The organism is Streptomyces mesophilus (assembly GCF_011044995.1).
Classification (GTDB): domain Bacteria; phylum Actinomycetota; class Actinomycetes; order Streptomycetales; family Streptomycetaceae; genus Streptomyces; species Streptomyces mesophilus.
In genome coordinates this window covers 1-46,542 of sequence record NZ_JAAKZW010000033.1, presented here as the reverse complement: position 1 = coordinate 46,542, position 46,542 = coordinate 1, and the positions used below count along the sequence as shown (strand labels likewise).

The 46,542-nt window shown below is 70.1% G+C and carries 35 protein-coding genes; 18 read left to right on the top strand and 17 right to left on the bottom strand.

All coding sequences use genetic code 11. From position 1 onward, the window contains the following. Positions 1 to 31 precede the first annotated feature (31 nt). On the bottom strand, positions 32 to 1,291 hold the full coding sequence (locus G6045_RS11960) for an SWIM zinc finger family protein (protein ID WP_165331868.1): 1,260 nt from the start codon (positions 1,289 to 1,291) through the stop codon (positions 32 to 34). After that, positions 1,288 to 4,164, bottom strand: a complete 2,877-nt coding sequence (locus tag G6045_RS11955; protein ID WP_328707735.1) for a DEAD/DEAH box helicase — start codon at positions 4,162 to 4,164, stop codon at positions 1,288 to 1,290. Before G6045_RS11955 ends, G6045_RS11960 begins: the two co-directional genes overlap by 4 nt. Positions 4,165 to 4,431: 267 nt before the next feature. Between G6045_RS11955 and G6045_RS11950 the strand changes: the two genes are divergently transcribed. Next, positions 4,432 to 5,472 (top strand): fatty acid desaturase family protein, encoded by a 1,041-nt coding sequence (locus G6045_RS11950; RefSeq protein ID WP_165331867.1) that lies wholly within the window; start codon positions 4,432 to 4,434, stop codon positions 5,470 to 5,472. A gap of 116 nt (positions 5,473 to 5,588) precedes the next feature. Next, positions 5,589 to 5,771: a hypothetical protein gene (locus tag G6045_RS11945; RefSeq protein WP_165331866.1), complete on the top strand. Its 183-nt coding sequence runs from the start codon at positions 5,589 to 5,591 to the stop codon at positions 5,769 to 5,771. Positions 5,772 to 5,872: 101 nt separating this feature from the next. Here G6045_RS11945 and G6045_RS41405 read toward each other — a convergent pair whose 3' ends face one another. The 3 genes from G6045_RS41405 to G6045_RS11925 form a co-directional block, all read right to left on the bottom strand. Then, positions 5,873 to 7,144, bottom strand: coding sequence for a prolipoprotein diacylglyceryl transferase (locus G6045_RS41405; RefSeq protein ID WP_235967820.1), 1,272 nt, complete (start codon positions 7,142 to 7,144; stop codon positions 5,873 to 5,875). A gap of 152 nt (positions 7,145 to 7,296) precedes the next feature. Next, positions 7,297 to 7,641 carry a hypothetical protein gene (locus G6045_RS11930; RefSeq protein ID WP_165331865.1) on the bottom strand — a complete coding sequence of 115 codons (345 nt, stop codon included), beginning with the start codon at positions 7,639 to 7,641 and terminating at the stop codon, positions 7,297 to 7,299. Between the two features lie 92 nt (positions 7,642 to 7,733). Beyond that, positions 7,734 to 8,333, bottom strand: a complete 600-nt coding sequence (locus G6045_RS11925) for a class I SAM-dependent methyltransferase (RefSeq protein WP_165331864.1) — start codon at positions 8,331 to 8,333, stop codon at positions 7,734 to 7,736. 203 nt (positions 8,334 to 8,536) lie between these two features. Between G6045_RS11925 and G6045_RS11920 the strand changes: the two genes are divergently transcribed. From G6045_RS11920 to G6045_RS11900, 5 genes are all read left to right on the top strand, one after another. After that, a complete protein-coding gene (locus G6045_RS11920) occupies positions 8,537 to 9,310 on the top strand; it encodes an MHYT domain-containing protein (RefSeq protein ID WP_165331863.1) in 774 nt (257 codons plus the stop codon). Between the two features lie 70 nt (positions 9,311 to 9,380). Then, a complete protein-coding gene (locus G6045_RS11915; RefSeq protein WP_165331862.1) occupies positions 9,381 to 11,990 on the top strand; it encodes a sensor histidine kinase in 2,610 nt (869 codons plus the stop codon). Next, positions 11,987 to 12,424, top strand: coding sequence for a roadblock/LC7 domain-containing protein (locus tag G6045_RS11910; RefSeq protein WP_165331861.1), 438 nt, complete (start codon positions 11,987 to 11,989; stop codon positions 12,422 to 12,424). The genes G6045_RS11915 and G6045_RS11910 overlap by 4 nt, the downstream gene beginning before the upstream one ends. A gap of 15 nt (positions 12,425 to 12,439) precedes the next feature. Continuing rightward, the gene (locus tag G6045_RS11905; protein ID WP_165331860.1) at positions 12,440 to 12,856 is read left to right on the top strand and encodes a DUF742 domain-containing protein; all 417 of its coding nucleotides are present in this window, start codon (positions 12,440 to 12,442) and stop codon (positions 12,854 to 12,856) included. After that, positions 12,837 to 13,442 carry a GTP-binding protein gene (locus G6045_RS11900; RefSeq protein ID WP_165331859.1) on the top strand — a complete coding sequence of 202 codons (606 nt, stop codon included), beginning with the start codon at positions 12,837 to 12,839 and terminating at the stop codon, positions 13,440 to 13,442. The genes G6045_RS11905 and G6045_RS11900 overlap by 20 nt, the downstream gene beginning before the upstream one ends. 25 nt (positions 13,443 to 13,467) lie before the next feature. Here the strand turns inward: G6045_RS11900 and G6045_RS11895 are convergent, their stop codons facing one another. Further along, the gene (locus tag G6045_RS11895) at positions 13,468 to 13,896 is read right to left on the bottom strand and encodes a PPOX class F420-dependent oxidoreductase (RefSeq protein WP_165331858.1); all 429 of its coding nucleotides are present in this window, start codon (positions 13,894 to 13,896) and stop codon (positions 13,468 to 13,470) included. Positions 13,897 to 13,972: 76 nt separating this feature from the next. Here G6045_RS11895 and G6045_RS11890 point away from each other — a divergent pair, with 76 nt between their 5' ends. Both G6045_RS11890 and G6045_RS11885 read left to right on the top strand, forming a co-directional pair. Next, positions 13,973 to 14,386 (top strand): roadblock/LC7 domain-containing protein, encoded by a 414-nt coding sequence (locus G6045_RS11890; RefSeq protein WP_165331857.1) that lies wholly within the window; start codon positions 13,973 to 13,975, stop codon positions 14,384 to 14,386. A 129-nt stretch (positions 14,387 to 14,515) separates the two neighbouring features. Continuing rightward, positions 14,516 to 15,337: a DUF6397 family protein gene (locus tag G6045_RS11885; protein ID WP_165331856.1), complete on the top strand. Its 822-nt coding sequence runs from the start codon at positions 14,516 to 14,518 to the stop codon at positions 15,335 to 15,337. Between the two features lie 83 nt (positions 15,338 to 15,420). On the opposite strand, the gene G6045_RS11880 is transcribed toward G6045_RS11885, so the two are convergent. Genes G6045_RS11880 through G6045_RS11870 form a run of 3 tightly spaced genes read right to left on the bottom strand, consistent with a single transcriptional unit; the run spans position 15,421 to position 19,469 of the window. Further along, positions 15,421 to 15,933, bottom strand: a complete 513-nt coding sequence (locus G6045_RS11880; protein WP_165331855.1) for a tetratricopeptide repeat protein — start codon at positions 15,931 to 15,933, stop codon at positions 15,421 to 15,423. 34 nt (positions 15,934 to 15,967) lie between these two features. Then, on the bottom strand, positions 15,968 to 16,852 hold the full coding sequence (locus G6045_RS11875; protein ID WP_165331854.1) for an acyl-CoA thioesterase: 885 nt from the start codon (positions 16,850 to 16,852) through the stop codon (positions 15,968 to 15,970). A gap of 43 nt (positions 16,853 to 16,895) precedes the next feature. After that, positions 16,896 to 19,469 (bottom strand): DEAD/DEAH box helicase, encoded by a 2,574-nt coding sequence (locus G6045_RS11870; protein ID WP_165331853.1) that lies wholly within the window; start codon positions 19,467 to 19,469, stop codon positions 16,896 to 16,898. Positions 19,470 to 19,575: 106 nt separating this feature from the next. Between G6045_RS11870 and G6045_RS11865 the strand changes: the two genes are divergently transcribed. Continuing rightward, a complete protein-coding gene (locus tag G6045_RS11865) occupies positions 19,576 to 20,367 on the top strand; it encodes a metal-dependent hydrolase (protein ID WP_165331852.1) in 792 nt (263 codons plus the stop codon). A gap of 241 nt (positions 20,368 to 20,608) precedes the next feature. Here G6045_RS11865 and G6045_RS11860 read toward each other — a convergent pair whose 3' ends face one another. The 3 genes from G6045_RS11860 to G6045_RS11850 all read right to left on the bottom strand — a co-directional run bounded on the left by G6045_RS11860 (position 20,609) and on the right by G6045_RS11850 (position 24,962). After that, positions 20,609 to 20,974, bottom strand: a complete 366-nt coding sequence (locus tag G6045_RS11860) for a hypothetical protein (RefSeq protein ID WP_165331836.1) — start codon at positions 20,972 to 20,974, stop codon at positions 20,609 to 20,611. Positions 20,975 to 21,345: 371 nt separating this feature from the next. After that, the gene (locus G6045_RS11855; protein ID WP_165331851.1) at positions 21,346 to 23,130 is read right to left on the bottom strand and encodes an ABC transporter ATP-binding protein; all 1,785 of its coding nucleotides are present in this window, start codon (positions 23,128 to 23,130) and stop codon (positions 21,346 to 21,348) included. After that, positions 23,127 to 24,962: an ABC transporter transmembrane domain-containing protein gene (locus G6045_RS11850; RefSeq protein ID WP_165331850.1), complete on the bottom strand. Its 1,836-nt coding sequence runs from the start codon at positions 24,960 to 24,962 to the stop codon at positions 23,127 to 23,129. Before G6045_RS11850 ends, G6045_RS11855 begins: the two co-directional genes overlap by 4 nt. A 238-nt stretch (positions 24,963 to 25,200) precedes the next feature. Between G6045_RS11850 and G6045_RS11845 the strand changes: the two genes are divergently transcribed. From G6045_RS11845 to G6045_RS11825, 5 genes are all read left to right on the top strand, one after another. Next, positions 25,201 to 25,941 carry a L,D-transpeptidase family protein gene (locus G6045_RS11845; protein WP_165331849.1) on the top strand — a complete coding sequence of 247 codons (741 nt, stop codon included), beginning with the start codon at positions 25,201 to 25,203 and terminating at the stop codon, positions 25,939 to 25,941. 297 nt (positions 25,942 to 26,238) lie between these two features. Then, the gene (locus G6045_RS11840) at positions 26,239 to 27,102 is read left to right on the top strand and encodes an encapsulin (protein WP_165331848.1); all 864 of its coding nucleotides are present in this window, start codon (positions 26,239 to 26,241) and stop codon (positions 27,100 to 27,102) included. Positions 27,103 to 27,105: 3 nt separating this feature from the next. Beyond that, complete coding sequence (locus tag G6045_RS11835; RefSeq protein ID WP_165331847.1) at positions 27,106 to 30,339, top strand: hypothetical protein; 3,234 nt, start codon at positions 27,106 to 27,108, stop codon at positions 30,337 to 30,339. Then, positions 30,339 to 32,153 carry a hypothetical protein gene (locus G6045_RS11830; RefSeq protein WP_165331846.1) on the top strand — a complete coding sequence of 605 codons (1,815 nt, stop codon included), beginning with the start codon at positions 30,339 to 30,341 and terminating at the stop codon, positions 32,151 to 32,153. Before G6045_RS11835 ends, G6045_RS11830 begins: the two co-directional genes overlap by 1 nt. Beyond that, a complete protein-coding gene (locus G6045_RS11825; protein WP_165331845.1) occupies positions 32,150 to 33,406 on the top strand; it encodes a hypothetical protein in 1,257 nt (418 codons plus the stop codon). The genes G6045_RS11830 and G6045_RS11825 overlap by 4 nt, the downstream gene beginning before the upstream one ends. Positions 33,407 to 33,493: 87 nt before the next feature. On the opposite strand, the gene G6045_RS11820 is transcribed toward G6045_RS11825, so the two are convergent. The 3 genes from G6045_RS11820 to G6045_RS11810 all read right to left on the bottom strand — a co-directional run bounded on the left by G6045_RS11820 (position 33,494) and on the right by G6045_RS11810 (position 38,723). Next, on the bottom strand, positions 33,494 to 34,930 hold the full coding sequence (locus tag G6045_RS11820; protein WP_165331844.1) for a Gfo/Idh/MocA family protein: 1,437 nt from the start codon (positions 34,928 to 34,930) through the stop codon (positions 33,494 to 33,496). Positions 34,931 to 35,298: 368 nt separating this feature from the next. Continuing rightward, on the bottom strand, positions 35,299 to 38,232 hold the full coding sequence (locus tag G6045_RS11815) for an FAD-binding and (Fe-S)-binding domain-containing protein (RefSeq protein ID WP_165331843.1): 2,934 nt from the start codon (positions 38,230 to 38,232) through the stop codon (positions 35,299 to 35,301). A 20-nt stretch (positions 38,233 to 38,252) separates the two neighbouring features. Next, positions 38,253 to 38,723, bottom strand: coding sequence for a MarR family winged helix-turn-helix transcriptional regulator (locus tag G6045_RS11810; RefSeq protein WP_165331842.1), 471 nt, complete (start codon positions 38,721 to 38,723; stop codon positions 38,253 to 38,255). Positions 38,724 to 38,817: 94 nt separating this feature from the next. Between G6045_RS11810 and G6045_RS11805 the strand changes: the two genes are divergently transcribed. Both G6045_RS11805 and mltG read left to right on the top strand, forming a co-directional pair. After that, complete coding sequence (locus G6045_RS11805; RefSeq protein WP_165331841.1) at positions 38,818 to 40,677, top strand: ABC transporter ATP-binding protein; 1,860 nt, start codon at positions 38,818 to 38,820, stop codon at positions 40,675 to 40,677. Between the two features lie 92 nt (positions 40,678 to 40,769). Further along, positions 40,770 to 41,636 (top strand): endolytic transglycosylase MltG, encoded by an 867-nt coding sequence (mltG, locus tag G6045_RS11800; protein WP_165331840.1) that lies wholly within the window; start codon positions 40,770 to 40,772, stop codon positions 41,634 to 41,636. On the opposite strand, the gene G6045_RS11795 is transcribed toward mltG, so the two are convergent. Both G6045_RS11795 and G6045_RS11790 read right to left on the bottom strand, forming a co-directional pair. Further along, the gene (locus tag G6045_RS11795; protein WP_165331839.1) at positions 41,629 to 42,747 is read right to left on the bottom strand and encodes an NAD(P)-binding domain-containing protein; all 1,119 of its coding nucleotides are present in this window, start codon (positions 42,745 to 42,747) and stop codon (positions 41,629 to 41,631) included. The two genes, mltG and G6045_RS11795, sit on opposite strands and share 8 nt — an antisense overlap. A 144-nt stretch (positions 42,748 to 42,891) precedes the next feature. Further along, entirely contained in the window at positions 42,892 to 44,358 is a 1,467-nt protein-coding gene (locus G6045_RS11790) for a non-reducing end alpha-L-arabinofuranosidase family hydrolase (RefSeq protein ID WP_165331838.1), read from the bottom strand. A gap of 686 nt (positions 44,359 to 45,044) precedes the next feature. On the opposite strand from G6045_RS11790, the gene G6045_RS11785 reads away from it, so the two are divergent. Continuing rightward, a complete protein-coding gene (locus G6045_RS11785; RefSeq protein ID WP_165331837.1) occupies positions 45,045 to 46,475 on the top strand; it encodes an endo-1,4-beta-xylanase in 1,431 nt (476 codons plus the stop codon). The last annotated feature ends 67 nt before the right edge of the window (positions 46,476 to 46,542 follow it).

Sequence of the window (46,542 nt, the reverse complement as noted above, 5' to 3'; positions counted from 1 at the left end):
ACCCACCGCCCGCCACTCCCCATGCATGCCCCTACGCGATCTGCTCGCCGCCCACCAGAGCAGCCCACGCTGCCGCCGGATCCTGCGCCGCCGGACCGGCCGGAGCCCAGCGGCCGTGCTCCTTGCGATACGGCCACCAGCGGCCGTCGCGTCCGTAGCGCAGTTGCGCCGGGGCGTCGGCGAGGGACCAGCGGTTGCGGGAGGCCTTGAGCCGCGGGCGTTCGTCCTCCTCCCAGGCCGCGTCGAGCGCGGCCCGGGCGCGCACCGCCTCGTCCGCGTCCGGCGTCCACTCGTTCTCCAGGACATCGAGTGCCGCCTCGCCGCCGAACTCCCAGGCCTGTACGGCCAGTTCGAGAGCGTCGCGGCTTCGCCCGGTGCCTTCGGCGAGGCGTGCGCGGACCTGGGCGGGTGCGCCGATGGCCAGACGTACCGCGTCCTGGCTCTCCTCCAGCGGCGTGGGGAAGGGGCGGCCGGACAGCGCCGCGGTGAGCACCTGGTGGGCCCGAACCGTGGCGCTGCGCGCCAGGAACTCCACGGACAGGACGTCGAGTCCGGGCGCGGGCGCCGTCTCGGTGTCGAGCGCGGGCGGCTGCCCCGGCGCCTCGGGCAGGTCCGGGAGTGCGGGCAGCGGCGGCAGGATCGCCCCCATCGCGTACGCCTCCTCGGCCCGAACACCCTGCGCGGGCACCGGCACGTCGCTCTCCTGAGGAGCCGCCGAGGCCTGCGCGACGCTGCGCGCCTGCAGCTCGTCCAGCAGCGCGCGCTCGCCACGGCCGCGCATCAGGAGCAGGACGAACGGGTCCTGGTCGAGCAGCCGCGCCATCTGATAGCTGAGCGCGGCCGTGTGACCGCAGTGGTCCCAGGCCTCGCAGGTGCACTCGGGTTCCAAGTCACCGATGCCCGGGAGCAGTTCGATTCCGGCGGCGGCCGCGTCCTCGACCAGGAGCGGCGGCATCTCGCGGTCGAGCAGCGCCGCGATGTGCCCGGAGCTCTCCACCGCCATGTCGAGGAAACGGTCCCACGCCTCCTCGGAAAGCTGCTGAAGGAGGACGTCGGACCGGAAGGCCGCCCGGCTCTTGTCCTGAACCACCGCGGTGATCCTGCCCGGCCGCACGGACACCGCACCGACCGCACCGGCCCGGGCGAGCCTGCGGCCCGCCTTGGTCTGCTGGTTGTCCAGGGCGGTGTCCTCCAGGGCCTTGAGCCAGGCCTGTCCCCACCAGGTCACGGCGAAGCCGCGTCCGTGGGCCGGCGGGAGAGCCTCGAAGGTGCGCTCGTCACTGGTGCTCATCGGGCATCTCCTCGCAGCTGGACCAGCTCGGCCAGTTCGGCATCGGTGAGTTCGGTCAGGGCTGCCTCGCCGGAGCCGAGCACGGAGTCGGCGAGATCCTGCTTGCGTTCCAGGAGTGCGGCGATCCGGTCCTCGATGGTGCCTTCGGCGATCAGGCGGTGCACCTGTACGGGACGGGTCTGGCCGATCCGGTACGCGCGGTCGGTGGCCTGGGCCTCGACCGCCGGGTTCCACCAGCGGTCGTAGTGCACGACATGCTCGGCGCGCGTCAGGTTCAGACCGGTGCCCGCCGCCTTCAACGACAGCAGGAACACCGGGACTTCACCGTCCTGGAACCGGCCCACCATGGCCTCGCGCTCGGCCACGGGCGTCCCGCCGTGCAGGAACTGGGTGCGCACACCCCGTACCGCCAGATGCTTTTCGATCAGGCGGGCCATCTGCACGTACTGCGTGAAGACCAGGACGCTCGCGTCCTCGGCGAGGATCGTGTCGAGCAGCTCGTCGAGGAGTTCGAGCTTCCCGGAACGCCCGGTGATCGTGGGCCGTTCCTCCTTGAGGTACTGCGCCGGGTGGTTGCAGATCTGCTTGAGCCCGGTGAGCAGCTTGACGATCATGCCGCGGCGTTCCATCCCGTCCGCCTCCGAGATGGCGGCGAGGGTCTCGCGCACCACGGCCTCGTAGAGGCCGGTCTGCTCGGTGGTGAGCGAAACGGCGCGGTCCGTCTCGGTCTTGGGCGGCAGTTCGGGCGCGATGCCTGGATCGGACTTGCGGCGGCGGAGCAGGAAGGGGCGGACCAGTTTGGCGAGCCGTTCGGCCGCCGCCGGGTCCTGTCCGCTCTCCACGGCCTGCGCATAGCGGCTGCGGAAGGTGCCGAGCCGGCCGAGCAGGCCCGGGGTCGTCCAGTCGAGGATGGCCCACAGCTCGGACAGATTGTTCTCGACCGGCGTGCCGGTGAGCGCGACCCGCGCCTGCGCGGGCAGGGTGCGCAGTTGCTTGGCGGTGGCGGAGTACGGGTTCTTCACATGCTGGGCCTCGTCGGCCACGACCATGCCCCAGGTGCGGGCCGCGAGCGTTGCGGAGTCCAGGCGCATCGTCCCGTACGTGGTGAGCACGAACTCGCCCTCGGCCAGCTCGTCGAGACTGCGGGCCTGGCCGTGGAAGCGCCGTACGGGTGTGCCGGGCGCGAACTTCTCGATCTCGCGCTGCCAGTTGCCCATCAGGGAGGTCGGGCAGACGACCAGCGTCGGGCCGCGCGTCCCTTCCGTCTGCTGCCGGTGCAGATGCAGCGAGATGAGGGTGATGGTCTTGCCGAGACCCATGTCGTCGGCGAGACAGCCGCCGAGCCCGAGCTCGGTCATCGTCGCGAGCCAGCCGAGTCCGCGCAGCTGGTAGTCGCGCAACGTCGCGGTGAGCGCGGCCGGTTGAGCCACATCGGTGGTGGCATCGGGGTCGGCCAGACGGTCGCGCAGGGCGGCCAGCCAGCCGCTCGCGGTCACCTCGACACGGCGCCCGTCGACCTCGGTGGACCCGGTGAGCACCGCGCCGAGGGCATCGACCGGGGTGACCTTGCGGTCCTCGTGGGCGCGGGCGCGGCGGGCTTCCTCCGGGTCGATCAGGACCCATTGGTCGCGCAGCCGGATCAGCGGCCGGTGTGCTTCGGCGAGCGCGTCGAGCTCGGCGCGGGTCAGCTCCTGGTCGCCCAGCGCGAAGCGCCAGTTGAACGCGAGCAGCGCGTCGGGCGCGAGCATCGACGGGGCGCCGTCGGTGGACTGCCCGTCATCCGGCGGTCCGACCACGGCACGCGCGGTCAGCTTGCGGGCGAGCTCGCGCGGCCAGTGCACCTCGACACCGGCGCCGGCGAGGGTGCGCGAGGCCTCACCGAGCAGCTCGGCGATCTCCTCGTCGGCGAGCTCGACGGCGTCGGGTACGGCGGCCGTCAGGAGCGGGGTCAACGGCGCCCAGGCGCGGGCCGCCCGGCGCAGCGCGAGCAGTGCGTCCAGCCGGCTGCGCGGCCCGAACGCCCCCGCGGCGGCGCCCGATGAGGCCCAGACGTCGGCGGCGTCCGCGACGGCGGTCGGGTTGGCGGCGCTGTGCATCTGCAGTACGGCACGGAAGCGGGCGGCGCCGTCATGGAGCCCGGGCACCTCGGTCTCCTGGAGCCCGGGAACCTCGATTTCCTGAAGCCCTGGCACCTCGATCCGCAGGGACAGGCGCACCCCGGCGTCATGGCCCGCGGCCACATCCGCCGCCCAGTCGCGCTGCTCCGGCAGCTGCTGCGGCTCGTCCACGGCATAGGCCGGCCGGCCCGCGGCCAGGTGGGCGGCGGGGGAGCGCGGCAGAGTGTCGGCCACGGCGTCCAGGAACTGCCGTACGAGCAACTCCGGCTCGGGCAGCAGGAGTCCATCGTCCGACGGCAGCGGCGCGGCATGGGCCCCCGGCGGCATCGCGGCGGCCAGCTCGCGCACCAGCTCCAGGTCCTCGGCCGTCAAGGGTCCGGCCCGCCAGGCGTCCTCGTCCTGCGCCGTGAGACCGGGCAACAGCAAGCCCCGGGCGGTCAGTTGGAGCGCGAACAGCGTGGCCGCGCCCCAGAACGCCGCCGCGGGATGCGCCGCGTCCTCGACGCGCGCACGGGCCAGGGCGGGCAGCGCCTCGCGTACGGTCAGGACGCGTGCGGGGACCTGGACCCGCTCCGTGCCACCCTCGTCGCCGGGCAGCGCGACGGTCAGCTCGTCGGCCGCGCCGTCGGGGGCGTCGCCGTCCTCGCTCCAGAACGCGAACCGGCTGGTGCGGGCAGGTGTGGCGGGCAGGAACACCACGGCGCAACGGGTGAGTTGAAGCAGTTCGGCAGCGGTGAGCGGGACGAGCCTGTGCACAGCGATGGCTGATTCCTCAAGTTTGACTAGAGACCGAGCGGCCGAGGGTACCTGAAGCCCGGCCCGTATCAGAGGCTCGGAGGCGTGACGCCCCTCACAATCGATGCCCGAGGTGACGCTGAGTCCACCTGGGGCTGGTGGTGGCCCCAGGTCCGCCGGAGGCCACCACCCCTGCGTACACGGGTGGTGGCGCCATGGTCGCCACGGGTAGCCAAAACCTACGTTTAAGCAGGTCAGACCGATCGTAGAAGAGACCGGAGACCTCCCATGACGACCGCCGCACCCGTACGAGAGCGCCTCGCCGCCGCACCCCGCGGCAGTGAGTTCGCGCCACTCCTGCGCACCGTCAAAGGGCAGGGTCTCCTGGAGCGCCGCACCGGCTGGTACGCCCGCAGCATCGCCGTCAACACCCTGGCGCTCGCCTCCGTGGTCACCGCCATGGTGCTCGTCGGCAACTCCTGGTGGACGCTGCTGCTCGCGCTGCCCCTCGCCCTGTTCTCGGCGCGCACCTCGTTCATCGGCCACGACGCGGGTCATGCCCAGATCGCCGACAAGCGCCAGGTCAACCGCGTGCTCGGCCTGATCCACGCCAACCTGCTCGTCGGCACCAGCGCCGCCTGGTGGAACGACAAGCACAACCGCCACCACGCCAATCCCAACCATGTCGACAAGGACCCGGACGTGGCACCCGACGTCCTGGTCTTCTCCGGCGAGCATGTCGCGGGCCGCACCGGGTTCAAGGCCTGGCTCACCCGCCACCAGGCGTGGCTGTTCTTCCCGCTGTGCCTGCTCGAAGGCATCAACCTCAAGATCCAGGGCATCAAGGACCTGCGCCGCCAGTCCCCGCGCGAACGCACCGTGGAGGGTCTGCTCCTGCTCGTCCACCTCGTCGCGTACGCGACCCTGCTCCTGACCGTCCTGACGCCCGGCAAGGCGCTCCTGTTCGCCTTCCTGCACCAGGCGTTCTTCGGTCTGCACCTGGGCCTGGCCTTCGCGCCCAACCACAAGGGCATGCCGATGCCCGACAGCACCACCGAACGCTGGGGCCATCTGCACCGCCAGGTGCTCACCTCGCGCAATATCCGCGGCGGCCCCGTCACGGACTGGCTGCTCGGCGGCCTCAATTACCAGATCGAGCACCACCTGTTCCCCAACATGCCGCGTCCGAACCTGCGCCTGGCCCAGCCCCTGGTGCGCGCCCACTGCCGCGACCTGGGCATCCCGTACGCGGAGACCGGCGCCGTCGACTCGTACCGCCAGGCACTGGGGCATCTGCGGGAGGTCGGTGAGCCCTTGCGCGTCGAGTAGGGGACTTCTCCGGGACGGACCTCAGGGTCGCGTCAGGGTCCAGACTGGAACCAGGGCGGCGGCGGGCCCGTTCTTCCTTGCAGAGAGCGGCTGCAGCCGCGAAGGAGGCGACACTGATGTCCAGGAACGCGAAAATCGCCGCGGGTGGTGTGGCGGCCGGGATCATCCTGATGATCTGGCTGCCCTGGTGGGCAGCGCTGCTGATCATCCTCGGGGTGCCGACGGCGGCTTATCTGACCCTCGACGAATCACAGCGGCGCCGGCTGCGGCGGGTGTCACGCAAGGAGCTGGGGCGCTGAGCGCTGCTTTCTCGATACGGATACGGGGCGCGGGCTGTCGAGGTCCGCGCCCTCGGCCGTGTGTGAGGGGCTCGGGGGCGTCTGACCGCTGAGGTGGCGGCTCAGGACGGGCGTACCGCCATCTTGTCCAAGGCCTCGAGCAGCCCCGGGAGTTCGGGCCCCCGGCCCACCGGCAGCACCTCGCCGGGCTCCTCGTCGAGCAGGACGAAGGCGATGTCGTCGGTACGGGCCACCATCGACCAGCCGGGGCCGTCGGCCCGCAGGGTCCGCGCCTCGCCCGTGGCGAAGGCGGAGCGCACACGGCCGAGCGGCGGGGGAGTGTCGATGTAGGCACGCACCTCGGCGAGGACACGGCGGATGGCACTGCCGGCGGCGGCGGTCTCAGGTCCGGGTTCGGCGGGATCGGGCTGGTCGGCGGTGCCCTCGGGGGCCGTGCCGGGCTGGTCGGCGGTGCCCTCGGGGGCCGTATCGGGCCGGCCGGTGGTGCCCTCGGGTGCGTTGGCTCGGTCCGGCGTGTCAGCCGTGTCAGCCGCGTCCGGAGCCGCGTTGTCGTCGGCGGCCTGGCTGTCCGCGGTGTCCGAAGCAGCGGTCTCTTCAGTGGTCTCCGCGTCGTCCGCGGAATCGTTTGTGCTGTCGGCCCGGTCGTTCGGGGCATCCGTCCCGTCGGCGTCCGCAGCGCCCTCAGAGTCGGCGTCGGTGTCGGCGGCAGCGTCGGCGCCGGCATCGGACACCGCCCCCTCGGTCTCCGCCGCCCCGCTGCCTTCGACGTCCTTAGACGCCTCCGGTCTCTCCGACCCCTCGGCAGTCCCGCGCTCGGCGGTCGAGTCGGAACCCACCTCCGACTCGGTCCCCTCCCCGCCCACCGCGAACGCGTCGTCATCGATCTGCGCCCGCCATCTCGCCCACTGCAGCGCGATCTCATCCGCGCCGAGCCGCCGTTGAGCCGGCCCCCAGGTGGTGGTGTCCGGCGGCGAGAGGACCAGGCCGTACGGATCGTCGGGGTCGGGCTCCGGGTCGTGCGGCGCGGGGATGCCGGGCGCCGCCACGGCCACCGCGAGCGGCCAGCCGGGCAGCGCGCTGACCACCGTGCTGTCGTCCGGCGACAGTTCGTACTCCATGCCGCAGTCCCAGGAGGCGATGGCGACCGCCACCAGGGACACATCGTCGGTCACCACGGTCCAGCGGGCACCCGTCGAGTCCTGTCCGAGCACGAGGCCGTACCCGTCGACGATCGGCACAAGGCCCAGCGCCGCACAGGCCTCCGGGTAGTCGTCACCGAGCACGCTCGGGAACTTCGCGGGTGTCAGCAGCACCGCGGTCAGCACATACAGCGCGTCGTCGTCGACGGCGACGTCCGCGTCGCTCCCGGCCATGGCAGTGCCCTCCCCTTTCGCAAACTTCGTCGGCGCACCCTAACCAGTCGGTAACCGACTAGTCGAGGTCTGGGCGACCTTGAACCGCACGGACGTGCGCGTTGAACCGCCCGGACGTGCGCGGACGCGCCGACGTGGAGGGAGCGGGCAGGTCAGACGGCCGGCAGACCGAGCAGGGTACGGGCCACGTCGCGGGGCGACTCGTCGCGCTCGCGGGCCAGTGCGATCACGGCGCGGCAGGCGAGCTCGTTGATGCCGAAATACAGAGCCTCGGGCTGGACCCAGCCGGCCGCTTCGTCCTGCTGTTCCTGGTCGTCGTCGATGGACGCGGTCACATAGGCGGCCGCCGCCTCGAAGATGTTGTGCGTCCGGTGTTCCGAGCCGGCCGCCTGCCGCGGCACGCCCGTGGTGGACGGCGGCTCCGTCTCGCCCGGCTCACGGCCGTCCGGCTGGAACAGCCTGCCGATTCTGCGCAGCACCGGATGACGCTCCGACATCAGCGATCACCTTCCCCCTGTACGGCTCGGCCCCGCTTCAGGTCGGTTCCGCGGGCCGATCTTCCAAGTGTGCCGTATCCAGAAGCAGTTGCTCAGACCTCTCGTACGGCCAGAGCGAGAAACTGTACGTCCTCGTCCACGTACGAGATCATCCGCCAACCCGAACCGGCGAGCAGCGGCCGCAGGTTGGGCTCGGCCCGCAGGTCGTCGGGGGTGACCTGGCGGCCGTGACGTGCGGCGAGGGCCCTGCGGCCGATGGGGTGGAAGAGCGCGAGGCGGCCACCGGGACGTACCACCCGGGCCAACTCGCGCAGATTCACGGCAGGTTCGGGCAGATGCGAGATCAGGCCCGCGCCGAACACCGCGTCCAGTGCGCCGTCGCGCAGCGGAAGCCGTGCGACATCGGCGAGCAGCAGCCCGCCGTCCGCGTCCCGTCCGGCCCGCAGCGCCTCCCGCAGCATGGCGGGGGTCAGGTCGGCGCCGAGCACGGTGCCCTCGGGCCCGACCGCCGCGCGCAGTACGGGAAGGGCTCGTCCGGTGCCGCAGCCCGCGTCGAGGACCTTGTCCCCGTGCCGCAGCCCGATCGCGGCGACCCCTTGTGCGTACGCGGGACCGTCGTCGGGAAAGCGGGAGTCCCAGTCGGCCGCGCGGGCGGCGAAGAACTCCTGTACGTCCCTGGGCTCGTTGCTCATACGGTCCATGATCCCTCACCCGGGGGCGGGATGGCCCGAACCGCTCGAACTTCCGCACGGAACGGATTCAGCTTCCGTACGTCCGTGCGGTGCGCATGTTCGAGCGCGTCACGATCGTTCTTGCACATCTCTCTGTCATATTCAGCCACCTTTCGAAGTGCGCCCCCTCTTCACGCCTCCTCCACGACTAGCGTCCCGGAGGCATGGGACACCTGGACCACGCCGCCTTCGGCTGGCTTACACCCGCACTGTCGTATGTGATGGCCTGCATCGGCGCCGCACTCGGACTGCGCTGCACCGTGCGCGCCCTCACGGCCACCGGAAGGTCGCGGCGCAACTGGCTCATCACCGGCGCCTCCGCGATCGGCACCGGCATCTGGACGATGCACTTCGTGGCGATGTTCGGCTTCAGCGTCACCGGCACGGAGATCCGCTACAACGTGCCGCTGACCGTCGTCAGCCTCGTCGTCGCCATGGCCGTCGTCGGGGTGGGTGTCTTCGCCGTCGGCTACAGCAAGAACAAGGGCCGAGCGCTCTTCCTCGGCGGCCTGACCACGGGAGTCGGGGTGGCGAGCATGCACTACCTCGGCATGGCCGCACTCCGGCTGCACGGCGAGGTGCACTACGACCCCGCCATGGTCGGCCTCTCCGTCCTCATCGCGGTGGCCGCCGCGACGGCCGCCCTGTGGGCGGCGCTCAACATCAAGGCGCCCGTCGCCGTGGCCGTCGCCTCCCTGGTGATGGGAGCCGCGGTCACGAGCATGCACTACACCGGCATGATGGCCGTCAGCGTCGACGTCACGCCCGGAACCGCCGAACTGTCCGGGGCCACGACCATGCAGTTCATCTTCCCCCTGGCCGTTGGCCTCGGCTCCTATCTGTTCCTCACCTCAGCCTTTGTCGCGCTCTCCCCGACCGCCACCGAGCGCGAGGCCTCCGCCTCGGCCCAGCGGCCGCTGGAGAGCGCCCTTCCCTAGCGGTGCGGCCGGGTCGCCCGCCGACCGGCCCGGCTGCACCGCACCGCCCCTGATCCAGAGCGAGGAGGCCATGCGTACATCCCGCAACACCCCAGGCTCCCCGGCCCGTACCGGCACCGACGGGACGACCGCGCCCCCGGCGCGCGGCCGCCGCGCCCACGCGGGACCGCCCGCCGACGAACAGCCTGACCAAGGCCCCACGGCACAGGCCGACATACCCGAGCCGCCCGAGCGCGGCCCCATCTGGCAGCTGCGACCACGGCGGGTCAGAGCGAAGATCGTCTGCCTCCTCATGGTCCCGGTCGTCTCGCTGATCGCCCTGTGGGCGTACGCCACCGTGACCACGGCCCAGGACGTCAGCCGGCTCAGCCAGCTGCAGCGCGTCGACGAGCAGGTCCGTACCCCCGTGGCCGCCGCCGTCGCCGAGCTCCAGGACGAGCGCGCCGCCGCCGTCGCCTACGCGGCCCGCCCGGACACCTCGCGGGCGGACGAACTCCGCAGTCAGGCCGAGCAGACGGACAAGGCGCTGGACAAGCTCCGCCTCGGCAAGGACCACACCGTCGCCGACGGCGCGGACTTCCCCTCGGGCGTCGCCGAGCGGCTCGGCGTCTTCGTGGACGGCGCGGACGAGCTCGCCGGTCTGCGCACCAACATCCTTGACCGGCGCACGGGTTGGGACGAGGCGTACGACACGTACACGGAGACCATCGGGAAGGCGTTCACCGTCGGCGGTGCGCTGACCGGCGTCCAGGATGCCGAAGTCGGATCCGACGCACGCGTGGTCCTCGAGTTCTCCCGGGCCGGCGAGATGCTCGCCCGCGAAGACGCGCTGCTCTCCACCGCCCAACTGGCCAAGACCCTCGAAGGCGGGCGTCTGCAGAGCTTCATCGGCTCCGTCGAGACGCGCCGTACCCTCCTCGGGTCCACCGTCCAGGATCTGCGCGGCGAGGAACGTTCCGCCTGGCGCGAGCTGGAGAAGAGCAGCGCCTACGCGGACGTGCTCGCGGTCGAGGACAAGGTCCTGGCCGCGGCCCCCGGCCGCAAGGCGGCCGACGCCATCGACGCGGGCGTCTGGGACAAGGCCCACGCGGAGGTCCAGGACGAGCTCCGCGGGATCGAGACCGACGCCGGACAGCGCGCCGCCGACCGCGCCGACCCGTTCGCCCGAGGAATCCTTACTCCTGCCGGCGCCGCGGTGCTGCTCGGACTCCTCGCCGTATCGGCCTCGTTGGTGATTTCGGTACGGATCGGCCGTGCCCTGGTCGTCGAGCTGGTCAGTCTGCGCAACACGGCCCTGGAGATCGCCCGCCGTAAACTCCCCAGCGCCATGCGCCGGTTGAGGGCCGGCGAAGAGATCGACATCCACGCCGAGGCACCGCCGGGGCCGCCCGCCGAGGACGAGATCGGACAGGTCTCCGAATCCCTCGGCACCGTGCACCGCGCCGCACTCAGCGCGGCCATCGAGCGCGCCGAACTCGCCAGCGGCATCTCGGGCGTCTTCGTGAACCTCGCCCGCCGCAGCCAGGTCCTGGTCCACCGCCAGCTCAACCTGCTCGACTCCATGGAACGACGGGCCGAGGACCCCAACGAGCTGAGCGACCTGTTCCGGCTCGACCACCTCACCACCCGCATGCGGCGCCACGCGGAGAGCCTGATCATCCTCTCCGGAGCCGCCCCCGGGCGTGCCTGGCGCATGCCGGTCTCGCTCACCAACGTCGTACGGGCCGCGGTGTCCGAAGTCGAGGACTACGCGCGCGTCGAGGTGCGGCAGCTGCCCGAGAGCGCCGTCGTCGGCGCCGCGGTCGCCGACCTCACCCATCTGCTCGCCGAACTCGTCGAGAACGCCGCCTCGTTCAGCCCCCCGCACACCAAGGTGCGGGTCAACGGCGAGCCCGTCGGCAACGGCTACGCGCTCGAAGTCGAGGACCGCGGACTCGGCATGGGCAAGGAGCGCCTCGCCGAGGCCAACCGCAGGATCGAACAGTCCGAAGCACTCGACCTGTTCGACAGCGACCGGCTCGGCCTGTTCGTGGTGAGCCGCCTCGCGGCCCGCCACGGCATCAAGGTGCATCTGCGGACCTCGCCGTACGGAGGCACCACCGCCGTCATCCTGCTGCCCACCGCGCTGCTGCAGGACTCCCTGCCCAAGGGCGGCAAACGACCCGTATCCGAAGAGATCGAACCCGCCGCCGAGCACGCACGCGTGCCGGGCGCCGGACCCCTGCGCGAGGTCGGTGCGGCCGGACCGATGCCCGGCCCGCGGCCCGCCCTCGCGGCCATGCCCGAGGCACCCGCCCCGCGCGGAGTGACCACCCTGCGGCTGCACACGCGCAACGGCGAGGAGCGGACGCCGCAGCGCGAGACCGTACCGGCCGAACCGTCGCCGAACGGCGACACCACGGCCGACCTTCCGCGCCGGGTGCGCCAGGCGAGCCTCGCGCCCCAGCTGCGCGAGGAACCCGCCGCCGAGGCACCCGAACCACCCGCCCAGGCGCAGAGCACCGACGAACGCACCCCGGAGCAGGTGAGGGACCGGATGACCGCCTACCGCGAGGGCTGGACCAGAGGAGGAGGGGGCCGCTCCGCAGGCCGCAGGTCCGAGAGCACACCCGACTTCACACCGGGCACCACCGGCGAAAGCCGCACGCCGGGCAGCAACAGCGAAGGAGACCACGCATGATCCAGGACCCGAGAACCGGCACCGCGCCGCGCTCCGGCGAACTCGACTGGCTCCTGGACGACCTCGTCCTGCGCGTCGGCGAGGTGCGCCATGCCGTGGTCCTCTCCAACGACGGGCTGGCGGTGGGCTCTTCGAGCGCCCTGCGCCGCGAGGACGCCGAACATCTGGCGGCCGTGGCCTCCGGATTCCACAGCCTGGCCAAGGGAGCGGGCCGGCACTTCGGAGTCGGCTCAGTGCGCCAGACCATGGTCGAGATGGACGACGGCTTCCTGTTCGTGGCCGCTGCCGGCGACGGTTCGTGCCTCGCCGTCATGTCCACCGCCACCGCGGACATCGGTCTCATCGCGTACGAGATGGCCCGTCTGGTGAAGCGGGTCGGCGAACACCTCTACACGCCGCCGCGGTTCGCCGTACAGCCGCCGGCCGCGGGCTGAGCGGGGGCGGTCGCCATGAGGAAACTACGGGGCGACACCGAGCCACCCGAACCCGGGGCCCAGTGGTACGACGCCGAAGCGGGACCGCTGGTCCGCCCGTACGCCATGACCGGCGGACGCACCAGCCCCGGCCCGAGCGGGGTGCGCTTCGATCTGATCGCACTGGTCAGCCTGGACACCGCGGCGCCCGAGCTCGGCGACGACACCGCGCTCGGCCCGGAACACCGCGCACTGATCGAACTGTGCCGCACCGAAACCCAGTCGGTCGCCGAACTGGCCGCGGACGCCGACCTCCCGGTCGGTGTCGTCCGCGTCCTCCTGGGCGACCTGCTCGAACTGGGCGTCGTCAGGGTGACCCGTCCGGTGCCGCCCGCCCAGCTACCCGACGAAAAGATCCTGAGAGAAGTGATCGATGGCCTCCGAGCACTCTGAAGGCGCCGGCGCCGATACCACCGCGCTGGCGCTGAAGATCCTGGTCGCGGGGGGATTCGGGGTGGGCAAGACCACCCTGGTCGGTGCCGTCAGCGAGATACGTCCGCTGCGCACCGAGGAACAGCTCAGCGAACTCGGCGAGTCCGTCGACGACTTGGGGGCCGTCAACCAGAAGACGACCACGACCGTGGCCATGGACTTCGGCCGCATCACCATCCGCAGCGGCCTTTCCCTCTACCTGTTCGGCACGCCGGGCCAGGACCGCTTCTGGTTCCTGTGGGACGAGCTCTCGCAGGGCGCGCTCGGTGCCGTCGTCCTCGCGGACACCCGCCGGCTCGAGGACTGCTTCCCCGCGGTGGACTACTTCGAGCACCGCCGCATCCCCTTCGTGGTGGCCGTGAACTGCTTCGCGGGGGCGCGTTCCTACGGTGCTCAGGACGTCTCCCGCGCCCTCGACCTCGACCGGGGCACACCGGTCGTGCTGTGCGACGCCCGTGACCGTGACTCGGGGAAGGAGGTCCTGATCCGCCTCGTCGAGTACGCCGGGCGGATGCATACCGCCCGGCTGCTCGACTCGGTGGGGTGAGCGCTGTGTCCTGGTCGAACCGGTCCTAGTCCGATACGGCGCCCTGGGCGAGCACCTTCGTGATCTTCACGCGTACGAGGAGCTCGCCCGGGACGCCGTTACGGGCGCCGAACTCCTCGGCCCTGTCCTCGCCCATGTACCGCGCGGCGATCCGGGTGGCCCAGTGCCGCACCTCGTCGAGCTCCTCGCTGATCTGCGCCTCACCCTGGATCACGGCGAACGCGAACGGCGGCCGGTCGTCGTCCACACACAGCGCCACCCGCCCGTCGCGGGCCAGATTGCGGCCCTTGACGGTCTCCTTGCCGGTGTTGAACATCAGGTCGTCCCCGTCGAGCACGAACCAGATCGGCGCGATGTGCGGCGAGCCGTCGGCCCGGACGGTGGAGAGCTTCCCGGTGCGCGTGCCCTGCGAAACGAAGGCGCGCCACTGTTCGTCGGTCATCTTCTGTGCCATATCCCCATCATCGCTTGCCGCTGCGTCATCTCTGGGGAAGGCTTGCGGCGAACTGCACTAGGGGGAGGGGCTCGTTATGACAGAGGGCACGGGACTGGGATGGCTGCTGGACGACTTGACCAAGCGGGTCGACCATGTGCGGCACGGACTGGTGCTGTCGAACGACGGCCTGGTCACCGGGACGAGCAGCGGACTGGTCCGCGAGGACGCCGAGCATCTGGCGGCTGTCTCCTCCGGACTGCACAGCCTGGCCAAGGGCTCAGGGCGGCACTTCGGCTCCGGCAATGTGCGTCAGACCTTGATCGAGTTCGACGATGCCGTGCTGTACGTGATGGCCGCGGGTGAGGGCAGCTGTCTGTGCGTCCTCAGCTCCGCGGAGGCGGACATCGGCCAGGTCGCGTACGAGATGACCCTGCTCGTGAACCGGGTCGGCGAGCACCTGGGAGTGGAGGCCCGACAGCCGAGCCGGACCCCTGCGGCAGATCTCTGAGGTCTTCCCCGAACGTGGTGTGACCTGCGGGTTTCAGAGTTATCCACAGGCTCGCACGGCCGCTCGCCGATCGGGCTACCTTCTTCACCGAGAGTAACGAGACCATTCGCGCTCACGGGGGAGACCATCATGACCGTCATCGACACAACTGCCGTGCTCTACCCGCCGGTTGCCGCCTCGGCGCCGCAACCCGCCCTCTACGAAGAGACCTTCCCGGGCCACCTGGCCGCCAGGGAACTGCTGCTCACGCGCGGGGAGTTCGAGCTCGCGGTGCTGCGCGGACTCGTCACCACCGTCCCCGCGCCGGATGGCGGGCCACGCCATGTCACCAGGGGAGAGCTGGACCGGCTGCAGACGAGCGAAGGCTTTTCCGTCACACTGAGCAACCGGGTCCGACTGGCCGGCACGGCTGAGGCCGCCGACCTGCTCGGAATCGCCAAGGACCGCTTCTCGCGTATCGCCAGGGCGGGGTCGCTCGCCCCCGCCAGATTCCAGCTGAACCGCTACCGCTCGGTGGTCTGGCTCTATTTCGCCGATGAGGTACGGGAGTTCGGCGCCGCCCACCCGGAGCTGCTCGTCGGCCGCGCGCCCGAGGCCATGAGCCGCAGGCTGCGCGGCGGCGAGGATCTGCGGCCGGCGAGCTGGCGGGACCGTATGCACCAGCATCTGCTCGGCCTCGCACAGGGCCCCTGGGAGCGGGCCGCGGTCACCGCCTCGTTCCTCGACCCGGCCGATGTGGCCGACGTGGTGGCCGACCCGCACGACCGCGCCCTCCTCAACCGGCTCCGCCACGAGCCGGCTTCGGTCCGCCCCGGCGCCGTGCCGTTACCGGGCGAGCTGCTCGCGGAACACATGATGTGCGCCGGGGTGCCGGAGGAGATCCACGGATACCGGGTGCTCCTCGCGCTGGCGGTCGCTGTGGCGAGGGACGAGGTGAGGATGGGGGGCTGAGGGCTGGGCGTCTGAGGGCTGGGCGTCTGAGGAGTCGTGCTCAGGGCTGGGCGTTTCCAGGAGTGGTGCCAGGACCGAGCCGCTCAGAAAGTGGCGTCGAGATCCTTGGCGTACTCCTCGAAGGCGGGACGGTACCTGGCGATCTGCGGATCGTCGGAGGTGGCGGCGAGGAGAGTGAGGAGGATCTCCATCCCTTCCTTGCCGCGCCCGCTGTTGTGGAGCGCCATCGCGAGGAAGGCGCGCAGCGCGGTGTCCTCGGGGAACTCCGCACAGGCCGCCTCCAGCGTGGCCACCGACTCCGGGTAGCGGCCGAGGGCGCGGTACGTGGACCCGAGCCCGAGCAGCGCACCGGACCGCTCCTCGGGGGCGAGGCCGGACGTCGAGGTGGCCGTGACGTAGTACGGCACGGCCTCGGCCTCGAGCCCGAGCGCGTCGTGCACCCAGGCGGTCTGGTACGCGACTTCGACGTCCTGCGGGAACCGCTCGGCAAGCGCGACGAGAATCTCGCGCGCCTCCGCACGGCGCCCCGCCTCACGCAACTGGACGGCGGTCGAAAGCTGTTGGTCGCGGTCGGCGGGACCCTGTTCGGTGCTCATGACGTGCACCGTACAGGGCCCTCCACCGTCGCGATCAAGCCCCCGGCTTGGGCGCCCAGGTGCGGAACAGCCCCTCCTGCACCACCGATACGAGCAGCCGGCCCTCGCGGTCGTAGATCCGGCCGCGGGCAAGGCCGCGGCCGCCCGTCGCGATCGGGGACTCCTGGTCGTACAGGAACCACTCGTCCGTACGGAACGGGCGGTGGAACCACATCGCGTGGTCGAGGGAGGCCATGTCGAAACCGCGCCGCCCCCACAGCGGCTCGACCGGAATACGCACCGCATCGAGGAGGGTCATGTCACTCGCGTACGTCAGCGCGCACGTGTGCACCAGCGGATCGTCGCCCAGCGGCCCGACCGCCCGCATCCACACCGCGCTGCGCGGCTCGGCTCCCTGGACCTCGTCGGCCGACCAGCGCAGCCGGTCGACATACCGGATGTCGAAGGGCTGGCGACGCGCCATCCGCTCCAACTGCTCGGGCAGCGCACCCAGATGCTCACGGATCTCGTCGGCGACGCTCGGCAGCGTCTCCGGGTCCGGCGCGTCCAGGCGCGGCGGCAGCTGGTGCTCGAACGGGCCCTCCTCCGGCTGGTGGAAGGACGCGGTGAGGTTGAAGATCGTGCGGCCCTGCTGGACGGCGGTCACCCGGCGCGTGGTGAAGGAGCGCCCGTCGCGCACCCGCTCCACCTGGTACACGATCGGCACCCCGGGACGGCCCGGGCGCAGGAAGTACGCGTGCAGCGAGTGCACCGGACGGTCCCCGTCCGTGGTGCGGCCGGCGGCGACCAGGGCCTGGCCCGCCACCTGCCCGCCGAAGACCCGCTGCAGGGACTCGTCGGGGCTCACGCCGCGGAAGATGTTGACCTCGATCTGCTCCAGGTCGAGCAGATCGACGAGACGTTCGGCGGGGTTGGTCATCGGTGGTGTTCTCCGGTGGGTACAAAAGGGTCTGCGTCAGGGGTCACAGCTGGCCGACATCCGTGACCCGGACGACCGCGAGGCCCTCCGCGTCGGACGCCGTGAGGTCGACCTCGGCGCTGATGCCCCAGTCATGGTCGCCGTTCGGGTCGGCGAAGGTCTGCCGGACGCGCCAGAGCCCGTCCTCGGGACGCTCCTCGATCTGCAGCAGCTTCGGACCGCGCGCGTCGGGTCCGGTGCCGAGCTCGTCGTACTCGTCCCAGTACTTGTCCATCGCCTCGCCCCACGCGTCCGCGTCCCAGCCGGCCTCCGTGTCCAGTTCGCCGAGGGCGGCGACGTTGTCGAGCGCGGCGAGTTCGACGCGGCGGAACATCGCGTTGCGGACGAGGACACGGAAGGCCCGCGCGTTGTGCGTGACGGGCTTGACCTGGTCGGCCTTCTCCTGCGCCTCCTCGGCGGTCATCACCTCGGGGTTGGCGAGCTGCTCCCACTCGTCGAGCAGGCTGGAGTCGACCTGGCGCACCATCTCGCCGAGCCAGGCGATCAGGTCCTCGAGGTCCTCGGACTTCAGGTCGTCCGGGATCGTGTGCTCAAGGGCCTTGTAGGCGCTGGCGAGGTAGCGCAGCACGATGCCTTCGGTGCGGGCCAGCTCGTACCAGGAGGTGAATTCCGTGAAGGTCAGGGCGCGTTCGTACATGTCGCGGATGACCGACTTGGGGGAGACCGGGTGGTCGGCCACCCAGGGGTGCGACTTCTTGTAGAGGTTGTACGCGTGCCACAGGAGCTCTTCCAGCGGCTTCGGGTACGAGATGTCCTGGAGCCGCTCCATGCGCTCCTCATACTCGACGCCGTCCGCCTTCATCTGGCCGACCGCCTCGCCGCGTGCCTTGTTCGTCATGGCGGCGAGGATCTGGCGCGGGTCGTCGAGGGTCGACTCGACGACGGAGACCATGTCGAGCGCGTACGAAGGCGACTCCGGCTCCAGGAGGTCGAACGCGGCCAGCGCGAAGGTCGACAGCGGCTGGTTGAGGGCGAAGTCCTGCTGGAGGTCGACGGTGAGCCGGATGGTGCGGCCCTCGGCGTCGGGTGTGTCCAGCTGCTCCACCACGCCGCCGTCGAGGAGCGAACGGTAGATCGCGATGGCACGGCGGATGTGCCGCAACTGCGCCTTGCGGGGCTCGTGGTTGTCCTCGAGGAGGTGCCGCATCGCCTTGAAGGCGTCGCCCGGCCGTGCGATGACCGAGAGCAGCATGATGTTGGTGACGCGGAAGCGGGAGGTCAGCGGCTCCGGCTCAGAGGCGATCAGCTTCTCGAAGGTGGTGTCCGACCAGGCGACGAAGCCCTCCGGGGCCTTCTTGCGGACGACCTTGCGGCGCTTCTTCGGGTCGTCGCCGGCCTTGGAGAGAGCCTTCTCGTTCTCGATGACGTGCTCGGGCGCCTGTGCCACCACGAAGCCCGCGGTGTCGAAGCCCGCACGTCCGGCGCGACCCGCGATCTGGTGGAACTCACGGGCCCGCAGGGTGCGCACCCGCGTGCCGTCGTACTTGGTGAGGGCCGTGAACAGCACCGTGCGGATGGGCACGTTGACACCGACGCCGAGGGTGTCCGTACCGCAGATGACCTTCAGCAGACCGGCCTGCGCGAGCTTTTCGACCAGACGCCGGTACTTGGGCAGCATGCCGGCGTGGTGCACACCGATGCCGTGCCGTACGTAACGCGAGAGATTGCGGCCGAACTTGGTGGTGAAGCGGAAGCTGCCGATCAACTCGGCGATCTGGTCCTTCTCCTCGCGCGTGCACATGTTGATGCTCATCAGCGACTGTGCACGCTCGACGGCCTGCGCCTGCGTGAAGTGCACGATGTAGACGGGCGCCTGCTTGGTCTCCAGGAGCTCGGTGAGCGTCTCGGTGATCGGCGTGAGCCGGTACTCGTAGGAGAGCGGCACCGGCCGGGTCGCCGAGCTGACCACGGACGTGGGCCGGCCCGTACGGCGCGTGAGGTCCTTCTCGAACATCGAGACATCGCCGAGCGTCGCCGACATCAGGATGAACTGCGCCTGCGGCAGCTCGAGGATCGGGATCTGCCAGGCCCAGCCGCGGTCGGCCTCGGCGTAGAAGTGGAACTCGTCCATGACGACCTGGCCGACATCCGCGTTCTTGCCGTCGCGCAGCGCGATGGAGGCGAGCACCTCGGCGGTGCAGCAGATGACGGGGGCGTCGGCGTTGACGGACGCGTCGCCCGTCAGCATGCCGACGTTCTCCGTCCCGAAGATCTTGCACAGCTCGAAGAACTTCTCCGAGACCAGCGCCTTGATCGGAGCGGTGTAGAAGGTGACCTCGTCGCGCGCGAGCGCGGCGAAGTGCGCCGCCGCCGCGATCATGGACTTGCCGGACCCGGTCGGCGTGGAAACGATCACGTTCGCCCCGGACACGACCTCGATCAGCGCCTCCTCCTGGTGGGGATAGAGGGTGATGCCGCGTTCCTGGGCCCAGCCTTCGAAGGCTTCGTAGAGGGCATCGGGGTCGGCTTCCGGCGGCAGCTGATCGATAAGGGTCACGCCCCCATCTTGCCTGCCCGGTCCTCCGTAAGGGGAATCGGCCGTCCGTACGAAGATCATGACCGCTACGCTGTGCAGCCGACCGGGGCACCGATCACCGCAACCGCGGGCGCTCCCCTGGCGTCAACTGGGCATACGTACAACAGAAATGGGGCGGGTAGCGGCCATGATGGGTCCGGCACACTCACTGTCCGGCGCGGCGGCGTGGCTGGGGGTGGGCGCGGCGGCGGCAGCGATGGACCATGCGATGCCCTGGCCGGTCCTGCTCGTCGGCGCGCTGATCTGCGCGGGCGCGGCGCTCGCCCCCGACCTCGACCACAAGTCGGCGACGATCTCCCGAGCCTTCGGACCGCTCTCCAAGGCGCTCTGCGGCATCGTCGACAAGATCTCGTACGGGGTCTACAAGGCCACGAAGTCCCGCGCCGACGCGCGTCGCACCGGAGGTCACCGCACCCTGACCCACACCTGGCTGTGGGCGGTCATGATCGGTGTCGGCTTCTCGGCCCTCGCGGTCCTCGGCGGCCGCTGGGCGGTACTCGGCATCCTCTTCGTCCACCTGGTGCTCGCCGTGGAAGGGCTGCTGTGGAAGGCGGCCCGGATGTCCAGCGACGTTCTGGTCTGGCTGCTCGGCGCGACCAGCGCCTGGATCCTCGCGGGTGTCCTGGACCAGCCGGGCAACGGAGCGGACTGGCTGTTCACCGCCGACGGCCAGGAGTACCTGTGGCTGGGCCTGCCGGTCCTGCTCGGTGCGGTCGTCCACACCATCGGCGACGCGCTCACGGTCTCGGGCTGCCCGATGTTCTGGCCCCTCCCCATCGCCGGCAAGCGCTGGTACGCCGTGGGCCCCCCGAAGCTGATGCGCTTCCGCGCGGGCAGCTGGGTGGAGCTGAAGCTGCTGATGCCGGCGTTCATGCTGCTCGGCGGGGTGGGCGGAGCGGCGGCGCTGGGGTACATCTGACCTGTCGGCCCCGCCGGCGCTTGAGGCGATCTTTCAGCCCCTGCGTGCCCTGTCAGTGAAGACTGCCCGCCCATCGGGCGGATTTGTGGCCCTCGAGGAGGGTGTCGATCGAGCGCGCCGTGGTCTGTACGCGATCGACTCGCACCGCCGCCAGTACTTCAAGTGGCAAGACGATCCGCAGAACCGCCGGTTGGGCCCGGCATCCCCGGGGGTGTGCGGCACGCACGCCGCACACCAACGGTTACAGCAGACCCACCTTCAGCGACACGTCGGTGCTTACCAAGTTCGGGTTGTCGCGAAGGTAGATGTACTTGCCTGGGGCGGTCTCGATGTAGCCGTTCTCGATCTCCTGGGGCGTGGCGCACAGCCCGCCACAGTCCGCGCCTCCGTTCGCCGGGACGCATTCGTCTCGTGGGTCGTCGACGCAGGTCTTGCCCTCAGGGCACGAAAATCCGGCGAACCCGCCGCACATCTTGTCCTCGCCCTTCTGCTTCGCACACGTGTTGGCCGGGCCGGGTGCGGGCGCCGCGAACGCGGCGGGGGCACCGAGGCTGAGGGTGGACAGAGCGAGGAGCGCGCCGATCACAGCGGTACGCAGCTGGTTCATCCGATTCTCCTTTGGGGCGACAAGCCGATCGGGGAATCGGTACCAACCCAACATGCTTGGCTGGCGGGCGCTGGGCGGGATCCGCTCGTTTGTGTATCGGCCACATGGCTTTCACGTCTGCCCTGGTGGCGGGCCTGGGCCTCGATGAGCGTGGCGTTCGCCTGGGCGATGGTGTCGCCGCGCAGGAAGTTCTGGTCGACGAGATCAGCAGAGGTTCACACATGGGTTCTGAGCAGATCCGAACGAAGTTCGGATGCGGGGTCTGGGGCGAAGCCCCCCAGTTTCGGGAAGGGGCGGAGCGGGGGAGAAGGCCCGCCGCAGGCGCCCCCACCCGCACCCACCAGCGAGCCTCACCCCACCCGAACGCACTCTCACCCGTGCCAGGACCGCCAAAGCGCCGCATACGCCCCATCCGCAGCCACCAACTCGTCATGACTGCCGAGCTCACTGATCCGCCCCCGCTCGACCACCGCGATCACATCCGCATCATGCGCGGTATGCAGCCGGTGGGCGATCGCCACGACCGTGCGCCCGTCGAGCACCCGCGCCAGCGAGCGCTCCAGGTGCCGCGCGGCCCGCGGATCCAGCAGCGAGGTCGCCTCGTCGAGCACCAGCGTGTGCGGATCGGCGAGCACGAGCCGGGCCAGCGCGATCTGCTGCGCCTGCGCCGGGGTGAGCGTGAACCCGCCCGAGCCGACCTCCGTGTCCAGTCCGTCCGACAACGCCCGCGCCCATCCGTCGGCGTCGACAGCACCGAGCGCCGCCCACAGCTCGGCGTCCTCGGCGCCCGAGCGCGCGAGGCGCAGGTTGTCGCGCAGGGACCCGACGAACACATGGTGCTCCTGGTTCACCAGCGCCACATGTTCCCGTACCCGCTCCGCCGTCATCCGGGACAGCTCCGCCTCGCCGAGCGTCACCTGTCCCGTGCGCGGAGCGTAGATCCCCGCCAGGAGCCGCCCGAGCGTCGACTTGCCCGCACCGGACGGGCCGACCAGTGCGAGCCGGGTGCCGGGAGGTACCCCGAGCGACACCTCACGCAGGACGTCCACCCCGGCCCGGTACCCGAAGTGCACATCCGCCGCCTCGACCTGGCGGCCCTCGGGACGTACGGACTCGTCGCCCGCTCCGGGTTCGATCTCCCGTACGCCCACGAGCCGGGCCAGCGAGACCTGGGCGACCTGCAACTCGTCGTACCAGCGCAGGATCAGCCCGACCGGCTCGACCATCATCTGCGCGATCAACGCACCGGTGGTCAGCTGCCCGACATTGATCCAGCCCTGCAGTACGAAGACACCGCCGACCATCAGCGTCGAGGCGAGCACGGTCGTGTGCGTGACGTTGATGACGGGGAAGAGCACCGAGCGCAGGAAGAGCGTGTACCGCTCCCACTGGGTCCATTCCCGAACACGCCGGTCCGACAAGGCGATCCGCTCGGTGCCGAGCCGGTGGGCCTCGACGGTACGGCCCGCGTCCACGGTCTCCGCGAGCACCGCGGCCACGGCCGCATAGCCGGCCGCTTCCGAGCGGTACGCGGAGGGCGCCCGCTTGAAGTACCAGCGGCACCCCACCACGAGCAGCGGCACCGCGATCAGCACGGCCGGTGCCAGCGGCGGCGCGGTGACCGCGAGCCCGCCGAGCAGCAGCACCACCCACACCACACCGATCGTGAGCTGCGGCACGGCCTCCCGCATCGCGTTCGCGAGCCGGTCGATGTCGGTGGTGATGCGCGACAACAGGTCGCCGGTACCCGCCCGTTCGAGCACACCCGGAGGCAGGCCCACGGAGCGTACGAGGAAGTCCTCGCGCAGATCGGCCAGCATCCGCTCACCGAGCATCGCCCCGCGCAGCCGTACGAGACGTACGAAGAAGGCCTGGGCCAGGAGGGCCGCGACGAACAGCGCGACGGTGCGCTCGAGATGGAGATCCGCCGCCGCACCTTCGGAGGCGCTCTCGACCAGCGAGCCGAGCAGCGAGGGCCCGACCAGGGAGGCGAGCACGGCGGCCGTGTTCACGACGATCAGCAGCGTGAAGGCCTTCCGGTGGCGGCCGAACAGCTCGCGGACATAGCCGCGCACGGTCGCCGTGGAACCCACCGGCAGCGTGTTCGCGCTGCGCGGGGCCGCCGGGTCGTAGGCCGGGGGCGCTACGCCGATCATGCCGACTCCTCCGTTTCGTAAGTCTCGTGTGCGTACGTCTCGTGCGCGTAGGTCTCGTGTGTGTACGTCTGGGCGTACGCAGCCTCGGCGGCCCGCTCGTCCTCGGTCTCGCGCGTGACGATCGCGCGATAGCGGGGCTCGTTGTGCACCAGGTCGCGATGGAGTCCGACCGCCGCGACCTCGCCTTCGTGCACGAGGACGACCCGCTCGGCACGGTCGAGCAGCAGCGGCGACGAGGTCAGGACCACCGTCGTACGGCCCTGGCGCAGGGCGCGCAGACCGTCGGAGATCCGCGCTTCGGTGTGCGAGTCGACCGCGGAGGTCGGCTCGTCGAGTACGAGCACCTCCGGGTCGGTCACCAACGAGCGTGCCAGGGCGAGCCGTTGGCGCTGGCCGCCGGAGAGCGACCGGCCGCGTTCGGTGATCGGCGCCTGCATCGGGTCGTCGTCGAGAGCGGCCTGGGTGAGCGCTTCGAGTACATCCGTGCACTCGGCCGCCGCCAGCGCCTCCTCTGGGCTGACCTTGCCGGAGGCCGGCACATCGAGCAGCTCACTGAGCGTGCCCGAGAGCAGCACCGGATCCTTGTCCTGCACCAGCACGGCCGCACGGGCCGAAGCGAGGGGCAGCTCGTCGAGCGGGATCCCGCCCAGCCGTACGGAGGCGACCGGTTCGTCGAGCGAAGGGTGGCCGCCGAGCCGCTCGGCGAGGCGCCCCGCCTCGTCCGGGTCCCCGCACACCACCGCGGTCAGCCGGCCGGCAGGTGCGAGCAGCCCGGTCACCGGGTCGTACAAGTCGCCCTCGGGCGTGGTGTGCCCGAGCTTCCCGCTGCCGTCCATCGACCGCTCGATGGAAAGGACCCGCGCCGCCCGGCGGGCCGAGGGGCGCGAGAAGGAGTACGCCATGGCGATCTCCTCGAAGTGCCGCAGCGGGTACATCAGGAGCATCACCGCGCTGTAGACCGTGACCAGTTCGCCGACCTGGATCCGGCCGTCACGGACGAGTCCGATGCCGTACCAGATCACGGCGACGAGCAGCAGTCCGGGAAGCAGCACCTGTACGGCGCTGATCCACGCCCACATCCGCGCACTGCGTACGGCGGCTCGGCGCACCTCCTGCGAGGCCTCGCGATACCGCGTGAGGAACAGCTCCTCGCCGCCGATGCCGCGCAGCACCCGCAGACCCGCGACCGTGTCGGCGGCCAACTCGGTGGCCCGGCCCGCCTTCTCACGCTGGACGTCCGCGAGCTTGGTGGCCCTCGGCAGCAGCGGAATCACCCCGAGTGCGAGCACCGGGACACCGATCACGACGACCAGAGCCAGCGCGGGCTGGTACACGGCCAGTGCCACGCACACCAGGACGACGGTCATGGCGGCCGCCAGGAAACGCGACAGCGCCTCCACGAACCAGCCGATCTTCTCGACATCACCGGTCGACACCGCGACCACTTCACCGGCCGCCACCCGCCGGGTCAGCGCGGAGCCGAGTTCGGCTGTCTTGCGGGCGAGCAACTGCTGGACACGGGCCGCGGCGGTGATCCAGTTGGTGACGGCGGTGCGGTGCAGCATCGTGTCGCCGAGCGCGATGGCCGCGCCCGCCAGGGCGAGGAACCCGCCCGCGAGGGCGAGTCTGCCGCCGTCGCGGTCGACGACCGCCTGCACGGCGTATCCCACCGCGAACGACAGGCCCATCACCGACGAGAAGTGCAGCAGGCCCCAGGCGAAGGATCGGAACTGGCCGCCGATCTGGTTCCGCCCGAGCCACAGCAGGAATCGGGATCCTGAGCGTGCGTCGGGCACACCCGGGTCGGGGTACGGAAGGTCACTGATCTGCATGATGTCCAGAGCTCGGCAGGCGGATGGGGAGGGCGGCCGCGCAGGGTCCGCGGTGGAAAGGGAACGTGCAAGGTTCCCTGCCGGACACAGGCCGGGGCAAACGATTTACCGGCCGAGAGCGCTCTTTTCGGACGGGCCGCGGCCTGGGCGCCCAGCTGGCTCACGGGTTCTGCCGGGCGCCGCACGGGCCCAAGGGCCCCACCTCGTCCGTCATACGCCCCGTGCGAGCATGGAACGCATGCGCATATCCGGCATACTGCGGTCCTCGCTCGTCGCCGTGACCCTGGCCGCGGTTGTGACGTCCTGCGGCAGCGGTACGCAGGGCACCGACGGCGGTACGCAGGACAGTCCCGCGAAAGCCGGTTCCGAACCGAGCGCTTCGCCGACGAAGGACCTCCCACGCATCCCCGGTGTCGGCGACCGTCTGCAGCGGCAGATCCCGGACGGCTCCCGTCAGGTCGTCGCCGTCTACGGCCGGAGCGAGGACTCCTCGATATCCACCGTCGCTCTGTTCACCCGGCACGGTGCCACCTGGGACCGCGAACGCACCTGGCCCGCGCACAACGGCAAGAAGGGCTGGACCACCGACCACCACGAGGACGACAAACGCAGCCCCGTCGGGGTCTTCACGCTCAGCGACGCGGGCGGTGTCCGCGCCGACCCCGGCGCGAAACTCCCGTACACGCGCTCCGCGGCGGCCTTCACCGCGCCGCACTCCTGGCCGAAGACGCACTGGCACGACTTCGACCTCGTCATCGCGATCGACTACAACCGCGTCAAGGGCACGGCTCCGAGCGACCCGACCCGCCCCGAGGGCCGCTCCAAGGGCGGCTCGATCTGGCTCCACCTGGACCACGGCAGTGGCACCTCCGGCTGCGTCAGCCTGCCCGAACAGGGCATGGAGCACCTGCTGCGCACCCTGGACCCGAAACGCGATCCGGTGATCGTCATGGGCGACCGCGCCCACCTCGAAGCCTGAGCCCGCTGCCGTCCAACTTCCGCTGTACGTATGTCCATTGGCACACATCTCCATTGGCACACATCCCGCGCCACACCAGGCCGACCACGACCTCGCAGCACCTCGTACGCCTTGGGGCCGGCCCTGCACTCCGTGTGGAACGCGAGCGACGCGCACCGCCGGCGCGCCCCCACAGCGCGCCGACCGTGCGTCAACGCGCCCACTGCACCAAGGTTTCTACGACGCGTCATACGTTGTCCTGCATGCTGCCCGCAGCTAGTTTCCCCAGGGACCAGTTGCTGCTCGGTGGGGGGATCCATGGCCGCGATCGGTACGACGAACGGTGCCCTGGCGGGCAACAACCTCGGCCGGCACAAGCTCGACTGGGACCAGGCCCTCTGGGAGAAGCTTGACCGCCACGTGTGCGCCGAGACGGAGCGCTCGAGGCTCTCGACGCGGTTCCTGCCGGTGGTGTCGTCCTCGTTGGCGGCCAGCACCCGGACCGTGCCTGCCGACGCGGTCGTCATCGACGAGGACAGCGGAGCCATGTCGGTGCCCGAAGGAGCCGAACTGTCGCTCGAAGAACGGTCCGTCACCTTCGTACTGACCAAGCAGCAGTACGAGTCCGAGGAGTGCATCGGCACGGCCGTCACCCTCGCCACGCGGGCCGCCAACCACCTCGCACGCGAGATGGACAAGGCGGTCTTCCAAGGAGGTGGCGACGGGGGTCTGCTGGGCGCCGCGGACCACGTGAAGCAGATCGTGGAAGTGCCGTCGGCGAACAGCAAGGTGCCCGGGCGGTACGGGGAGCGCTACTTCGGCGCGGTCGCCGAGGCGTACGCCCTGTTGGAGAGCAACGGTCACTACGGCCCCTACGCCCTGGTCTCGCACTTCGAGCCCTTCGCCGACGCCCATGCGCCGCTGTCGAACACCCTGATCATGCCCGCCGACCGGATCCGCGCCTTGGTGCAGGGCGGTTTCCACGGCACCGGGACCCTGCCGCCGAAGGTCGCCCTGTTGGTGTCCACCGGCGGCAACACCCTGGACGTGGCGATCGCCGTCGACGCGGTCACCGCCTTCGCGTTCGAGGACGCGAGCGGACTGCTGAACTTCCGTGTCTACGAACGGTTCACGCTCCGCGTGAAAGACCCCAGCGCCGTCGTCCAGCTGCGCTTCGCCTGACCCATGGCCGGCGACCTGAACGGCTATCCGGAGACCACGGTCGACCCCACACTGTTCACGGCGAAGGGCTCCTGCAACACAGACCTGCCGGGCGGGGAGGTCGTGGAGTGGTACGACTTCGGGCAGTTCGTGGAGCTGCTCGCGGTCGACGCAGCCGGGATCTCGCACCCTGTGGTCCTCGCCAACGGCGAGGAAATCGCGCGCGCCTCGGGCGAGATCGGCAAGGGCGATGCCATTCCCCTGCGGGTGGTGGACGTGGCGGGCGGTATTCCGCTCACCGACCTCGTGGATGAGGCGCGAGGACACGGCAGCGGGGCCCTGCGACCGCTCGCCGCCGCCCGGGAGATCCCCGTGCTCGACGTGGACCAAGTGATCCGCGAAGGGCGGGTCGCCCAGGGGGGTGCCACGTATCTGCTCACCCTCAGCCGGCAGGAGGCACAGGCACTCGCCGACGGCGAGCAGATCGTCCGTGCCGCGAAACTCGCCGACGCCCTGGACGGTCGCGAGGTCACCGTGCGGCTCGCCCCGGTCGTGTACGACGTTCCGCTCCACGATGTCGACGCCCTGCTCGCGGACCGCACCGTCATCCTGGACAAGGTGTCGTACACCCTGGCTCTCGAACCGGCCGAGGTCACCGCGCTGCTCACCGCACGGACCGTGGTGGTACGGGTCACCGCGGGGGACAGGACCACACTGGTACGCCTCGTGCAGACGGGAGCCGTCTCCGACAGCGTGCCCTTGCGTCCCGGCGCCGCGGACAACGTGATCGACGATCTCTCCGCGTTCCTGGCGAATCCCGTGGTCAACGGCGACAACGGCAAGCCCTTCCGGGTTCCGCTCAGCAAGAAGGCGGTGCATGAGCTGCGAACCGTGGGCAGCACGACCGTCACCTTGGCCGACAATTTCGTCTTCTCGGTGACGGTGGCCAAACCCGTCGCCATGCCGGCGTTGTCCCGGATGGCCCTCATGCCTGCCATGATGCGGCGCCAGGACAGCGGACACCTTCCCCCCGACAAGGCCCCTGACGAGCGGATCGAGACAAAGACCCAGGAGAAGCCGGACCGGACGGCCTCCACGGTCGGCGACATGGCCACCATCTCCATGGAGACGGGCCGGTACTTCGAGAGATTGATGAAGACGGCCGATGGCGTCACTCGGATGAAGAAGTTCCTGGAGGCCAGCCAGCCTCTGCCGCCCGAGAAGACCGCGCCGCCCAGGCCTCCGTTCCGGCTGCGTGTCGCGCTCTTCCTGCCCTGGCGCCAGACCTGGACGATGAAGGGCTTCAGCCGGGGGCGCCTCCTGCAGTCCCTGGCGCTCGCCCCGCAGGAGGAGGCGACGATCGAACTCCACACCTGGGAGCGGCACCGCAAGACGCTCGAGCAGTCCAGCCAGACGGACACGGAGCAGGCCGTCGAGGGGACGGACACCACGAAGGACACCAGTGAGTGCTATCGAGAGCTCCAGCAGCAGAGCGACTTCCAATACCAGGTGGGCGGTTCCTTCAAGGCGACCTATCGGCCCGCCGCAGGAGAGATAGAGATCGGCGCGAACGCCACGCTGTCCGGAAAGAACGCCGTCACCCAGGTCGGCAAGAACACCCAGACGCGACTGCACGAAGCCGTGATCAAGGCCTCGACGAAAGTACGTGCCCAGCGCACCACGAAGATCACGGAGTCCGTGGAGTGGGGCTCGGAACAGCGCGTGACCCGCAAGATCCGCAACCCCAACCTGTGTCACACCCTCAACCTCGACTACTACGAAGTGCTCGCGCACTACGACATCAGCACCGCGTTCCTGCCCGCCGACACCAAGCTCTGCGCCATGGTCGACAACCCGATGAGTGTGTCGAGCTTCGAAGCGAACATCGTCGCGGTCAACGAGACCGCTCTGCGCGACGGACTGCTCGACCCGGCCCTCGCCGACGGCTTCGAGGCCATCCGCTATCTCGGCGCGTACGGGGAGGCGAAGGCCGAACTCAGCGACCGCAAGTCCGCCGCGGCCATCGCGGCGAAGATCGGCCAGGACGACAAGAAGCAGGAGCCGGAGACCACACCCAAGCCGCCGAGCCGCCAAGAGGCCGAAATCCTGGCCGCGTTGAAGGGCCTGTACACGGCGGCCCGTCTTTTCACGTCAGGATCTTCTCCGCAGGCCTTGCTCGGCGCCATCAGCAGGCACGACCCCATCGGCGACGACGCACGGCGTTCGGCCCGACGCTGGATGTACGGTCGGCTCGTCGAGGCCAAGTTCCCCAACTTCGCGGCCACGCTGCGCGATCTGGGCGTCGTGTCGGACCCGACCGCGGACTCCGTGCCCTTCGCGCAGCGCCTGGAACTGGCGCGGCGGCTCGCCGCGCAGGTCCCGCCCGGCACCGGCAGCCCGACGCTCGGCAAGCTCAACGAACTGACGGACGCCGACAAGGAGAGTGCCGGCCTCGCCACCGAGATCCACCGCCACATGGCCGTCGCCTGGGACTGGGCCTGGTGGACGAGCCGTTGCCGTGAGGAACAGCTGTACACCGCCGACGACATGGGCATCCCCGTCGCGGCCCAGCGGCTGGCCGACAAGATGCTGGCACTCGACACTGCCCCCACCGTCGCCGACGCGGCCGCGGAGAAGGGACAGGCGCAGGCGGACAAAGCGGGGCAGCGACAGGACCAACAGGCCGCCGAGGACGTCCTGGAGATGAAGTTCGGCCTCGAGGAGGTGGGCCGGGCCCGCGAGCGCAGCAAGACACTGCGCGACCACCTCAACGAACACCGCGACTACTACCGTTACGTGCTCTTCCAGGCCCTGCCACCGTCCGAGCAGTTGGAGCGGCTGATGGGCGGCTCGGGGGGTGCGCTACGGGTCGGCATGTTCGAGCCGCGGGTGGTGAGCATGCACGGCCCGTATCTGGCGGTGCCGTTGCACGCCGCGGGCGAGGACCTCGTCAGTACCTTCCGTACGACGATCGTCGCCAGTCTGCAGAGCATGGCCACCTCGACCTCGCGGATCATGCTTCCCACCCCGGGGATGACCATCGAGAGCCGGCTCGGGCGGTGCAGTGCGGGGGAGAGCTTCATCGAGAAGAGCCGCGAGTACGAGCTGCGCCGCCTCGAAGCCACCGCCAGGCAGGCGGAGGCCGAGGCCGACCGTCTGGAGGCGAGGGTCGCGGCGCACCAGCTCGACGACCCGAATCCGGTCCCGGCGCCGGTGGGCGTGCGGACCGAGAAGTCCGATCCGGCGGTGCGTGGCTGATGGGTGCGGTGCCCGCGCAGCCGGTGCCCCGGCTCGACCCCGAGATCGTCGATGTGGGCACAGAGGTCCTCGCGAGCGGGCTCGCACCCGTTGTACGGATGCGCCTCACGGATCCCGCCAGGGCGTATACGGCTCCGCGTGCCGCAACCGGAGCGCAGAAAGTGCCCGTTGTGGAGCCGTTCCCGTTTGCCGACCCGGCTATGTCTTCGTCGGCGCCCTACATAGCACCGGAATGGGCGCGCCTCGGGCCGCAGCCCGCGCCGACTTCGGAGCTGGCGCGCTACGTTGCCTCGGACCCCAGCCGCTACGCCCCGCGGCCGACGGCCGCGGACACACTCCCGTTCCTGGGCTCGCGGCGGCATGTGGACCTTGAGCTCGACGGGAGTCCTGTCCCGTTCCGCATCACCCTGTCGCCCGCGATCGTCGGCGAACTGGTGGAGGTCCGCTACCGTTCCGGCGGCTGGCGGGCGGTGGACGAGCTGATCGATGCGGCGCAGACGCTCTACCTCACCCTGGCCCAAGGAGCACGTGCCTCACCGCAGGCGCTGAAGGAGCGGCTCCAAGAAGTGCTGCGCCTGCTGGAACTCCTGCGCGACGGCGCCGCCGACCTCGCCAAGCGCGTGGTCCGCCCGCTCGTCCAGGCCGAACTCCTGGCCCGCCGTGAGGTCCTGCGCCGACTCGACACCTCCACCGGCCTGCTTGCGTACGACTTCGGGCGGCTGGCACCCAACGGGCGCTACGCCCGCTACCAGGACTGGGAGAACCGGCGGAGCCTCACTCCCGCCCGGTTCCTGGCGGAACTGGCCGAGCATCCTTGGGAGCCGGAGGAGGACGCCCCCGAGTTCGCACAACTGACGGCCCTGATCGACGAATTGGGACGTGCACGGAACTGGGCTGCCTCGGTCCGCCTCAAAGGCGCGGCATCCTTCACCGCGACCATCATGGCGAGCGTCCAGGGGCTGCTCCAGATGCTTGACCAGGAGCCCGGCACGCTGGAACGGGCGGCGCGGACGGCTGTGGCCCGTATCCAGGAGCTCGCCGACGCCCTCTCCGGCAAAGCACGCACCACTGGCCCGATCCCACCGCTTCACGCCCGCGGCACGCTCGGCGCGGAGTTCACGCTCGCCGTGGACGAGGCGCAACGGGCCACCCAGCTGGTCCTGATCACCGAGACGGCACTCGGTGCGGTGTTCCCGCTCGCCCGGCGCCTCGACACCGCGGCGCTGGCCGGCGCGAAGGGCGAACAACTCCGTCTCGCGTGCGCCGCCGCCGGTGCGAAAGTGGCGTCGGACGCCGCCGCCATCGAGGCCGGACTCGGCCTGAGTGCCACCTCGGTGCGGCATCTCACCGACGAACGGGCGGACCTCGCCACGGGCAAGGACTCGGCCGCATCGGACGCCTTCACGTATCCGGTCGCCGTGTACGCAGCCCTCGAGCAAGCCGGAATGGAGATGGGTTCGCTGCCGTGGACGGCGGCCGGTGAAGCGATGCGGGCGCGCGGGATCCCCTCCTCGTACACGAGCGTGTGGGAGAGCGCGAACCTCGCCGCGGGGTTCGCCAGTGTGCTGGCGAAGAAGGCCGGCCCGGCGGCGGCGGTCAGCGCCGCCGCGTACTCGGTGTGGGACGCGGGTGTGCAGACGATGACCTTCTGGCACGGCGCCCGCACCTGGAACGCCGTCATCGAGCCCGCTCTGCGGCTCATCGAGAAGGATCCCGAGCTGTCCGATCTTGCCTTGGCGTACGGGTCTGCCTTCATCGACGTCGTCGGCGCGGCGATGGAGGTCGCACCCCTGTTCATGGCAGCCGCCCTGTGAACATCCGAAAGGCCCGCGCCACCGCGCGGATCATCGCCCAGTGGCACGACTCCCACGCGTTCACGGGAATGCGACTGGCCGGGGCGTGGGAACGTGCGCTGAGCAGCAATGCGGGCGGCGAGGTGCTCCAGATGGTGATGGTGCATTCGGGGATCCGGATGGACATGTTCCGGTGCAGCCTGGACCTGATCGCCGACCAGGGGCCCAGACAGCGCAAACTGCTCGTTTCGCTGACCGCCGAGATCGAACAGCTACGGGCGGCCAAGGCGTTGAGCAGTGCCGACGCCGGACACATGATCAAGGACCTGGAGGCGAGCGGACGGGAACTCGCGGCCCTGGAGTCGCGTGCCACCGCACGGCCGGCACGGCTGCGCAACGTAGTCTCCCCAGCCGTCGCCACCGCCGCACGCAAGACGCTCGGACCGATGAGCGAGGTCAAACTGACCGGGTTGATGGCGGAGTTGAGCTTCGCGACCGACCCCGAGTTCCACGCGGCTCTGTCACGGGTCTTCGCCGCCGGACCGTTGGGGGAGAAGGCCTGCTGGAGCCGGATCGCGTACGCCGTCGAAAGGGGGTTCGCCGAGCGGAAGGGTCGCAACCTCTTCAACGAGGTCCTCGGGGTGATGAGCGAACTCATCGGCGCCTCGCAGGACGGCTACCGGCACGTCATCCGCTCCAAGAGCCGGGACATCGTCGAGCTCGGCATGCATCCGGTGGAGATCATCGGGGAGTGCTGGCTGATGAAGGCGGACGGCTCCGGCCTGCCGCTGTCGTTCCGGGACGGACTGCTGCTCGCGGTCAACACACCCGCCACCCCGTTCCGGCGGGTGGGGGAGGCCGGTCTCGTGGTGGCGCTGGAGTCCCGGCAGGCGACGACCGCGGCGGAGACCGGGATCGAACTGGCCCGCGCGGAATCGGAGTTCATCCAGAGCCGCAAACTGGCGTCGACGCTGCAGCAGCAGTTCAGGGCTCCGGAGCGGGCGCGTGAGGCCATCGAGGCGGGCGATCTGCTGCTGACGCCCGACGGCTCGCTTTATCAGCTCCGCCCGGTGCCCGTCGGCCTGAAACGCAACGTTCTGGTTCGCCCTCAGGCACTGCCGGAGGCCGAGCTGAGCAAGCTGCTCGAGGCGACGGCCACGGTCGGGGAGCATCCTGGTGATGTGATCCAAGTGGCGACACCGTTCTCGAGTGCGGAATTGCGCGCCCACCTCGGTCCTTTGCTCAGGGACCTGAAGTCCCTCTTCGGCGGGTGATGCGCAGGCTCCGTCCGCGGGCGCACGCGTGGTGCCGCCCGCGTGGTGCCGCCCGCGTCAACCGGGCGGCACCACAAGGCAATCCGGTTACGCCGACGGCTTCGCCGAGTCCACCCCCGAGCGCTTCTTGCGCCACTCGCCGCGCGTGAAGTCCGGGATTTCCTGCGGTTCGCCCTTGGCCTTGATCGACAGATGGCTCAGCGGTACGGGCGCGGTCCAGGTGGCCGCGTCGTACACGTCGAAGTCCGGGACGAGGCCCAGCTGCATGGTCTGCATCAGCCGGAAGATCATGATGTAGTCCATGCCGCCGTGGCCGCCGGGCGGGTTGGAGTGCTCCTTCCACAGCCAGTGGTCCCACTCGGCGTAGTCGCCGAAGTTGTGCCAGACGTCGTCGCTGTGGTCCGGCTCGAGGTAGATCCGGGACGGGTAGTCCTCGAAGACGCCCTTCGTGCCGCCGAGGCTGTTGATCCTGCTGTACGGGTGCGGCGTGGACACATCGTGCTCGAGCCGGATGACCCGGCCCTTGGCCGTCTGCACCAGGCTGATGGTGCGGTCCGACTCGATGTAGGTCTCCTTCCAACTCGGGTCGCCCGGCGGCATGTTGGCCTTGCGGTACTCGGCGAGGCCGAGCGCCGGGGTGCCGAAGCTGGAGATATGCGTGACGCGGTCGCCGCGGTTGATGTCCATGTAGTTGGAGACCGGTCCGAAGCCGTGGTTCGGGTACAGGTCGCCGCGCAGGCGCGTGTGCCACAGACGGCGCCACGGGCCTTCGTAGTAGTCCGGGTCGAACATCAGGCCGCGCAGATCGTGGTTGTACGCGCCGGCGCCGTGCAGCAGATCGCCGAAGAGACCGGCGTGCGCCATGCGCAGGACGCGCATCTCGTTCTTGCCGTAGCAGCAGTTCTCCAGCTGCATGCAGTGGCGGCGGGTGCGCTCGGAGAGGTTCACCAGCTCCCACAGCTGCCCGAGCTCCATGGCGATCGGACATTCCACGCCGACGTGCTTGCCGTTGAGCATGGCGGTCTTCGCCATCTCGAAGTGCCAGTCCCAGGGCGTCGCCACGTAGACGAAGTCCAGGTCGGCGCGCTTGCAGAGGTTCTCGAAGTCGTGGTCGCCCTTGGCGTAGGTGCCGGGGGCGGGCTGTCCCGCGTCCGTCACCTTCTTCGCGCACCGCTCGATCTTCTCCTTGACGGGGTCGCAGATCGCCACGACCTGCACCCCGGGTATCGCCAGGAAGAGATCGATCATGCTGCCGCCGCGGTTGCCGAGCCCGATGATGCCGACCCGGACCGTGCTGCGTGCCTGGAACGGAACGTTGACCATGGTGGCGCCAGACCGCGCTTCGGCTCTGCCGGCCGGTGCGCCCGCCGTGGTGTCGGCCTGCGCGGCGCCCGTGCCCACCGCGCCCAGACCGATACCCGCGGCGCCTGCGATACCCGCGGCGCGCAGCGCGGAACGGCGGGACAGGCCCCCGTCGGCAGCGGGGGACTCGTCAGGGGTGGGGGTGGCGTTCTCGTCGTGCATCGGACCTCCGTCGATAAGGCGGGGATGGATGGTGCAACGGCGCCAGCCACCCTCGTCGTGGGAACTCCGTGACGCAAGAGGCCGAAGTGGACAGGGAGTTGGACTTCCGGCCCACCGGCTTGGACTCATCGCGGCCATGGGTGAGCCGGTTCATCCCTGAGCGGGACAAAGTGTCCGTTCTGGTGCTCCGATCAATTCGCCGGTGCAGAAGGGAGATCGCGACGGAACGCGCAGGATAGGAGGGGTGACCGAGCAGTAGTGAACACCGGGCTGCGCGCAGTGCCCGGAAATGCGGCCGCCCCGGCCCGGAAAACGCAGCCGCCCCGGCCCGCTGATGCGGACCGGGGCGGCGTAAGTGCCGTGCGGGGTCAGGCAGTTGGCCGCGTCGCCCGCTCCAGCTCCATCAGTACCGAGTAGTACGAGCGACCCGTGGCGTGATCCATGCCGACCTCGCACATGCGGTTGGCCGACAGATGCGCGTCGAAGTGGCGCGAGGTGACCATGGCCGCCTCGCGGGCGGTGGCCGACTCGGTGAGCTCCTTGTGCAGCATGCCGCGGTCACCGGCGAAGGCGCAGCAGCCCGCGTCGTCGGGGACGACGACCTCGTGCGCACAGGCCTCGGCGACGGTCTTCAGCTGGGCGTCGTCGCCCAAGTGCCGCATGGAGCAGGTGGGATGGACCACCGCGGAGTCGACCTTGCGGTGCACGGTGAGGTGGGGGAGCAGTTCATCGGCGGCCCATACGAGCGAGTCGACGATGGTCAGCTCCGCATGCAACTGCCGGTTGGCGTCGGTGAGATACGGCACCACCTCGTGCGCGATGCCCAGCGTGCACGAGGACGCGTCGACGACCAGCGGCAGCCTTCCGCCCGCCGTCCAGCCCCAGGCCGCCTCGACGATGCGATTGGCCATCACGGCGTTGCCGTCGTCGTACCCCTTGGAGTGCCAGATGGTCGCACAGCAGGTTCCGGCCACATCCGAGGGGATCCACACGGGCTTGCCGGCCCGGGCCGAGACGGCGACGACGGACTGGGCGAGCGAGGGCCCCTTGCGGTCCTCGGGGCCGCCGAAGATCCGGTTCACACAGGCCGGGTAGTAGACGGCGCTCGCGCCCGTACGGGAGGTGCCCGGCAGCTTGCGGGCGGCGGCGCCCGGGACTTCCGGCAGCCACTCGGGCACGAGGTCGGGGCGTACCGCCTTGCGCGCGACGCGGGTCACCGCGGTGAGCAGCTTGTCGCTGATCTTGTCCGCGGCGCCCACCGCGAGCCGCGCCGAGATCTCGACGGCCTTGAAGTTCTTGGCGGCGAGGGCCGCGATCCTCTCCTCGCGCGGTGTGTGCCGTGCGTGCCGGAACGACTTCATCATCATGCCGGTGTCGATCCCGACGGGGCAGGCAAGCTTGCAGGTCGAGTCCCCGGCGCAGGTGTCCACGGCGTCGTAGCCGTACGCCTCGACGAGGCCGTCCTCGACGGGCGAGCCGGGGGACTGGCGCATCATCTCCCGGCGCAGCACGATCCGTTGGCGCGGTGTGGTGGTCAAGTCGTGGCTGGGGCAGGTCGGTTCGCAGAAGCCGCACTCGATGCACGGGTCCGCGATCAGTTCGACCTTGGGGATCGTCTTCAAGCCGCGCAGATGGGACTTGGGGTCGCGGTCCAGCACGATGCGCGGAGCGAGTACCCCGTCCGGGTCGATGACCTGCTTGATCCGCCACATCAGCTCGGTGGCCTTCTCGCCCCACTCCAGCTCCAGGAACGGTGCGATGTTGCGGCCCGTGGCGTGCTCCGCCTTGAGCGAGCCGTCGAAGCGCTCGACGGTCAGCTTGCAGAACTCGTCCATGAACGCCGCGTACCGCTCCACGTCCGAAGGCTTCGCCGCGTCGAACGCGAGCAGGAAGTGCAGATTGCCGTGCGCCGCGTGTCCCGCGACCGCCGCGTCGAAGCCATGGCGCGTCTGGAGCTCGAGCAACGCGGTGCAGGCGTCGGCGAGTTGGCCCGGCGGTACCGCGAAGTCCTCGGTGATCAGCGTCGTGCCGGACGGACGCGAGCCGCCGACCGCCGTGACGAAGGCCTTGCGCGCCTTCCAGTAGCCGGCGATGGTCCCCGCGTCCCGGGTGAACTCATTGGTCACCGAGGCGACCGGCGCGACCAGTTCGAGCTCTGTCATCACCTGCGCCGCGGCCTTCTCGTACGCGGCCTGCCGCTCCTCGTCCGGCGCCCGGAACTCGACCAGGAGCGCCGTGGTCTCCTTCGGCAACTGCGCCCAGTCCTGCGGCACGCCCTGCACGCTCACCGAGGCCCGCAGCGTATTGCCGTCCATCAGCTCCACGGCGAGCGCGCCCGCCTCGTTGAACCGCTCCACCGCGGCGGCCGCGTCCCTGAGCGTCGGGAAGAACAGCAGCGCCGCGGACACCCGCCGGTCCAGCGGCAGCGTGTCGAAGACGACCTCGGAGATGAACCCGAAGGTGCCCTCCGAGCCGACCATCAGGCCGCGCATGATCTCCACCGGCGTCGCACCGTCGAGGAAGGCGTCGAGCCGGTAGCCGTTGGTGTTCTTGATCTCGTACTTGGCGCGAATGCGCCGTACGAGCGCCGGATCCGCCTCGATCTCCCGCTTGATGGCCAACAGGCCCTCGCACAGCGCCGGTTCGGCATGCGCCAGCTGCTCGTCGGCGTCCGGCTCCCCGGTGTCCACGACCGTCCCGGACGGCAGCACGAAGGTCAGCGAGGCAAGGGTGCGATACGAGTTGCGCGTGGTCCCGGCCGTCATCCCGGACGCGTTGTTGGCGACGACACCGCCGAGCGTGCACGCGATGGCGCTCGCCGGGTCCGGACCGAGAACCCGTCCGTGCCGCGCGAGCGTGGCGTTGGCGCGTACGACGGTGGTGCCGGGCTGGATCCGTGCCCGCTCGCCGTCGCCGAGCACCTCGATCCCGGCCCAGTGCTTGCGCACGTCGACCAGGATGTCCTCGCCCTGCGCCTGCCCGTTCAGCGAGGTGCCGGCCGCACGGAAGACCACCTGCCGGCCCTTGCCGTGCGCGTACGAGAGCACGGCCGACACATCGTCGATGTCCTCGGCGACCACCACGACCTGCGGCACGAACCGGTAGGGGCTCGCGTCCGAGGCGTAACGCACGAGATCGGAGATGTTCCACAGCACCTTTTCCGACCCGAGCAGGTCGATCAGCTCGCTGCGCAGCGGTTCGGGTGTGCCGCTCGCCTGGCCGTCCTGCACCCGGTCGGGTGAGGGCTCGCCCCGGTCAAGGCGCGGGCGCAGCGCGTCGGGGTTCGGCTCCAGCAAGGGCATCGGGCTCTCCTCGGCGTCGGTCAGTGCCGCCCGGGTTCGTCCACCAGGGCGGAGAGAAGACTGCCGAACACCTCGCGCTGCTCGGCGGTCAATGGAGCCAGGATGTCCTGAGCGGCCGAACGGCGCGCGTCGCGCAGCGTCCGCAGCGCCTCGCGGCCGGTGTCGGTCAGCTCGATGCGGATCACCCGGCGGTTCGCCGGATCGGGCGCGCGCCGGACGCAGCCGCCCGCCTCCAGGCCGTCGACGAGCGTGGTGATCGCCCGCGGCACGATCTCCATACGGGCCGCCAGGTCGGCCATCCGCGGCGGCTCGTCGTGGTGCGCGAGGTGATGGGACAGGACGCGCAGGAGGCGGGACTGGGCCGGGGTGATCCCGAGCCCGGACTCCTCGAGGAGGCGCTTGTTGACGCGGTGCATCCGGCGCGTGAGGCGGAGCAGCTGCTCGGCGAGGAGGCCATCGCGGTCCGTGGCCTGGTCGGTGCCCTGGGTCATGGGGCGAGCGTATCAGGACTCCGCTCATTGTGAGTATAGGTAACAATGAGCTATGCTCTTCGGGTGATGTATATACCCCCGCCTTAGGAGGCACATGAAGCCCGCCCACACCGACCTCGAAAGCACCTGGTCCGCCCCGCCCCGCGATCCGGAGAAGCCGCGTGAGCTGCGCCGTATCGCCCGGCTCTTCCGTCCCTACCGTGGCCGGCTCGCAGTCGTCGCCCTGCTTGTAGCCGCCTCGTCCCTGGTCTCCGTGGCCACCCCGTTCCTGCTCAAGGAAATCCTCGACACCGCGATCCCCGACGGCCGCACCGGGCTGCTCAGCCTGCTCGCCCTCGGCATGATCCTCGCCGCCGTCGTCGGCGGCGTCTTCGGTGTCCTGCAGACCCTGATCTCCACCACGGTCGGCCAGCGCGTCATGCACGACCTGCGCACCGCGGTGTACGGACGTCTCCAGCAGATGTCCCTGGCCTTCTTCACGCGCACCCGCACCGGAGAGGTGCAGTCGCGGATCGCCAACGACATCGGCGGCATGCAGGCCACCGTCACCTCCACCGCGACCTCGCTGATACAGAACTTCACGAGCGTGATCGCCACCGTCGTCGCGATGCTCGCGCTCGACTGGCGCCTCACCCTCGTCTCGCTGGTCCTGCTGCCCGTCTTCGTGATGATCAGCCGCAAGGTCGGTAACGAACGCAAGAAGATCACCACCAAGCGCCAGCAGCAGATGGCCGTGATGGCCGCCACCGTCACCGAGTCCCTCTCGGTCAGCGGCATCCTGCTCGGCCGCACCATGGGCCGCTCCGACTCCCTGACCAAGTCCTTCGCGGACGAGTCCGAGCGCCTGATCGACCTCGAGGTGAGGTCCAGCATGGCCGGGCGCTGGCGGATGTCGACCATCGGCATCGTCATGGCGGCGCTGCCCGCGCTCCTCTACTGGGCGGCGGGCCTCGCCCAGCACATGGGCGGCCCCGCGGTCACGCTCGGCACCCTCGTCGCCTTCGTCTCGCTGCAGCAGGGCCTGTTCCGCCCCACCGTGAGCCTGCTGTCGACCGGCGTCCAGATCCAGACCTCGCTCGCCCTGTTCCAGCGCATCTTCGAGTACCTGGACCTGCCCATCGACATCCAGGAGCCCGAGAACCCGGTGCGTCTGGAGAAGGTCAAGGGTGAAGTCCGGTTCGAGAACGTCGAGTTCCGCTACGACGACGAGAGCGCGCCCATCCTCGACGCCATCGACGTCACCGTCCCCGCGGGCCGCAGTCTCGCGGTGGTCGGCCCGACCGGCTCCGGCAAGTCGACGCTCAGTTCTCTCGTACCGCGTCTGTACGACGTGACCGGCGGCCGCGTCACCATCGACGGAGTGGATGTACGCGACCTCGACTTCGACACCCTCGCGGACACGGTCGGCGTCGTCTCCCAGGAGACGTACCTCTTCCATGCCTCCGTCGCCGACAACCTCCGCTTCGCCAAGCCGGACGCGACGGACGAGGAGCTCCACGAGGCGGCCAAGGCGGCTCAGATCCACGACCACATCGCGTCGCTGCCGGACGGCTACGAGACCGTGGTCGGCGAGCGCGGCCACCGGTTCTCCGGCGGCGAGAAGCAGCGCCTGGCCATCGCCCGTACGATCCTGCGCGACCCGCCGGTCCTGATCCTCGACGAGGCCACCAGCGCGCTCGACACCCGGACCGAGCACGCGGTCCAGGAAGCGATCGACGCCCTGTCCGCGAACCGCACCACGATCACCATCGCCCACCGTCTCTCCACCGTCCGTGCCGCCGACGAGATCGTCGTCCTCGATGCCGGCCGCGTCGCCGAACGCGGCACGCATACCGCGCTCCTGGAGCAGGACGGGCGGTACGCGGCACTGGTCCGCCGCGACGCGCTGCAGCCCGACGCGGGAGCGGCCGCGCAGCAGCCGGTGAACGGGAAGCGGCTGGAGCCCGTGGCGTAGGGCCTGCCTTGTGGATCAGGTCCTGAGCCGGAGTGGGTACACGACCACGCCGAATGTCCGATTTATCGCTTTGTGCGGGTTACCGTGCCCGCATGCGCAACGACAGTGCCCCCCAGGGCAGGATCCGCCTCACCCGCAGAGGCAAGGTCGCCCTCGCCATGACCGGCGCCCTGCTCGCCGGCGCCGCGGCCGGCGTTCCCGTACTGCTCGACCGGCAGGAGACGCAGCCGCAGGCCAAGACCCTGCTCGTGCCCGAAGGCTGGCGCACCTCGCAGGTGTACGAGGCGATCGACAAGGCACTCGAAGCGGCCCCCGGAACGACGAAGAAGTCCGCGCACACCATCGGTCTGAAACTGCCGGGGGAGGCGGCCGGCCACCCCGAGGGCTATCTGTTCCCCGCCACGTATCCGATCGGCGAGGACGCGACCCCGGCGTCCCTCCTCGCGTACATGGTCGACACCGCGAACCGCCGATTCGGCGGGCCGAAGGTGAAGGGCGCGGCGGAAGGCCAGGCGGTCTCCGTCTATCAGGCGGTGACGATCGCGAGCATCGCGCAGGCGGAGGCGGAGACGAAGCAGGACATGGGCAGGGTGGCCCGGGTCGTCTACAACCGCATGAACCTCGGTATGCCGCTCCAGATGGACTCGACCATCAACTACGCGCTGAACCGCTCCACCGTGGACACCTCCATGACCGACACCCGGATCTCCAGCCCGTACAACACGTACGCCCGCACCGGTCTGCCGCCCACGCCCATCGCCAACCCGGGCGACGACGCCCTCGCGGCGGCACTGAACCCGCCGCAGGGCGACTGGCTCTACTTCGTCACCGTCAAGCCGGGGGACACCCGTTTCACGGCGGACTACGCCGAACACCAGCGCAACGTCGAGGAGTTCAACGCGGCGCGGCAGGCGGAGCAGCAGACGCAGGCGAAGAACGGCTCGGCAAGCGTCAGTTGACCGTCGCCACAACCGGCCGGGACACCGGCGCCGGCTGCCGCGCGAGTAGCCGGCGGATCTCCGCCACCGCCGCGCGTCCCGCCCGGTTGGCGCCGATGGTGCTGGCCGAAGGCCCGTAACCGACCATGTGGATACGGGGATCGCGTACCGCGCGCGTTCCTTCGAGCCGTATCCCGCCGCCCGTCTCGCGCAGCCGCAGCGGTGCGAGGTGGTCGACGACCGGGCGGAAACCGGTGGCCCACAGGATCACATCGGCCTGGATCTCCCGGCCGTCGGCCCAGGCGATGCCGTCCGGGGTGATCCGGTCGAACATCGGCTGCCTCTCGAGCACGCCGTCCGCGATGCCCTGACGGATCGCGTCGTTCAGCGGCAGTCCCGTCACCGAGACGACACTGCGCGGCGGCAACCCCTGGCGCACCCGGTCCTCGACGAGCGCCACGGCCGCGCGGCCCTCCTCCTCGCCGAACGGGCCCTCGCGGAACACCGGTTCGCGCCGGGTGACCCAGGTGGTGGACGCTGCGAACGGCGCGATCTCCAGGAGGTGCTGGGTGCCCGAGGCCCCGCCGCCCACGACCACCACCCGCTGTCCGGCGAACTCCTGCGGCCCGGGGTACTGCGCGGTGTGCAACTGCCGTCCGCGGAAGGTCTCCTGGCCCGGATAGCGCGGCCAGAACGGCCGGTCCCAGGTGCCCGTCGCGTTGATCAGCGCACGGGTGGCGTAGGTGCCTTCGGAGGTCTCGACGAGCAGCCGCCCGTCCTCGCCCTCGCGCACGGCCGTGACATCCACGGGGCGGTGCACGCGCAGGTCGAATTTCTCCTCGTACGCGGTGAAGTACTCGCCGATCACCTCGGAGGAGGGGCGCGAGTCGTCGGCGCCGGTCAGCTCCATGCCCGGCAGGGCGTGCATGCCGTGCACGCGCCCGTACGTCAGCGTCGGCCAGCGGAACTGCCAGGCGCCGCCGGGGCGGGGAGCGTGGTCGAGCACCACGAAGTCGCGGTCGGGCTCATAGCCGACGCGCCGCAGGTGATACGCGGCGGACAGCCCGGCCTGCCCGGCGCCGATGACCACGACCTCGACCTGCCGCGCTTCTCGTACCCCGATGTCGTTCACGTTTCTACTAACCGTCGGGGTCGCCGGGATCTTCCCGCCCGAAGGTGCTCATGGGGCGACCACCGCGTGACGGTGTGGAGGGCTCGGCTTCCGCCGAGCCCTCCACGTCCGGCCCCGTATGGGAGCAGGGGCTGTGTCAGGCCGTCAGCGCTGCTGTGTCAGCAGCCCAGGACGGTAGGGGAGGAGCCCGTAGTCGCCGCCGCTGCTGGGGCTGCGTCCCTGGTAGAGCAACTGCAGATTGCAGGGATCGACGGTCATGGTCTGGTCCGGGCTGGTGCGGAGCAGTTCGCCGTGGCTGATGTCGTTGGTCCAGGTGGCGCCGCTGTTGGCCTTGCCGGCGAAGGGGTTGCCCTCGGTCGCGGCCTGGGGTGTCCATGATCCGCTCAGGCTGGTGGCCGTGAACGAGCGGAAGTAGCGGCCCTGCGCGCCGATCGCTTCGACGATCATGAGGTACCGGTTCTGGCCCTGGAGCTTGTAGACCTGCGGGGCTTCGAACAGGTTGTTGGTCGTATCGCTCATGATCGTGGTGTAGCTCGAGCCGAAACTGCCCGGGAAGTTCCCGATCGGCATGCTGGCCCGGTAGATCTTGCCGTTGTCACCGGCGAAGAACAGGTACATGTTCGTGCCGTCACCGATGATGGTCTGGTCGATGGGTCCTGTTCCGGAGCCGCTGATACTTCCGGAGAAGAGCTCCTTCGGTGCCGACCAGCCGTTGGGGTTGGTGGGGTCGCTCGACGTCCGGTAGGAGAAGGCGGTCGCACCCCACTGGTAGGTGAGCACCCAGATGTTCTTCGGCGCGAAGTAGAAGAGCGTGGGCGCGACGGTGGACGCCGACATCGCGTTCTGGCCGGCGGAGGCCATCTCCGACCAGTTGGTGAAGAGGCTGAAATTCATCGACCCCCAGCTCGTGCCCGTGTCGTGCGTCGTCGCATAGACGAGTTGCTTCCCGTTGTACGGGACGACGGTGAAGTCCTTGAGCGAGACCCACCCCGGCTTGGGCTGTGCAAGCGCGCCCGTCGAGCTCCAGCGGTACGTGGAGGGAAGTTCGCACGGGCCGGGGTTGGTGGCGCCCACCTTGACGAACTGCCACTGCTGGTTGGTGCCACCCCAGTCGTCGTACTGGACGATGTTGGCGTTGTCGGCGGTGGAAGCGCCTTGTACTTCGAGGGCCTTGTTGCTGTGGCGCGCGATGAGCCGTACGTAGCCGTCCGAGCTGTCGGCCAGGCGGAACTGCTGGTTGGTCCCGTTGTGGTCGGTCCACTGCTGGATCGCCGCGCCGTTGGCGGTGGAGGCGCCCGCCACGTCGAGCACCTTGCCGGAGTGGCGGGACTTGATGCGGTAGTACCCGCCCCCGGAGTCGACGAACTGCCACTGCTGCTGGTTCTGGTCGTTCCTGGTCCACTGGGTGATCCGGGCGCCGTCGTTCGTCGCCAGGTTGTACACGTCGAGGGCCTTGCCGCTGGCGCGATTGACCAGCACGTACGAGGCGTTGGGGTCGACGGTGGCCGCGGCGGCGGGCTGGGCGCCGAGGAAGCCGGCCACGAGCAGTAAGGGCGCGAGGGCGGCGAGCAGGCGTCTCAGGCGGACTGGGGACGCAAGGCGGAACCGCATCGGGCGGCCTCCTTTTCCGAGAGGGGGCAGAGGTGGGTCGCGGATGCAAACAAGTGGGTGCCTATGGGGCGCTCTCGCCGGAGCGTCTCGCCTTTGGTCGAGGTGAGAGGTCTCCGGCCTCGGTCGCCCGGCCGGCGGCCAGTTGTGGCCGCTACCGCCGGAGTGTCTGCACGCCGACGGGCACTGCAGGTGCCCCGGAGGTCTTGGTCGTGTGGATCTCCGGAACGGGAACGTCGCTTCGGTCGCGATAGTTTTCCGAGAGTTTCTCGGATCCTTTCGACGCCACAAGCTAGGAATGCAGGGACTCCCGGTCAAGGCCTGCCGCTGATCTGTCCACAATTAGCGCCTCGCCGAAGGGACTTGACCGACGCTGTCGCGAGCTCGACGCGAGGCCCTCTCGGCATGGTGGTCCGAAAAGTTTCGGGTGAGGAACGGAAACGAGTTCTGCGCGAAGCATTGACGATCCACCGTCAATCCCTCAATCATCCCTGTCTGAAGAGCCGACCACAGTTCGATATCTCGAACAAAGCGAGTTCCGGTCCATCTGCGCCGCACGACAGTTCCACGCACCACAGCACCGCGCCACCCCGTGTTTTGCGTTCCCGCAAGGTTCGCACCAGCGCATCCCGGCGCCCCGCGGCCGGCCGCAGCAGTCCCTTCGTGATCTCTACCCTGGAGGCACAGTCATGGGCTCGTATGCCATCCCCCCACCCACCGTCCGCCGAAAGCTGGGTGGACTGCTCACCGCGCTGATCGTCGGCGTCCTGGTCGCGGTCGGCACATTGATCGCGCCGACAGGCGCACACGGCGCCGAGAACACGCTCGGCGCCGCGGCGGCGCAGAGCGGGCGCTACTTCGGCACCGCCATCGCCTCGGGCAGGCTCGGCGACTCGGCGTACACGACGATCGCGGGCCGCGAGTTCAACTCGGTGACGGCCGAGAACGAGATGAAGATCGACGCCACCGAACCCCAGCGTGGCCAGTTCAACTTCGCCGCCGGTGACCGCGTCTACAACTGGGCGGTGCAGAACGGCAAGCAGGTGCGTGGTCACACCCTGGCCTGGCACTCCCAGCAGCCCGGCTGGATGCAGAGCCTCAGCGGCAGCTCGCTGCGCCAGGCGATGGTCGACCACATCAACGGCGTGATGGGCCACTACAAGGGCAAGATCGCCCAGTGGGACGTCGTGAACGAGGCCTTCGCCGACGGCAGTTCGGGAGCCCGGCGCGACTCCAACCTGCAGCGCTCGGGCAACGACTGGATCGAGGTCGCCTTCCGCGCCGCGCGAGCGGCCGACCCGGCCGCCAAGCTCTGCTACAACGACTACAACGTGGAGAACTGGACCTGGGCCAAGACCCAGGCCATGTACAACATGGTCCGTGACTTCAAGCAGCGCGGCGTGCCGATCGACTGCGTCGGGTTCCAGTCGCACTTCAACAGCGACAGCCCCTACAACAGCAACTTCCGGACCACCCTGCAGAGTTTCGCCGCCCTCGGCGTCGACGTGGCCATCACCGAACTCGACATCCAGGGCGCCTCGTCCACGACCTACGCCAACGTGACCAACGACTGCCTGGCCGTCCCGCGCTGCCTCGGCATCACCGTATGGGGTGTGCGCGACACTGACTCCTGGCGAGCGGAGCAGACCCCGCTGCTGTTCAACGGCGACGGCAGCAAGAAGCCCGCGTACACCGCCGTCCTGAACGCACTCAACGGCGGCACCACCACGCCCCCTGAGGGTTCCGGACAGATCAAGGGCGTCGCTTCAGGCCGCTGCCTGGATGTGCCGAACGCGGGCACCGCCGACGGCACCCAGGTCCAGCTGTGGGACTGCCACAGCGGCACCAATCAGCAGTGGGCGCCCACCGCCGCCGGCGAACTCAGGGTCTATGGCAACAAATGCCTGGACGCGGCCGGCACCGCCAACGGCAGCAAGGTCCAGATCTACAGCTGCTGGGGCGGCGACAACCAGAAATGGCGCCTCAACTCCGACGGATCGATCGTCGGCGTCCAGTCCGGCCGCTGCCTCGACGCCACCGCGGCCGGCACCGCCAACGGCACCCTGATCCAGCTCTACTCCTGCTCGAACGGCAGCAACCAACGCTGGACCCGCACCTGATGGGCCCGTCACGAGCGGAAGGGTGAATCGATGAAGACCTGCGGTGCGGCGCCCCCTGCCCCGCCCC

Coding starts and splice junctions, on each gene's coding strand:
- G6045_RS11905 (WP_165331860.1), top strand. CDS start 12,440: ATGAGGAAACTACGGGGCGACACCGAGCCACCCGAACCCGGGGCCCAG.
- G6045_RS11890 (WP_165331857.1), top strand. CDS start 13,973: ATGACAGAGGGCACGGGACTGGGATGGCTGCTGGACGACTTGACCAAG.
- G6045_RS11810 (WP_165331842.1), bottom strand. CDS start 38,723: ATGACCCAGGGCACCGACCAGGCCACGGACCGCGATGGCCTCCTCGCC.
- G6045_RS11840 (WP_165331848.1), top strand. CDS start 26,239: ATGGCCGCGATCGGTACGACGAACGGTGCCCTGGCGGGCAACAACCTC.
- G6045_RS11945 (WP_165331866.1), top strand. CDS start 5,589: ATGTCCAGGAACGCGAAAATCGCCGCGGGTGGTGTGGCGGCCGGGATC.
- G6045_RS11830 (WP_165331846.1), top strand. CDS start 30,339: ATGGGTGCGGTGCCCGCGCAGCCGGTGCCCCGGCTCGACCCCGAGATC.
- G6045_RS11950 (WP_165331867.1), top strand. CDS start 4,432: ATGACGACCGCCGCACCCGTACGAGAGCGCCTCGCCGCCGCACCCCGC.
- G6045_RS11785 (WP_165331837.1), top strand. CDS start 45,045: ATGGGCTCGTATGCCATCCCCCCACCCACCGTCCGCCGAAAGCTGGGT.
- G6045_RS11960 (WP_165331868.1), bottom strand. CDS start 1,291: ATGAGCACCAGTGACGAGCGCACCTTCGAGGCTCTCCCGCCGGCCCAC.
- G6045_RS11820 (WP_165331844.1), bottom strand. CDS start 34,930: ATGCACGACGAGAACGCCACCCCCACCCCTGACGAGTCCCCCGCTGCC.
- G6045_RS11895 (WP_165331858.1), bottom strand. CDS start 13,896: ATGGCACAGAAGATGACCGACGAACAGTGGCGCGCCTTCGTTTCGCAG.
- G6045_RS41405 (WP_235967820.1), bottom strand. CDS start 7,144: ATGGCCGGGAGCGACGCGGACGTCGCCGTCGACGACGACGCGCTGTAT.
- G6045_RS11870 (WP_165331853.1), bottom strand. CDS start 19,469: ATGATCTTCGTACGGACGGCCGATTCCCCTTACGGAGGACCGGGCAGG.
- mltG (WP_165331840.1), top strand. CDS start 40,770: ATGCGCAACGACAGTGCCCCCCAGGGCAGGATCCGCCTCACCCGCAGA.
- G6045_RS11920 (WP_165331863.1), top strand. CDS start 8,537: ATGGGACACCTGGACCACGCCGCCTTCGGCTGGCTTACACCCGCACTG.
- G6045_RS11815 (WP_165331843.1), bottom strand. CDS start 38,232: ATGCCCTTGCTGGAGCCGAACCCCGACGCGCTGCGCCCGCGCCTTGAC.
- G6045_RS11880 (WP_165331855.1), bottom strand. CDS start 15,933: ATGAGCACCGAACAGGGTCCCGCCGACCGCGACCAACAGCTTTCGACC.
- G6045_RS11835 (WP_165331847.1), top strand. CDS start 27,106: ATGGCCGGCGACCTGAACGGCTATCCGGAGACCACGGTCGACCCCACA.
- G6045_RS11930 (WP_165331865.1), bottom strand. CDS start 7,641: ATGTCGGAGCGTCATCCGGTGCTGCGCAGAATCGGCAGGCTGTTCCAG.
- G6045_RS11860 (WP_165331836.1), bottom strand. CDS start 20,974: ATGAACCAGCTGCGTACCGCTGTGATCGGCGCGCTCCTCGCTCTGTCC.
- G6045_RS11925 (WP_165331864.1), bottom strand. CDS start 8,333: ATGAGCAACGAGCCCAGGGACGTACAGGAGTTCTTCGCCGCCCGCGCG.
- G6045_RS11900 (WP_165331859.1), top strand. CDS start 12,837: ATGGCCTCCGAGCACTCTGAAGGCGCCGGCGCCGATACCACCGCGCTG.
- G6045_RS11865 (WP_165331852.1), top strand. CDS start 19,576: ATGATGGGTCCGGCACACTCACTGTCCGGCGCGGCGGCGTGGCTGGGG.
- G6045_RS11915 (WP_165331862.1), top strand. CDS start 9,381: ATGCGTACATCCCGCAACACCCCAGGCTCCCCGGCCCGTACCGGCACC.
- G6045_RS11805 (WP_165331841.1), top strand. CDS start 38,818: ATGAAGCCCGCCCACACCGACCTCGAAAGCACCTGGTCCGCCCCGCCC.
- G6045_RS11850 (WP_165331850.1), bottom strand. CDS start 24,962: ATGCAGATCAGTGACCTTCCGTACCCCGACCCGGGTGTGCCCGACGCA.
- G6045_RS11910 (WP_165331861.1), top strand. CDS start 11,987: ATGATCCAGGACCCGAGAACCGGCACCGCGCCGCGCTCCGGCGAACTC.
- G6045_RS11845 (WP_165331849.1), top strand. CDS start 25,201: ATGCGCATATCCGGCATACTGCGGTCCTCGCTCGTCGCCGTGACCCTG.
- G6045_RS11875 (WP_165331854.1), bottom strand. CDS start 16,852: ATGACCAACCCCGCCGAACGTCTCGTCGATCTGCTCGACCTGGAGCAG.
- G6045_RS11790 (WP_165331838.1), bottom strand. CDS start 44,358: ATGCGGTTCCGCCTTGCGTCCCCAGTCCGCCTGAGACGCCTGCTCGCC.
- G6045_RS11855 (WP_165331851.1), bottom strand. CDS start 23,130: ATGATCGGCGTAGCGCCCCCGGCCTACGACCCGGCGGCCCCGCGCAGC.
- G6045_RS11885 (WP_165331856.1), top strand. CDS start 14,516: ATGACCGTCATCGACACAACTGCCGTGCTCTACCCGCCGGTTGCCGCC.